41 protein-coding genes (1 of these 41 running past the window's edge) are annotated in these 57,671 nt (G+C 35.6%); 16 read left to right on the forward strand and 25 right to left on the reverse strand.

Going from position 1 to position 57,671, the window contains the following annotated elements; translation table 11 throughout:
- From K350_RS0101640 to K350_RS0101650, 3 genes are all read right to left on the reverse strand, one after another.
- Positions 1 to 879 carry the 5' portion of a hypothetical protein gene (locus tag K350_RS0101640; protein WP_028978429.1) on the reverse strand. The gene continues 495 nt to the left of window position 1, outside the view, so the window shows 879 of its 1,374 coding nt (coding positions 1-879); it begins with the start codon at positions 877 to 879; the stop codon falls past the left edge of the window.
- 28 nt (positions 880 to 907) lie between these two features.
- A complete protein-coding gene (locus K350_RS0101645; protein WP_028978430.1) occupies positions 908 to 4,180 on the reverse strand; it encodes a hypothetical protein in 3,273 nt (1,090 codons plus the stop codon).
- Positions 4,181 to 4,360: 180 nt separating this feature from the next.
- Positions 4,361 to 6,937 (reverse strand): phosphoenolpyruvate carboxylase, encoded by a 2,577-nt coding sequence (locus K350_RS0101650; RefSeq protein WP_028978431.1) that lies wholly within the window; start codon positions 6,935 to 6,937, stop codon positions 4,361 to 4,363.
- 320 nt (positions 6,938 to 7,257) lie between these two features.
- On the opposite strand from K350_RS0101650, the gene K350_RS0101660 reads away from it, so the two are divergent.
- On the forward strand, positions 7,258 to 9,096 hold the full coding sequence (locus K350_RS0101660; protein WP_028978432.1) for a 7TM diverse intracellular signaling domain-containing protein: 1,839 nt from the start codon (positions 7,258 to 7,260) through the stop codon (positions 9,094 to 9,096).
- 108 nt (positions 9,097 to 9,204) lie between these two features.
- Here the strand turns inward: K350_RS0101660 and K350_RS0101665 are convergent, their stop codons facing one another.
- The 3 genes from K350_RS0101665 to K350_RS0101675 form a co-directional block, all read right to left on the reverse strand.
- On the reverse strand, positions 9,205 to 10,527 hold the full coding sequence (locus K350_RS0101665; RefSeq protein WP_028978433.1) for a DEAD/DEAH box helicase: 1,323 nt from the start codon (positions 10,525 to 10,527) through the stop codon (positions 9,205 to 9,207).
- A gap of 110 nt (positions 10,528 to 10,637) precedes the next feature.
- Entirely contained in the window at positions 10,638 to 11,804 is a 1,167-nt protein-coding gene (gene nhaA, locus K350_RS0101670) for a Na+/H+ antiporter NhaA (protein WP_037573550.1), read from the reverse strand.
- A gap of 310 nt (positions 11,805 to 12,114) precedes the next feature.
- Entirely contained in the window at positions 12,115 to 12,957 is an 843-nt protein-coding gene (locus tag K350_RS0101675; protein ID WP_156026821.1) for a DUF4412 domain-containing protein, read from the reverse strand.
- A 310-nt stretch (positions 12,958 to 13,267) separates the two neighbouring features.
- Here K350_RS0101675 and K350_RS0101680 point away from each other — a divergent pair, with 310 nt between their 5' ends.
- Both K350_RS0101680 and K350_RS0101685 read left to right on the forward strand, forming a co-directional pair.
- Positions 13,268 to 26,137, forward strand: coding sequence for a T9SS type B sorting domain-containing protein (locus K350_RS0101680; RefSeq protein ID WP_028978436.1), 12,870 nt, complete (start codon positions 13,268 to 13,270; stop codon positions 26,135 to 26,137).
- A 70-nt stretch (positions 26,138 to 26,207) separates the two neighbouring features.
- Positions 26,208 to 28,433: a T9SS type B sorting domain-containing protein gene (locus K350_RS0101685; protein ID WP_051312760.1), complete on the forward strand. Its 2,226-nt coding sequence runs from the start codon at positions 26,208 to 26,210 to the stop codon at positions 28,431 to 28,433.
- On the opposite strand, the gene K350_RS0101690 is transcribed toward K350_RS0101685, so the two are convergent.
- From K350_RS0101690 to K350_RS0101700, 3 genes are all read right to left on the reverse strand, one after another.
- Complete coding sequence (locus K350_RS0101690) at positions 28,423 to 30,105, reverse strand: sensor histidine kinase (RefSeq protein WP_051312761.1); 1,683 nt, start codon at positions 30,103 to 30,105, stop codon at positions 28,423 to 28,425. The two genes, K350_RS0101685 and K350_RS0101690, sit on opposite strands and share 11 nt — an antisense overlap.
- Complete coding sequence (locus K350_RS0101695) at positions 30,080 to 30,985, reverse strand: hypothetical protein (protein WP_156026823.1); 906 nt, start codon at positions 30,983 to 30,985, stop codon at positions 30,080 to 30,082. Before K350_RS0101695 ends, K350_RS0101690 begins: the two co-directional genes overlap by 26 nt.
- Before the next feature lie 210 nt (positions 30,986 to 31,195).
- Entirely contained in the window at positions 31,196 to 33,106 is a 1,911-nt protein-coding gene (locus K350_RS0101700; protein ID WP_028978440.1) for an OmpA family protein, read from the reverse strand.
- 126 nt (positions 33,107 to 33,232) lie between these two features.
- Between K350_RS0101700 and K350_RS0101705 the strand changes: the two genes are divergently transcribed.
- The 4 genes from K350_RS0101705 (at position 33,233) to efp (ending at position 37,101) form a co-directional block, all read left to right on the forward strand.
- Complete coding sequence (locus K350_RS0101705) at positions 33,233 to 35,218, forward strand: monovalent cation:proton antiporter family protein (protein WP_028978441.1); 1,986 nt, start codon at positions 33,233 to 33,235, stop codon at positions 35,216 to 35,218.
- Positions 35,219 to 35,278: 60 nt separating this feature from the next.
- The gene (locus K350_RS0101710; RefSeq protein ID WP_028978442.1) at positions 35,279 to 36,250 is read left to right on the forward strand and encodes a ligand-gated ion channel; all 972 of its coding nucleotides are present in this window, start codon (positions 35,279 to 35,281) and stop codon (positions 36,248 to 36,250) included.
- 68 nt (positions 36,251 to 36,318) lie between these two features.
- On the forward strand, positions 36,319 to 36,456 hold the full coding sequence (locus tag K350_RS32200) for a hypothetical protein (RefSeq protein WP_156026825.1): 138 nt from the start codon (positions 36,319 to 36,321) through the stop codon (positions 36,454 to 36,456).
- A gap of 81 nt (positions 36,457 to 36,537) precedes the next feature.
- Positions 36,538 to 37,101 carry an elongation factor P gene (efp, locus tag K350_RS0101720; protein WP_028978443.1) on the forward strand — a complete coding sequence of 188 codons (564 nt, stop codon included), beginning with the start codon at positions 36,538 to 36,540 and terminating at the stop codon, positions 37,099 to 37,101.
- Between the two features lie 241 nt (positions 37,102 to 37,342).
- Here efp and K350_RS0101725 read toward each other — a convergent pair whose 3' ends face one another.
- The gene (locus tag K350_RS0101725; RefSeq protein WP_028978444.1) at positions 37,343 to 37,738 is read right to left on the reverse strand and encodes a PH domain-containing protein; all 396 of its coding nucleotides are present in this window, start codon (positions 37,736 to 37,738) and stop codon (positions 37,343 to 37,345) included.
- 194 nt (positions 37,739 to 37,932) lie between these two features.
- Between K350_RS0101725 and K350_RS0101730 the strand changes: the two genes are divergently transcribed.
- Entirely contained in the window at positions 37,933 to 38,211 is a 279-nt protein-coding gene (locus K350_RS0101730) for a hypothetical protein (RefSeq protein WP_028978445.1), read from the forward strand.
- A 57-nt stretch (positions 38,212 to 38,268) separates the two neighbouring features.
- Here the strand turns inward: K350_RS0101730 and K350_RS0101735 are convergent, their stop codons facing one another.
- Positions 38,269 to 40,851: a DNA gyrase/topoisomerase IV subunit A gene (locus K350_RS0101735; protein ID WP_028978446.1), complete on the reverse strand. Its 2,583-nt coding sequence runs from the start codon at positions 40,849 to 40,851 to the stop codon at positions 38,269 to 38,271.
- A gap of 136 nt (positions 40,852 to 40,987) precedes the next feature.
- Between K350_RS0101735 and K350_RS0101740 the strand changes: the two genes are divergently transcribed.
- Positions 40,988 to 41,359 carry a hypothetical protein gene (locus tag K350_RS0101740; RefSeq protein ID WP_028978447.1) on the forward strand — a complete coding sequence of 124 codons (372 nt, stop codon included), beginning with the start codon at positions 40,988 to 40,990 and terminating at the stop codon, positions 41,357 to 41,359.
- Between the two features lie 132 nt (positions 41,360 to 41,491).
- On the opposite strand, the gene K350_RS32655 is transcribed toward K350_RS0101740, so the two are convergent.
- Together K350_RS32655 and K350_RS0101750 are read right to left on the reverse strand one after the other, a co-directional pair.
- Positions 41,492 to 41,665 (reverse strand): hypothetical protein, encoded by a 174-nt coding sequence (locus K350_RS32655; RefSeq protein ID WP_156026827.1) that lies wholly within the window; start codon positions 41,663 to 41,665, stop codon positions 41,492 to 41,494.
- 125 nt (positions 41,666 to 41,790) lie between these two features.
- A complete protein-coding gene (locus K350_RS0101750; protein WP_028978448.1) occupies positions 41,791 to 43,689 on the reverse strand; it encodes a DNA topoisomerase IV subunit B in 1,899 nt (632 codons plus the stop codon).
- 329 nt (positions 43,690 to 44,018) lie between these two features.
- On the opposite strand from K350_RS0101750, the gene K350_RS0101755 reads away from it, so the two are divergent.
- Positions 44,019 to 45,584, forward strand: coding sequence for a leucine-rich repeat domain-containing protein (locus K350_RS0101755; protein ID WP_028978449.1), 1,566 nt, complete (start codon positions 44,019 to 44,021; stop codon positions 45,582 to 45,584).
- Positions 45,585 to 45,591: 7 nt separating this feature from the next.
- On the opposite strand, the gene K350_RS26985 is transcribed toward K350_RS0101755, so the two are convergent.
- Entirely contained in the window at positions 45,592 to 46,365 is a 774-nt protein-coding gene (locus tag K350_RS26985; RefSeq protein WP_245598401.1) for a murein L,D-transpeptidase catalytic domain family protein, read from the reverse strand.
- A gap of 101 nt (positions 46,366 to 46,466) precedes the next feature.
- Here K350_RS26985 and K350_RS0101765 point away from each other — a divergent pair, with 101 nt between their 5' ends.
- Entirely contained in the window at positions 46,467 to 46,694 is a 228-nt protein-coding gene (locus tag K350_RS0101765; protein WP_028978450.1) for a hypothetical protein, read from the forward strand.
- A 68-nt stretch (positions 46,695 to 46,762) separates the two neighbouring features.
- On the opposite strand, the gene K350_RS0101770 is transcribed toward K350_RS0101765, so the two are convergent.
- Complete coding sequence (locus K350_RS0101770; RefSeq protein ID WP_028978451.1) at positions 46,763 to 47,200, reverse strand: peptidylprolyl isomerase; 438 nt, start codon at positions 47,198 to 47,200, stop codon at positions 46,763 to 46,765.
- Between the two features lie 144 nt (positions 47,201 to 47,344).
- Between K350_RS0101770 and K350_RS0101780 the strand changes: the two genes are divergently transcribed.
- On the forward strand, positions 47,345 to 47,917 hold the full coding sequence (locus K350_RS0101780; RefSeq protein WP_028978452.1) for a DUF4468 domain-containing protein: 573 nt from the start codon (positions 47,345 to 47,347) through the stop codon (positions 47,915 to 47,917).
- Positions 47,918 to 47,961: 44 nt separating this feature from the next.
- Here the strand turns inward: K350_RS0101780 and K350_RS0101785 are convergent, their stop codons facing one another.
- Together K350_RS0101785 and K350_RS0101790 are read right to left on the reverse strand one after the other, a co-directional pair.
- Entirely contained in the window at positions 47,962 to 48,315 is a 354-nt protein-coding gene (locus K350_RS0101785; protein ID WP_028978453.1) for a hypothetical protein, read from the reverse strand.
- Positions 48,316 to 48,382: 67 nt separating this feature from the next.
- Positions 48,383 to 48,589, reverse strand: coding sequence for a hypothetical protein (locus tag K350_RS0101790; RefSeq protein ID WP_028978454.1), 207 nt, complete (start codon positions 48,587 to 48,589; stop codon positions 48,383 to 48,385).
- 104 nt (positions 48,590 to 48,693) lie between these two features.
- Between K350_RS0101790 and K350_RS0101795 the strand changes: the two genes are divergently transcribed.
- Positions 48,694 to 49,365 (forward strand): RluA family pseudouridine synthase, encoded by a 672-nt coding sequence (locus K350_RS0101795; RefSeq protein ID WP_028978455.1) that lies wholly within the window; start codon positions 48,694 to 48,696, stop codon positions 49,363 to 49,365.
- Here the strand turns inward: K350_RS0101795 and K350_RS0101800 are convergent.
- Positions 49,328 to 49,747, reverse strand: coding sequence for a DUF3224 domain-containing protein (locus K350_RS0101800; RefSeq protein ID WP_162144112.1), 420 nt, complete (start codon positions 49,745 to 49,747; stop codon positions 49,328 to 49,330). The two genes, K350_RS0101795 and K350_RS0101800, sit on opposite strands and share 38 nt — an antisense overlap.
- Positions 49,748 to 49,974: 227 nt before the next feature.
- On the opposite strand from K350_RS0101800, the gene K350_RS0101805 reads away from it, so the two are divergent.
- Together K350_RS0101805 and K350_RS0101810 are read left to right on the forward strand one after the other, a co-directional pair.
- Positions 49,975 to 50,433 carry a hypothetical protein gene (locus tag K350_RS0101805; protein WP_156026830.1) on the forward strand — a complete coding sequence of 153 codons (459 nt, stop codon included), beginning with the start codon at positions 49,975 to 49,977 and terminating at the stop codon, positions 50,431 to 50,433.
- Between the two features lie 312 nt (positions 50,434 to 50,745).
- Positions 50,746 to 51,363: an RNA polymerase sigma factor gene (locus tag K350_RS0101810; protein ID WP_037573555.1), complete on the forward strand. Its 618-nt coding sequence runs from the start codon at positions 50,746 to 50,748 to the stop codon at positions 51,361 to 51,363.
- A 232-nt stretch (positions 51,364 to 51,595) separates the two neighbouring features.
- Here the strand turns inward: K350_RS0101810 and K350_RS32210 are convergent, their stop codons facing one another.
- Genes K350_RS32210 through K350_RS0101850 form a run of 7 tightly spaced genes read right to left on the reverse strand, consistent with a single transcriptional unit; the run spans position 51,596 to position 55,951 of the window.
- Complete coding sequence (locus K350_RS32210) at positions 51,596 to 51,760, reverse strand: hypothetical protein (protein ID WP_156026833.1); 165 nt, start codon at positions 51,758 to 51,760, stop codon at positions 51,596 to 51,598.
- A gap of 18 nt (positions 51,761 to 51,778) precedes the next feature.
- On the reverse strand, positions 51,779 to 52,174 hold the full coding sequence (locus K350_RS0101825) for a hypothetical protein (RefSeq protein WP_028978460.1): 396 nt from the start codon (positions 52,172 to 52,174) through the stop codon (positions 51,779 to 51,781).
- On the reverse strand, positions 52,158 to 52,919 hold the full coding sequence (locus tag K350_RS0101830; protein ID WP_037573566.1) for a SulP family inorganic anion transporter: 762 nt from the start codon (positions 52,917 to 52,919) through the stop codon (positions 52,158 to 52,160). The genes K350_RS0101825 and K350_RS0101830 overlap by 17 nt, the downstream gene beginning before the upstream one ends.
- Positions 52,904 to 53,641, reverse strand: coding sequence for a DUF2071 domain-containing protein (locus K350_RS0101835; protein ID WP_028978462.1), 738 nt, complete (start codon positions 53,639 to 53,641; stop codon positions 52,904 to 52,906). The genes K350_RS0101830 and K350_RS0101835 overlap by 16 nt, the downstream gene beginning before the upstream one ends.
- A complete protein-coding gene (locus K350_RS0101840; protein WP_081670862.1) occupies positions 53,628 to 54,041 on the reverse strand; it encodes a DoxX-like family protein in 414 nt (137 codons plus the stop codon). The genes K350_RS0101835 and K350_RS0101840 overlap by 14 nt, the downstream gene beginning before the upstream one ends.
- A 14-nt stretch (positions 54,042 to 54,055) precedes the next feature.
- Positions 54,056 to 54,844, reverse strand: coding sequence for a DUF2310 family Zn-ribbon-containing protein (locus K350_RS0101845; protein ID WP_028978464.1), 789 nt, complete (start codon positions 54,842 to 54,844; stop codon positions 54,056 to 54,058).
- A gap of 12 nt (positions 54,845 to 54,856) precedes the next feature.
- Positions 54,857 to 55,951: a hypothetical protein gene (locus K350_RS0101850; protein WP_028978465.1), complete on the reverse strand. Its 1,095-nt coding sequence runs from the start codon at positions 55,949 to 55,951 to the stop codon at positions 54,857 to 54,859.
- Positions 55,952 to 56,215: 264 nt separating this feature from the next.
- Between K350_RS0101850 and K350_RS0101860 the strand changes: the two genes are divergently transcribed.
- Complete coding sequence (locus K350_RS0101860) at positions 56,216 to 57,667, forward strand: RapZ C-terminal domain-containing protein (protein WP_028978466.1); 1,452 nt, start codon at positions 56,216 to 56,218, stop codon at positions 57,665 to 57,667.
- Positions 57,668 to 57,671 lie beyond the last annotated feature (4 nt).

The raw sequence follows: 57,671 nt of genomic DNA on the forward strand, positions 1-57,671 counted from the left end.
TCTTTTCTCTTTATGAACCTGGCTGATAAATTTTTTCTGATTCTCATTTTGAATAACAAGGTTATCTGGAATCCATATAATTCGTTTAAAATCCTGAGATTTGCCTTCAACCTTCTCAATATAATATTGAGCGGCAACCTGATTTTCCAAGCTATAATTAGGAATGTTACCTCCTGAAGTTTCCTCAAATATTTTCCCAAAAAGATGAACCGATAAAGCACAGTTCTTGATCTGTTCATTAATGATCTTTTCCTTATCCTTACCTGATCCCAAAATCGGAGTATTGGGATAAACCCTGTATCCTAGTTGCAGAAGCTCCCGTCTTATTTCTTCTCTTATAGGTATTAAATCTCTGGTCACTTCAGCTAAATATAATGACTTTGACTTGTCATGAGTTACAGTATCAACAATTCTGCTGTTACATTCACGCTCCAGTTCTGCACATAAATCATAAATTTTAAAAAGGAAAAAATTTAAGAATTCTTTTTTAAAAATGTCCTTTTCCTGAACTTCATTTCCTGTATCCGGATCAAGGAGAAAAAGCTTTGACAATTTAAGATCCGGATATGATTTTGCAGCAGGATTTAATGCATTTTCTTCTTTCACTAGTCCGCATTTCAAAATAGATGGGGAAGCTATGATCTTTTCAAGACGTTCTTTAAAATCATTCGAAGAAAGAGCATATGAAGAAAATACAGGAAGATAAACAACAGTTCCATTTTCCTCAAATGGATCGTTAAAATCCTTTAATACCTTCACATTAAATCCCTTTTGAGAAAGGCCAAATGAAAGGTATTTTATAAGATAATCAATCCAAAGGTTTTCACCAGTGTTTATTGACGGGCAGTCAGGCAATAAATATAAATTCGAATCTTCCATAAAGTTTCCTTTAAAAATTTAAACCTTATTATACCTTGGGATTTTTCTTATTTTTAACGATTGATGTTGGGATGTCCTCAAAGAATGACATTACTTCGTTAAACTCTTCCTGCTTTACTTTATAAACAGAGCAGTCTGTATGTGCGAGCAGATCAACTTTAAAATCTGCGGAACTTAAATATGTAAAATTATTAACAAAACCATTCTCTGAAACCACTTCTGAATTTCCATCAGCGCTGTTCACCATTATTTTTCCTGTACGGATAAAATAGTAATCTATATTTTCAGGTCTTTCAAATGTTGCTATAATTTCACCTTGTTTAAATTCATGGAATGAAGTCACTTTGGCAACCTCCATCAAAATAATACCGGGCACAAATCTAAAATCATCAACTCCCTTTAGAAATCTGATAATTTCAAATTTCAAATTAGGAGAAGAAAAATATTCCTTTGCATCTGTCTGATTTATTAATTCTTTATTTTCACTTACTTCCAGCTTGCCTTCTTCAAGCATTACATATTCATGATCTCCGGAAACATTTGAAATAAGGATTTTACTTACCACATCTTTGCTAAAATTCGCTCCTAATTCTCTTCTGAACCTTTCGAAAGCAATAGGAAACAAATGAGGGGCTTTAATGTAAAGAGCTACGGATGCTGTCTCCTTAAGCAGAGGATCCGGATTGATGATATTGGCTACGAATATATCTGTATTGATTTCTTCCTTTTGTTCAGCAAGCTCTTTGAGAGCACAGGCTTTTGTCCATCTATTTACATATTTATAGTCCCTCTGAACCAGGTCGTATAGGATCTCTAAGATATCCAATGGTTCAGATGGAAAGTATTCCTGCATTCTCTCCAGTTTATCTTCATAAGAAGCGGTATTTAATATTGGCAGCAGGAACGGTTTCATTTCTTCTCCCAATGTCACTTCTAACAAGCCAAAGGCATACTCACTTTTCTCTGCGTCTTTTGAAAATATATTTTCCTTGATAAGGGCAATGGTTTTAGGATCGTAAAGAAGAGAGAGCAATTTAAAGATGCTATCATAATTACTCTCAATTTCAGAGAGCATTGCCTGTATTATAACATCTGATGCTTTAAAACTAACAAGATCAAGATAAACAGACATGTTCCAGACTAACACACTAGTATATTCCTCTAGCTCTGCTTTGAATTGAATTACCCTGTCTCCTGTAATATTATAACCTGATTGACTCAGTGCTTCAAAAGCAGCTCTGGCCACATTATGATTTCTGTATGAAAGTTTCTTCAAAAGTAATTGAACAGCATTTTCAGTTCCCATTCTTCCATAACCCTGAACTATCCTTAACTGAATTTTCTCTTCCTGGCCTGTTAGGTAAAAAGCATTTTCAGCAGCAGGTAAAATTTTCTCTCCGGTAGCTACAAGTGCTGCTAATGCACCATTGCTGTAAAAAGGTTCTGAAAGCTTTTCAATGAGGTTTTTCTGAAGATCGGAATTGGCTGAATTAGCTGATGATACCACGGCATTATAACGCACTTTTCCATCAACATCCCTAAACAATTTATTTAAAAGTCTGGGCTTAATTGCATCTTCAGAATAGGCTGATAAAAGGGCTCCGTAAACCCTTTCTCTTCTTAATTTTGATAGCGTTAACTGCTCAATATATTTTACCTTTTCAAGACGAAACTCGGCAGCGTTCAATTGAGTGTATACTTTATCAAGCAGGTCTCTACATCTGAGAACGGGATAAAATCTGGAATTTTTAATAGCTGACAGCACTGGAATTGCTGGTAAAAGACATAATTCTGAGGCCTCATTTAATGCAATTTTCAAAATCTCTTCGTCTTCATTTTTCAGTAATTCAAGGACAATACCCTTATGAACATGAGGGTCTAAAATCTTCAATAGATTCAGATATGTTTGGAGATTTTTGCCAGGAATATTTAAAATAGTAAATGAAAGTTCATCAATAATTCCAGATGCCGCTCTGTCTTTTTTCTCAATTTCTTCAGGCATATCAAGGCTTACCACAAGCTTTTCCCTATAGGCATTATTCATTCTTATGGCTACATAAGCCCATACTCCTAATAGAACAAGAATAATTACCGGTATAAATTCAACCTTAATATATCTTAATGCAATAATTAATAATAAACCAGTAACTGCCTTGCCTGCTTCTCTCACCACTCTTTCAATTTTTGACTGAACATCAGACCTGAGCAAATGATCAAGTGGCATAAAGAAAAATTTAAAAGTAGAAAATTCAAGAGATTTGAAAAGGCTCACAGAAAGCAGCTTTGAAATACAAACCAACATGAAAAGAAAAAAGAATACAGATTTAGTTGGATCAAATCCTTCTACAATACCCAATACCAGGAATATTGTCGTAAACAAAGCTAAAAATCCTGGCAGAATTAAAAGACTTGTTAAATATCCATATTTAGCATTTACCCATCTTGCCGCAAAGAGTTGCAGAAGAAAACCTAATCCAATAATAGCGGCAGAAAAGCCTGAAAGAAAATCAATCGTTTTTCCAGCGCTAGCATATTGGTCTTCTACAAAAACTAAATAAAAGTATTCTGTGAAATAAAAAGTAAGTCCGGAAAGCAAAGCAAATAATATCAATAACAAAGTGTAATTCTGCTTTATTAATTTATTGTAGTTATTATAAGCTTTAATGTATTGAACGTTTATTTCTATCTTCGTCAGGAAAGTTTTGCGGATTGAAATGGCAATAAAAACAAAAAAGGTTATTCCGAAACTGATACAAGAGATCAGATAGAGATTTGAAATTTTATTAAAAAAACTATGTTCAGATAATGCAACTACGGATAAAATACTTACCATAGCGACTACCATACCACTCTCTGCACTCATTGAAAGCCGGCGTCCCTGAGCAAGATCAAACAACCTTTCAAACAATCCCCAGAATAACAATAAAGCCAAAGCAGTTAAAGGCCCTGTAAGTACAAATGCAATATATGTAATAGCAAGACCTGGGGCATAGTTGGATATTAGTAAAATCGAAAATGGAATTACCAATAACACCAGAGAAGATATAATACTTACTTTTGAAAAAGATATCCAGTTATAAATACTAATGAAAGTATTTGAAATAAACACAGTGAGGAGTCCGGAACAAATCATGGCTCCAGGTAAATAAGTTTTGTTAAAATGTTCCAGGAATACAGATACTGAAGCAAGGTCAAATAGAGAAATCGCAATTCCTATGAAAACACCTAAACTAATTATCCATAAAAGGGATGAAGTTTCACTTTCTTCAACCCTGAGGACTTTTCTTAAGAATCTTGACATATACTGGGAAATAAAAAATGATCATCAAAAGCGTTCTTTAACATACAAATATAACATTAGGAGCTGAAAATGAAAGAATGTGAAGAAAAAAACAATGATAAAAAAAATGATCCTCAAGGTAATTTAAGGATCATTCCACAAAAATTTAAAATATTACAAAATCAATATTCACCAATAAAATTAGGCCGAATTTCTTTCAGCGTTAATAATTCCGAAAGAACAACGCATCACCATATTTTCATAAGTTTTTTTCAATGGCCCATCAACACCTTTCTCTTCCATTTCACGAATCTTAGTTAAAGCGTGTTGCTGAATAGTGATCAATGGTAATTCTATCCTCTGTCTCATCTGTATGGACAATAAGTCCATTGGTTTATCCCCCATCAGTTCTTTAGTGCCAGACAGTTTCAATAGATATTTTGATGTCCGCTCAAACTCATCATGGATCATATTCCAGAGACTGCCATATTTTGGATGCTTGGAAAGATATGCAGTTAAAGGGAAAAAGCATTTTTTCATTGCCATTTCGCAATTATTTAACAGCGTTTTGAAGAATAGAGAATTATCGTATAGATTTTTTACTTCTTTCCATCTCCCTGCTTTTTCCATTTTTTCAAAAGCAGTTCCCACACCATAATATCCTGGTAAATTCTGTTTCAACTGGCTCCATGCTCCAACATATGGTACAGCTCTTAGATCATTCAGATTTAATTTTCCTGCTTTTCTTTTTGAAGGTCTGCTTCCGATATTCGTTTCTGCATAATAACGTAGTGGACTTGCAAAATTCAAATATTCAAGGAAGTTAGGGTCATTTTTAAGTGCACTATATGCCTTAAAACTCTCATCTGACAAAAGCTGCATCAACCCATCCTCTTGCTCAGTAAATGTTTGATCCATGGTTGAAAATAATGCATTGCTGATTCCTGCATGCAATAACTGCTCCATGTTAAATAAAGCTGAATCTGTAGTTCCGAAATTTGAACTGATTGTTTGTCCCTGAACAGTAAGCTGTATTTCTTTATTTGCAATATTTTTCCCCATTGAGGCATAAAACTGATGCGTTTTCCCTCCACCTCTTGCAGGAGGTCCTCCCCTTCCGTCAAAGAATGCAACCTGGATACCATATTCTTTAGCCATCATTGTTAACTCCTCTTTGGCTTTATAAATACTCCAGTTAGCCATCATATAACCTCCGTCTTTTGTGCCATCGGAAAAGCCCAGCATGATGGTTTGCATTTTATTTCTTTGCTCAAGATGTTTACGATAGGTCTTATTTTCATAAAGATCCTTCATCACAACTGCAGCGTTTCTGAGGTCTTCAATTGTTTCAAACAACGGAACAATATCTATTGTCATTGACTTTGCCTTCCACCCTGAAAGTGTCAGTAGGGCATATACCTCCATGACATTGAGCGCACTTGTACTATGGCTGATTATATATCTATGACATCCTTCTTCACCATTGATTTTCTGAATTGTCTTGATTGAGGCCATTGTTTCCAGTGTATCTCTCAACAAGTCATTATCGATAATTGATGAATCGACAGTACCTTTAACCTGCATCAGAGCACTGATTTTGTCATCTTCTGACATTTTTTTATACCCCTCAGGCAAAAGATCTGTTTGTTCTGCAATTGCATCAAGCAACTGTCCGTGAACAGAGCTATCCTGACGAATATCAAGCGAAGCGAAGAACATACCAAATACATGAACTTTACTCAGGAAGTTCTCTACCAGATTTACAAAAAGACCGTTATGTTCTTTGACTAACGTATCTTTTATTTTGTACATCGCTTCCAGTATTCCCTCTTTATTGAGGTCTGCTTTATGTCCTGGTATAAAAAGATTGTTATAAAGCTTTTTTTCAAGATCAGCCAGCACATTTTCAACACCTTTGAATGTAAGCCTTCTTTTAAGACGACGAACATCCATATAATAACATTTTATTATGCCTTCTCGCAGGGTTTCTGCCACTTTCAGAGACGTTTCCGATTTAACAAACGGATTTCCATCTCTATCACCTCCTGGCCAGAAGCCCATTCTTATCAAAGAATTGTCTTCCGCAACTAAGGTTGGGAACTCTCCTTTTATAAATGAAAGGATTTTTCCTGCCGAATGGTAAAATACATTTTCCAAAAACCAAATAAGGTTTACAGCTTCATCATACGGGGTTGGCTTTTCTTTTTTGAAGAATGAAGTTTTACCAAGCTGCTGTAAATACATATTTACAAGAGCTGTGTCATCAGATACAAGAGCCTTTGCAAGATCATGAATAATTCCAAGTACTTCACTAGGATAGAACTGGGTAGGATGAGCAGTGAGTACCAAACGTACTGAAAAATCTTTCAGTTTGTCTTTTAATTCAGCTTGACTTTGAGTATGGACAACCTGAGCGTGTAAATTCTTTAACGTACCGGGCCCGCTCATATCGTGTACACAAGGAAATGCTGCATCTTCAAGGGCGTCAAATAGTACAACCTGCCGCTCTGCATACTGTACAAATCTGAAAAGTAAATCCGTTTGTTCGTCTTCAGTCCGATATGAAGTGTATTGCTTCAGGAAAGATTCAATAATTGTTGAAGGGCTTTTTCCTTTCGCAAACCCCTCTTCGCATAGCAGCAGGAAAAGAGACAACAGTACTCCTGTCTTTTCTACCTTATGAAAAGGCAGAGAGCTGAAAAGGCTGTTGTACATTTCATACTTGGTACCAACCAGATTTTTAAAAACTTGTAAAGTGCCGTTTGCAGAAGAATTCATTCTGTTAAAAAAAGATAAATAGGATTCTAAACTCAATTCAGATGTTGGGTTCAAGCTACAACAAAAATTGATTTTTTCCCAGTTTTCCTAGCTTTATCTGCTTAATATTTTTTTCACTAAAATTTCATTTTTCTTTTTATATCCATAGTTCCATTTTCTCCACCAACACCAAAATCACACATCCCAACTATTGTCAACTGGAAATCAAACAAATAAACCTGCATCAGATTTAAAAAAGTAAAAAAATGAGGATAAAAAGGATGCCTACATAAAATACTTTTGTAATTTTAAAGGCTATAAAGACTATTTTTGTATTAAACATGAGGTATTTACTTTTTTTTGTAATCCTAATATCCTCTCCTGCATTTTCCGATAACTCTTATCTATTATTGGACAAAACCAATACTATTTTTGATCCTTCCATTAGAGATCATATAGAATTTTACAAAGACGAAACTAATAAATTATCCGCTCAAGAAATTCAGTTTAAAAATTTTGAATCTCTCCAAAAGTATCTCAATACTCCTTATGAACCTGATGCAACATATTGGTTCAAGCTTAAAATTTCAAATAATTCCAGACACACACTTTGGTATTTGGAAATCCTGGATCCTTTTATTGAAAGAATTAATTTTAGCGAGAAAAAGGATACACTTTTCAACTATAAATCTACAGGTTCTGCTGAGCGCTTTGACACAAGGCCATTGGCCCATAAAAACTTTTTATTTCCTATAAATTTGCAGAGAAACGAATCCACAACTGTATATTTTTCTTACAAAACACCAACTAAAAATGGCTTAAGAATTACCATCAGAAAAGCCGAAACCCTATTCGAATATGCCACCAATGAATACTACTTTCTGGGCATTTTCTATGGCATACTTTTGATTATGGGTCTGTATAATCTCTTTATTTATTTCTCAACCAAAGAATCAATTTATATTTTCTATGTGTTATATGTTTTAACCTACTGCATCAATTCCTATAGGATTGACGGCATGGGTTTTAAATATGTTTGGGGGAATTTTCCTGAGATAAACATTTTTATCGTTTCAACTTCCAGGCTACTATTAATTCTAGGCTTTTATTTCTATTCAGATAAATTTCTATCCATAAAACAGATTTCTCTAAAACTAAATAGGTATTTAATCATTAGTCTGATATTATATACATTGTTGTTTACAATCAACAACTTATTAATCAATTCTCACATACTTGACTATTTTTACCTTGTACCGTTTTCACTTATTTATGTCGCTGGAGTTTTAGCATATAAAAAAGGAAATGCAGGAGCTAAATATTTCCTGATAGCATTAAACTTCTTTTTACTTTGCTATACTATTTATTTATTAAGAGGAGAACATCTGATCCCGACTTCTATATTCACTATTTATTCTCTTAATTTCGGGTTTCTGGTAGAAGTAGTAATTTTTTCATACGGAATGGCTCAAAGACTCCGCATTGAGCAGGAGAGAAAAGAAAGATTGCAAGAAGAGCATATCAAACAACTTCAGGAAAATGACAGACTAAAAAATGATTATAATAAAACTCTTGAAGCTAAAATAGAACAAAGGACAGAAGAATTAAGGCTTAAAAACATTGAATTATCTGACACTCTTCAAGTGCTCAAAGAAAAAAACCTTCAAATAGAAAACTTCAATAAACACCTGGAGATCGATAACAAAGCTTTAAGTAATAATATCCAGGAAATAAATAAAGCAAGGTTTCAACTGAAGGACTTAACACTTGAGGAATTTCAGAAAATATATCCGGATGAAGAAGCTTGCTTTAAATATCTGGCTGACCTGAAATGGTCAAAAGGTTATTGTTGTAAAAAATGTAACGGAGTCAGCTCGTATACAGGAAAAACGCCTCATTCAAAAAGATGCTCAAAATGCAACTATGACGAGTCTGCAACTGCCTTTACTATTTTTCATAATTCTAAAATGGCTGTTACAAGTTCGTTCTACCTGATATATCTGATTCTTGCCAATAAAAATATTTCATCTCATGAATTAAGCAATCAACTTGGAATACGACAAAAAACCTGTTGGGCGTATAAAAAAAGAATATTGGAAAGGTTGGAAGCAAAAGGAGCATCAAAGATTACTTCGAAAGATTGGGGTAAACTATTTACCATAGACACTCACAAAATTTAATCGGGGTTAAGCATTAAAAAAAATCTATGTATTAACTTATCTGAAGTGACAATTAAGTGAGTAATTATAATAATTAAAAGGAAATTTAATGGCAAAGATTAAGTGAGTTTAACGACTCAGCTCAATCTTTGCCGATTTCCTTTTGAGCTTTTCATTTCTCAGCAGTTTTACTGTAGTTTTTGCTTTGTCTCTTTTAACAGCTGCAAAGGAAGCAAAATCATAAACTTCTATAATTCCTATTTCTGTTTTGGTAAGTTCTCCTTTTTGAATTAATAGCCCTACAATATCTCCTTTACTGATCTTATCCTTTTTACCAGCTCCGATATACAGTGTTGTCCAATCTGATTTTTCAGGCAGAGATAATTGAGAAGGTAATTCATAACGACTTGGTTCTTCAGTGAGATAATCTGGAAAATAATCAGTTTCAGAAAGCAATAAAAAAACATTACCATCCGCAAACATCCGGGCTGTACGACCATTTCTATGAACAAAAACCTCTTCAGTAGTTGCCAACTGATAGTGTATTACATTGCGTATTTCCGGAATGTCCAGCCCTCTTGATGCAAGATCGGTGGTTAGTAGAATTTTACAAGATCCATTTCGTAGTGTTACAAGTGCTTTTTCTCTTTCCTCTTGTTTTAAGCCACCATGAAAGATAGAATGATCAATTCCTTCTTCATGCAGCAAATCGCCTATACGCTCAACAGTATCTCTATGATTACAGAAAATCAATGTTGATTCATTTCCGATAGAACACAACAACTGAAATAATGTAAGAAGCTTATCCGTACCTTCTGACCGAAGGTATTTTAATTGTAGTTTACTGGAGACTTTATTACTTAAAAAATTAATTTTATGAAAATCCACTTTATATCTAAAAATATTCAGATCATCCTTGGATTCTGTGGCAGAGGTAAGCCAGATCTTTTTCAAAGAGGTAATTTCAGAAGCTATAAATTTCATATCTTCTTCAAATCCGAACTCCAGAGATTTATCAAACTCGTCCAATACGAGCGTTGTAAGTACTTCCGCTGAAATACTTTTTCTTCTGAAATGATCTGCAAGTCTTCCAGGAGTCCCTATTATCAAAGATGGTGATTCTATTAAACTGTTTCTTTCAACTTTAATCGGATGCCCTCCATAACAACAAACTACTTTTAATCCCGACCCCAGAGACTTGAAGACTTGCTCAATTTGCAAAGCCAGTTCTCGTGCCGGTACTATAATCATTGCTTGTGTCCCCTTAATATTATTCTTTAAATTATCTAAAAGAGGTAATAAAAAAGCCAGTGTTTTACCAGAGCCTGTAGGAGAAAGCAAAAGAATATTATTATGATTTTTTCCCGCTTTGATTGCTGCGGACTGCATTTCATTAAGTTCTATATTTAATTTCTTAATGGATGTTTCTATGGACAAGGATATATCTGACATTTGTATTGAGGGAGATCAGGGCCTCAAAGATAGACATAAGCCACGGTTAATTTACATTTTCTTTAAGATTAAAACCATCTGGCTTAAAATCAAAACATTATTACCAAAATCTAATCTGCTTTCTTGAAAGACCGGGACAATATTAAAAACCCTGTTAAACCTGATAAAAGAGAAGCTACGAGGATAGCAATCTTTGAAAATCCCTGAATATCAATATCAGTGAATGCTAGAAGAGAAATAAAAATTGACATTGTAAACCCTATTCCTCCGAGGAAACCAGCACCTAGTAAATGATACCATCCGGCATTTGCAGGAAGATCAGCCCATTTCATTTTTATAGCCACCCATGAAGCAATAAAAATTCCAAGAGGTTTTCCCAAATAAAGTCCGGCCAGTACTCCAAGACTGACCAATGAAGTTGCCACTTCTTCTAATTTAGCATGAATTATAAATCCGGTATTAGCAAGAGCAAAAACCGGCATGATAAAGAAACTAACTGGCTTGTGAATGAAATGTATCAGTTTTTCGGCTGCAGAATCTGTTTCACCTTTTCCAAGAGGAATTGAAAACGCCAGCAATACTCCTGATATGGAAGCATGTATTCCCGATTTTAAAGTGAAATACCACAAAAAAAGCCCTGTAATTAAATACATTAGAACGGACTTTACTCCGAATTTATTCATTAAGAGAAGTATTCCGAAAATTCCTGCCGCCATCAATAAAAAAGTAGCAGATATATCTTCCGAATAAAAAAGACCAATTACCACAATTGAGCCCAGGTCATCCACAATGGCGAGAGCTGTCAGCATTATCTTGATAGAGAAGGGAATTCTATTGCCAAGTAAACTCAATACTCCGAGAGCAAAAGCAATATCTGTTGCCATAGGGATTGCCCATCCTTTGATGGTCTCAGCATGCATATTAATAAGGGAGTATATTAAAGCTGGCGCAATCATTCCACCACAAGCTGCAAAAATAGGCAGCATGGATTTTTTAACGGAAGACAATTCACCTTCAACGATTTCCCTTTTAATTTCCAGCCCTACAAGGAGAAAAAAAATAGCCATTAATCCGTCGTTTACCCAGTGAAGCAGACTTTTATACAAGCCTAATTGGGTAAATCCAAATTCAAATTCCCAGAAATTAAACCAGGAATGACTTAATGATGTATTGGAAAAAATTAATGCAATTATAGCGCAGCATATGAGGACAATCCCTCCACTTTGCTCAGTTTCTACAAAATCCTTAATCGCCTTAGTTATACTTGATTTCTTCATCAGCCCTGAAATAAAAAAATCCTTTGATCTAATCAAAGGATTTTTAATATCTAAATCTAAAAGAAAATTATTTGCAATTTAACAGCAACAATTCCTGTGCCAGAAGCCAAAATCCTCATTTTATTTTTACAAATAATCAAAGAATAAATTACAATAATCTAATTATCAAAACTTAACAACTTTCTAAATAAAGAATTAACCTTTTGTCGTCAATCTACAGAAGTAAATACCAGATTTCAATTCTTCTGTTTAAATAATATCGCTTATAGCTCCTCAATTCTATGAATAGTTAAACCTAATCATCATAGTATTAAAAACCCATCCCTTTAACTAGTTTGTACTCAGAAGGAATTATAAATAAAGCCCCATCAAGTGGTATTTTCTTTAACTCGGTAACTTCCATAACCATTTTCATTTCAGCGTTATCGCTCTCAATTTTTAATGGTACCCCCTCAACTCCATCCAGGTAGAACTTTGCTTCTTTACTTCCGGATGAATTCATTTTCGATAAAGCATTTGGATCAAAATCTTTGATTTCTTTGGTAGTCCAGGCTGCCTGATTGATCGTTTTTCCATGATCAGTAACCTGAATTATATATTTAGTACAAGTGTATCCGATAATTTTTGCAGTTTCACTGGTTTTCGTTACTTTCACTACCGGCGCTTTCTCTTTTGATTCAGGTGCCTTAGGTAAAACAGAATAGGTTTTATTTTTTCTCCTTATTGAATAACTTTGATCTTTATCTTTAAGATATAAGATTTCTCCCATCATTTCCGACATTCCCCCTTCCATTTTAATAAGATTGTTTCCGTCTTTAATTTTGATCATAACACCAGTAGGCATAAAACTCCCAGCGGTGCCACCAGAAACAGCCTGCATAGATCTAAGCCTGGTTAAGTTTTCTTCCATTAAAGATTTAAGTTGAGGATTAGCTTCCATTTGCTTCTTAAATTCAGGTTCATTCATCTGAGCTTCAAGCTTTTTTATTTCCGCATCCATTTGCGGAGCCGAACCATTTCCCTTACCAGCATCCTGATGTTGAGCATTTTTAAGATCGATCTTCATTGCCCATTTTATGGTACCTTCAAAATTTTGAGAAAAGGTGGTTCCGGCAAGAAAAATAAAAAGGATTAAAAGAAGTTCTTTTTTCATTTTTAATAATGGATATATTCTATCAAATATAACAAAATCGGCACCAAATTGAAATACAGCCTTGAACACAATCACTTAATAAAATCAAATTTCACTTTTTTCATTTACAAGCACTCATCTTAATATACACTAAAGATTTATTCGTCGAATGGTCTTTGATTTTTACAACTGAAGCCCCTGCAAAACGTAATAAATACAAGGAAACACATTGAAATAATTCAATTACTCTGAAATACAATTACATAGTTTTAAAGGCATGGACTTCTTTCTACTTCGAATCAGGAGCTTCTACTTATCTAAAATAAGTACAATGCTTTTTGTCTTATTTTTTTTAATTTCAGCGTACACACAAGCACCTTATGTTTTTGCAGAAGGAACTAAACAATTGCAGCCTACTTCTTCTGACAATGGTTTTATTCAGATATTTGATAATAATACAACGACCAGGCCATTTGCGACTTATAATTGTCCAGAAGCTAACAGATTAAATATCCGAATATGCAATGCGGGTGAAAAAATATACCTGGGGTTCAGACAAACTGATAATGACGTATATTTTCAGTTAAAGGATCCCAACGGAGTAGTTGTAATGGGCCCTAGTAAAATTCCTAATGCTGCAGGTCCAGGATATATTGCCAGTTATACAGAAGCTGTTAATGGTCCAAGAGCTATTGTAGGAGCATCAGGTTATAATGCTTTAACTTATACCTCCACAATGGCTGGAGATTACTACATTGAATTCAATCCAAGTTCATCCCAGACTCTTAATCCAGTTAAAAGAGTTTTCACCTATTTTGACATTACTGTGGCGACTGCCGCAAATGTAATAAAACTCGGACGTCTATGGTCTAAATCCTGGGACTTTCAATGTAATAGCGGTACAAATCAATTTAAAGCGAAACTATATATATATGCTGATGACGGTATTGTGACATCTCTTGATTTTAATGGGATGCAACCCTTTGGTTTTGTTATTGCGGCAAATAATGCAGGTTGTACAAACACAGGGACTTTTGCAACAGACCGACAATCAGTATCAGGTAATATTAACTACCCTCAATATAAAGTTTTTCTAAATGACCCTGATATCAACTGCTTCCCCACCGGTGTTTATGGAAATGTAAACTCTGTATCCCTAAGCGGGTGTGTGGGAAGTAACTTCTGCATAGATATTAATGTAGATAAACCTGGAAAAACTGAAATACTTTTTGAACTAAACGGAACAGCAGGTTATCAGGCAGGCTCCACAGACAGGCTTATTACAGCAGATCTTGTTGCCGGAAATAATTGTGTCACTTGGGATGGCAAAGACGGGAAAGGTAACATTGTAACAGGTGGTGTTAACATCACTACCAAAGTTGACTATTATAATGGTCTTACCCACCTTCCTTTGTTTGACGTAGAAAATAATACAAAAGGCTATATTGTTGATCTTGTAAGGCCTACAGGTCCGCGCCCTTCCCTATTCTGGGATGACTCAAAAATTGGTGGAGGTACTAACCTAACAGGTTGTAATAGTGCTACCGGATGTCATACATGGAGTGGTGATTTTGGAGACGCTAAAACAATCAATACATGGTGGTATGTGAATTCGACGACTAAAACCGTAACCAATTTCGTACCACCTTCTGTAATTACAGATGCCAATGCTGATAAGCCCGGCACAGGTTCTTCCAATGACTCAACTTTGTGCGCAACAATCACCGCATTTAAGTTAAATGGAAAAGTTACAAATGCAGGAGGTGGAATATGGAGCACATCCGGGAGTGGTACGTTTACTCCCAGCAATACCAGTCTGCAAGGCACATATACTCCTTCAGCAGCAGATATTGCAAATGGATCTGTAAAACTAATTCTTTCATCTACTGGTAATGGGGTTTGTTCTCCCAAAAAAGACAGCATCACTTATACTTTCTCTAAACAACCTGTTATAAGTGCGGGACCTGATAAATCTGCCTGTGCCAACAACCCCAACTTAAGTTTATCTGCTGCAATGAGCGGAGCTACAGGTCTTACCTGGAGTGGAGGAGCTGGAACTTATACTCCTAATAAAACATCAGCAAATATAACTTATACACCAACTGCAGGAGAAATATCAGCAGGATCTGTTGTATTAAATTTAGCCACAACTGGTAATGGTGTTTGTTCTGTCGGCTCTGGAACTATTAAACTTACTTATACTCCTATTCCAACAGCGGATGCAGGAGTTGATCAGTCTGTATGTAAAAACAACAATAAGGTAAATTTAAATGGGACAGTTACTTATGCTTCGGGTGGAACTTGGACTGGAGGCTCAGGTTCCTTTAATCCTGACGCTAATTCCTTGAATGCAACATATACTCCAACTCCAGCAGAACTCACAGCTGGAACTGTTAACTTAACCCTTACCACTACTGGTATGGGAAGTTGCCTTGCAGTAAATGACGCAGTTGCAATCAAATTCACCCCAATTCCGGTTGTTAATGCAGGAAACAACCAGTCTATCTGTAAAAACAATACTGCTATTCCATTAAATGGATCCGTAACAGGACCAACAACTACCGGAACATGGAGCGGAGGTACAGGAACCTATAGCCCAAATGCCAATACTCTTAATGCAACCTATACACCTACAACTGCAGAAGTTAATGCAGGAAGTATAACACTTACTTTAACATCAACAAATAATGGAAACTGTAATGCGGTAACATCTAATACTTCAATTACATTTACCGCAATTCCCGTAGTTTCAGTTGGCTCAAACATTATTATATGTGAAAATAATCCTGTAACAGTTTTAAATGGTAGTGTTACTGGTGCTACCGGCGGAAACTGGACAACAGGCAGTGGAACCTACTCACCAGGAAGAACCGCTTTAACAACTACCTATACTGCAAGTGCAAGTGAAGTTTCTGCCGGTTTCTTTACCCTTACGCTTGAGTCTACTGGAAATGGAAACTGCAATCCTGTTTCAAAAACACTGAATGTTCTTGTCGATCCTAAACCGACAGTAAACGCAGGAACAGATGATACACTTTGTACTAATAATCCGGCAATAAAACTTTCAGGATCAGTGAAAGATGCTACCACTTATACATGGAGTGGAGGAGCTGGAATTTTCACACCTGACAATTCCTCTTTGAATGCAACCTATACACCAACTGCAACTGAGATATCTTCTGGTATTGTTACATTAACATTGACAGCAACCAAACCTTCTTGTAATTCGGTTTCAGATCAGGTTGTATACAGATTCTCCCCAACTCCTGCGGTAAATGCAGGAACTGATCAGTCAAAGTGTAAAAACAACGGAGCAACAAGTCTTAACGGAACTATTACAATTTCCAAAGGTGGAATTTGGTCTGGAGGTGCAGGTGTATTTGCACCCGATAATAGCACTTTGAATGCGACATATACACCAACTGCTTCAGAAATTGCAACGGGAACTGTTACTCTTACCTTAACAACAACTGGGAATGGAAAGTGTCTGGCGGTCAAGGATGATATTCTCATTAACTTCACAAATCCTCCTACAGTAAATGCTTCTAATGCAGGACCTGTTTGTGGCAACAATGCGATCGTAAAACTTAATGCGGTTGCAAGCAGTCCCGCAACTGGTGTATTATGGACAGGAAATGGAACATTTACTCCTTCAACATCCGATATAAATGCGAATTACACTCCTACTGCTGCCGAAATTTCAGCAGGACAAGCTATTGTCAATATCAGTACGACTGGTAACGGAAACTGTCTTGCTGTTACAGGGCAAACAACTGTTTCCATAACTCCATCACCTACAGCAAATGCTGGTATAGATAAAGAAGTATGTGCAGACAATCCTTCAGTAGTTCTTGCAGGTAATGTAACAATAGCAACTGGCGGGACCTGGACAGGAGGCAAAGGAGCATTTGCACCCAATTCAACTACATTAAATGCAACCTATACTCCCTCTACCGATGAAATAACTTCAGGAAGTGTTACTTTAACGCTCACCACTTCAGGAAACGGAAATTGTGTTGCTGTTTCTGACCAAGTCCTCATTACAATAAAACCTTCTCCAATAGCAGATGCAGGGTCGGACCAGACAGTATGTGGTGATGCATCAACTGTTCCATTGAATGGTTCTATTCAAAATGCAACAGGAGGAAAATGGACCACAAATGGAACAGGTTCATTCTCTCCAAATGATAATGTACTTTCTGCAAGTTATAACCCATCTGCAGCTGATAAAGCAAAGGGCGGTGTAACTCTAACTCTTACCTCTCAGGGGAATGGATTATGTAGTGCAGTTAAGGACAATATGAAAATAGATTTTACAGTTGCTCCTTCAATAAATGCTGGACCTGATCAAATCGTTTGTCCAAATGACTTTCCGATTAAATTAAATGCATTCGGATCTAATGCTATATGGTCCGGAGGGTCAGGATCATTTGCCCCTTCAGTCAATTCATTAAGTGCAGACTATATTCCAAGTGCGTCTGAAACAGCTTCCGGCTCCGTTACTTTAACCGTAACAACGATTGCCAACGGGGTTTGTAAAGCTGTTTCTGATGATATAAAAATTACCATACCTCCTGCTCCTATTGTTGATGCAGGTATTGATCTTGATATGTGTGGCAATGCTACTACAATTGCATTGAATGGTACTATCACGAATGCTTCTGGAGCTTTCTGGGCTAGTTCAGGTACAGGTTCTTTCACCCCTGATGCTTTCTCTAAATCAACAACTTATAAACCATCGATTACAGATAAAACACAAGGTAAAGTAAAATTAACATTAACAAGTACCGGTAATGGCGCTTGTACTGCTATCTCAGACTCTATGATTATTACTATTCATCCTGCAGTCACAGTCTCAGCAGGACCTGATCAGACAGTTTGTGCAGATGCTTCAGGAATAACTTTGAACGGAAGTTCGAGTACTACTACAGGATTAACCTGGTCTAATGGCTCAGGATCATTTTCGCCAAATGCAAATACTTTAAATGCCACATATATTCCTACTTCAACAGAAAGAACAAATGGTATAGTTAAACTCATCTTAACAACATCAGCAACAAATTACTGCCAGCCTCAGAAGGATACAGTCATATTTATTATAACACCAGCGCCTACTGTAAATGCAGGAACTGATATTTCCATATGTGGCGATTCTTCTTTTGTAAAACTAAACGGATCTATAAACACAATTCCATCCGGAGCAGTCTGGACAAGTAATGGTTCAGGAACATTCAGCCAGGCAGCCACTGATCTGAATGCAAGTTATGTTCTTTCAAACAATGATAAGACAGCTGGTGCAATTACCTTGACCTTAACAACAACAGGAAACGGAACATGTAACCCCGTTTCTTCACAAATAAAACTGAACATAGCTAAAGTACCAGTAGTTGATGCCGGAGCAGATCAAACTTTATGTGCAGACATTTCATCTGTATCCTTAAATGCAACCATATCAAATGCTAGCGGAGGAACCTGGAAAACAACAGGTACAGGAACTTTTAGCCCAAATGCCAATACTATAAATGCATCTTATATACCATCTGCTATAGACCTGGCAAATGGAATTGTTTCTTTAACTTTGACAAGTACAGGAAATGGACTATGCAAATCAGTTTCTGACATAACAGTTATCACCTTTACACCTGCCCCTACTGTAAATGCTGGTTCAGATTTAAATATCTGTGCAAACAACGCTAAAGTTTCACTCAATGGAGATGTCACAATTGCTACAGGAGGCACATGGACAGGTGGTGCAGGAACTTTCTCACCATCGAACAATCAATTATCCGCAACCTATGTACCATCTGCATCAGAAATCAGTTCAGGTACCGTTACTTTAAAACTAACTACTACTGGTAATGGAATTTGTAAGCCAGTTGAGGATGATGTTATTATAACTATACTTCCGGCACCTGTTGTAAATGCAGGAAATGACATTGCTATATGTGCTGACAGCTTTGCAGTCAAACTTAATGGACAAGTGCTGAATGCTCCCGGAGGACAATGGACAAGCAGTGGAACAGGATCATTTCTTCCGGACAATACTTCTTTAGGAGCAAACTATGTGCCTTCAGCAGCTGATCGTGCATCCGGAAACATTACGTTAAAGCTTACCAGTTCAGCCATAAGTAACTGTATAGCAATAACTGATGATTTGATTTTGATAATATCGCCTGCTCCTACTGTTAATGCAGGAACAGACAAAATTGTTTGTGCCAATAATGCTACGGTGAACCTAAGTGCTACTACCACTGTAACAAGTAACGGGCAATGGACAAGCTCTGGAACTGGTACATTTACAAATCCAAACGGTTTAATTACAGATTATATACCATCTGCTCTTGATATAAGTGCAGGCAATGTAAATCTAACATTAACGACTTTAAATAATGGTTTATGCAAGCCTGTCAAAGATCAGCTTAATGTTCAGATAACACCTGCTCCTACTGCAGAGGCAGGATTGGATCAAACTGTTTGTAGTGACACCTCTGGTGTTCGTTTAAATGGTAAAATAACTATAGCAACCGGAGCATTATGGACGACTTCAGGAGATGGAACATTCAGTCCGAATGCAACAACTTTGAATGCCATATATAAGCCATCTGTAAATGATATCAATGCAAAATCAGTCAACTTAACTTTGACAACAACAGGCAATGGATTATGTAAACCGATAAGTGATTCTGTAAAAATCATTATCACTCCTAAACCCATAGTAGATGCCGGTACTGATATGACAATTTGCGCAGATGCCAGTGGAGTAAGTCTTAATGGCTCTATATCAAATGCTACAGGCAGTAGATGGAGAACTCTTGGAACAGGTAGTTTTTCGCCTAATTCCACCACCTTGAATGCAACTTATGTCCCTAATTCTGCAGACAAAACAGCTGGAAAAATTACCTTAACCTTGTCATCAACAGGATCTGGAGTTTGTGCAACAGTAAGAGATACTTTACATATATTGATAACACCTGCTCCGACTATAAATGCTGGTCCTTCTCAGACTTTATGCGCTGACTTTGAAGGAGCTGCCCTCAACGGAACAACCACAGTTGCAACCGGAGGTACTTGGATAAGCTCTGGATCAGGTACATTTTCAGATGCAAATTCATTAGTTACAACTTACCATGCATCTAGTTCTGATCTGGCTTCAGGTTCTGTACTTCTGACACTAACAAGTACTGGAAATGGAACATGTAAAGCTGTTTCATCCAAACTAACATTGACCATCAATCCTATACCTACTGTAGAAGCAGGATCTGACAAAACTTATTGCGGAGACATTACTGATATTCCATTAAACGGATCATTTACAAAAGCTACCGGAGGATACTGGTCTACAAATGGTTCAGGAACGTTCATACCAGATGAGTTCGCACCAAATGCTACCTATACTCCTTCAGCATCAGAAAAGACTTCAGGTCAATCAATCCTTACATTTACTACCACTGGAAACGGTGCATGTAACTTTGTTTCAGACAATGTAACATACACTTTCACTCCTGTCCCTACATCTGATGCAGGCCCTGACCAAACAGTGTGTGCTGATATTACCAGTATAAATCTTGCTGGAAATGTTACTATTGCTTCGGGGGGAATTTGGAAAAGCTCAGGTAGCGGGACATTTAGTCCAAGTTTAAATGACCTTAATGCGAAATATACACCAAGTGCTTCAGACAAATCAACTGGATCTGTTACTTTAACATTAACTACAACAGGTAACGGAACTTGTAATGTTGTGAGCAATGATATGATTATCACCATTACACCTGCTCCGGTTGTCAATGCTGGTGTGGATCAGACAGTCTGTGCAGACGTAACAGGTGTCGTTCTTGATGGAACTTTCAGTGTAGCTTCAGGTATCAAATGGACAACAACATCTGGTACAGGAAGTTTCGTTCCGGATGATACCACGCCAAATGCTACATTTATACCATCTTCCTTGCAAATAGGAAATGGAAAAGCAACTCTAACATTGACTACAACAGGGAATGGAACATGTAATGCAGTAAAGGACGCTGTCGTTATATTCCTTTCTCCTGTACCGCAAGCTAATGCTGGAAAAGATGTAACTGTTTGTGCTGGGGTTATAGACATTCCATTAAATGGAACCGTTGTAAATGCAAGCGGAGGAACATGGACAAGCTCAGGCACAGGAACATTCCTTCCAGATGCAAATGCCTTAAATGCAAGTTATGTTCCATCGGCTTCAGAAAACGTAAATGGTCAAACGGTAACCATAACCCTTACTACCACCGGAAACGGATCTTGTAGTCCAGTGGCAGATCAGATAACTATTTCATTCAACACGGTTCCAGTTTTTGCAGGTCCCTCCCAGAGTGTATGTACCAATGGATTTCCCGTTAAATTGAATGGTTCCGGAAATGGTTCATGGACATCTCCAACTGGTGGAAATTTTTCACCGAACCCGAATTCTTTAAACGCATCTTATAGTCCTACTGCTGCAGACATTGCTGCAGGCTATGCTGATTTAATACTTACAGGAAGTTCTGTAGGAACATGTCTTCCTGGTAAAGATACTGTTAGAATCTCTATTACTCAGGGTCCTGTTGTCAACGCTGGTTCAGATCTTTTGATCTGTGAAAATAATTCAGTAATAAATTTAAGTGCAACAGTTTCACAAGCTGCAGATATCAAGTGGTCTACATCAGGCGCTGGCTCATTCTCGTCTAACATTGGCTTAACAACCATTTACACACCAACATCACAAGAGCTTTCAGACGGAAACGTAACATTGATTGCAGAAACTACCGGTAATGGAATCTGTGCCGCTGATACAGACCAGGTTGTGATTACATTCACTCCTGCTCCTACTGCCAAAGCCGGATCAGATGAAGACCTTTGCGCTGACATTACTTCAATAGATTTAAATGGTTCTATTACAATAGCTGTAGGATCAACTTGGTCAAGTGATGGAAGCGGAAGCATTGCCTCTGCCGGATCTTTAACTACAACCTACGCTCCTACTTCTGCAGATAAGTCTAAGGGATTTGTAATCTTTACCTTAACAACTTCAGGAAGTGGTAATTGTACGGAAGTTACAGATCAGAAAATTGTAAGATTTACTGCAGGTCCGATCGCATACCCTGGCACAGATACATCTTTGTGCGCAGACATCAGTGAACTTCCTTTAAGTGGTAGTGTATCAGGGGCAACAGGGGGTATTTGGAGTACAAATGGTACAGGTACCTTTAGTCCAAATGCTAATGCGTTAAATGCTAGTTACATTCCTTCTATTGATGACTTATCTAAGACTTCAATTACCTTAACACTGTTGACAACAGGAACCGGAATATGTACGCCTACCTCAAATAACAGGATTGTATCATTCACAACTATTCCGACAATTAACCCTGGAGTTGGTGATTCATATTGTTCAGACGTTTTAAGCATACCGGTTAATGCCGCTGTCACAGTTGCTTCTGGTGTAAGATGGAAAACATCAACAGGAGGAAGCTTTGGTGATGAGAATCTCCAAACAACTGACTACTTCCCTACTAATGTTGAAAAAGCTTCAGGGAAAGTGACATTGAATGTAATAACTACAGGCAACGGTAAATGTAAAGCAGTGTCTGCTAATGTCGATTATTTCTTTACACCTGCGCCAACTGCAGAAGCTGGATTTGATATCATAAGATGTTCAGATGCAATGTCAATAGATCTTGAAGGGCACGTGACCATTGCCACGGGAGGAGTCTGGACTACTTCAGGAAATGGTACATTCTCAAACGATTCAAATTTACAAACAAGCTATCTACCATCGGGTACAGATAAATCAAATGGTTCGGTAGTATTAACTCTATCTACCACAGGAATGGGCAAATGTCTTGCTGTGACCGATGCCATTAAAATTGACTTCACACCTGTACCACTTGTATCTGCCGGATCTGATCAAAATGTTTGTGCTGATACAGCAGGAATATCACTATCATCAACCTATTCGGTTGCGGGAGGGATAAATTGGAGCACTTCAGGCGACGGAACCTTTTTAACATCCTTTGCTGAACCAAATGTTAAATATATACCTTCACAAAGTGATACAGCTTCAGGTTCTGTAAGGATTATTGCTACAACTATAGATAATGGTGATTGCCAGGCAGTATCAGACACAATGTATATTACAATTCAAAAGCAGCCGGTTATTAATGCTGGGATTGACAGAACAATGTGTACAGATGAAAAGACTGTTACGCTTGGAGGTAACTTTAACAATACCGGTGGAATACTATGGAGCAGTACCGGAACAGGCGTATTTTCAGACCCTACATCAACAACCCCTGTTTATACTCCATCTGTTGCAGACAAGACAAATGGAGGAGTAATATTTACAGCAACAACAACTGGTACAGGTCTATGTAAAATATATACAGATATTAGTGCATTAAGTATCTATTCAGCACCAGTCGCTACAGTAAATGCTGGTATGGATCAGTCATTGTGTAAAGATGTTATGACTGTAAAACTTACCGGTTTTATTGCTAATGCAGGAGGCGGAGTATGGTCTTCAACTAATGGTGGAACATTTTCAGATGTTAAGAATCTTGAAGGTACATTTTATCCAGTAGCTGCAGAAAAGGCCGCCGGTAAAGCAGATATAGTTTTAACAACAACTAATAACGGATACTGTAATGCCCAGTCAGATACCATGACCATTACATTTACCGCACCTCCTACTGTAAATGCTGGTGCCGATACAACAATATGCGGTGATTTATATTCAATCAAACTTCCAGGAAAATTCACTGTATCTTCTGGAATTGAATGGAAAACAGGAGGATCAGGTACATTTGTCCCTGATGCCACTATGCCAAATGCTTCTTATATTCCAAGCAAATCGGATATCACTGCTGGTAAAGTAGGCCTTACCATTACTACTACCGGCAACGGTACTTGTAATGCAGTAAGTGCATCCAAAAAGATCCAGATACTTCCTGTACCAACTGCAAATGCAGGTCAGGACCAAACTGTTTGTGCAGATTTAACAAAAATTGCTATCAAAGGAAATGTAACAGGAGCAACCGGAGGAACTTGGAAAACGACTGGGACAGGAACATTTAGCCCTAATGCAAATAGTCTTAATGCATCATATATCCCTTCACCGGAAGACATTCAATCATCAGCAGTCAATCTGATATTGACTACAACAGGAACAGGAATTTGTAATCAGGTCTCTTCTAAAATTACAATTACAATTACCCCTAAACCAGTGATAAATGCCGGACCAGACATTTTGAGCTGTGCAAATGTCCCTTCAATTCAGCTGAATGGTAATGTTACTGTCGCTGGTGGTATGATCTGGATTACTTCAGGTTCCGGTATATTTATGCCATCAGCAGCTTCCTTAAATCCAAGCTATACCCCTTCTGAAGCAGATCAAATAGCTGGGAAGGTAATATTAACTGCATATTCAACAAATAATGGAAAATGTAACATTGTAAATGATTCGCTTGAAGTTACAATTAACAAAGCTCCTATAGTAACAGCATCATCAGGGAATCCATGTGTATATAAAGACGGTGTAGCGTTAACAGGAACTGTAGTTAATGCATCAGGAATTGAATGGAGAACATCAGGATCAGGAACATTTTCATTAAGTTCATATGACCTTAATCCATCATACTTCCCATCACAAGCTGATATTGCCGGTAATGGGACAGTTATTATTACTGCATATTCTACAGGAAATGGAGTATGTAATGCTGAATCCGCAAATACATCATTACTTGTTTCACCGCTGCCAATTGCGGATGCAGGAAGTGACCAATATGTATGTACATCAAGCAATGCTACACTGAACGCATTTACTTATCCTGGAAACATTTATTCATGGAAATCCCTGTCAGGCAATGCTCTTGGAACTGATGCGACCATCACAGTTAGTGCACCTGCAAATCAGACCATTGTCTTAACGGTTACCGATTCAAAGAAATGTCCTAACTATGATACAGTTAGTGTATTTACAATAACTCCACCTAGCTGGAACCTAATTTCTGAAAACTGTTATAACGATACTTTGGTATTAAGATCCAATCCATATAATTTGCCATCAGTACCTGGTTCATTTGCCTGGTATAAAGATGGAGTAATATTACAGAATAAGAATCAGGATTTCTTAGCAACCAGAGATCCGGGACAGTATACCGTTCAATATTATTATGGTAATTGCAAAACTGAAGCATCAGCAACCATTAACGCCCTACCAGATTTTAATATTCCTGCTGAAAAGTTATTATGTAACCAAAGTACAGGGACATTAGTTGCGAATATTAATTCAATACCAAATCCACCAGAAGTTTATTCATGGACCATGGGATCTAATTTTGTAGGCAATACTAATCCTGTTGACTTCAATGTACTTCCAGATTCAAATTTCTATAAACTGAAAATTACAGATGTAAAATGCTCAGCTGAAGACAGTGTGCGCATTATAGGCATTGATTCACCGATCACAGGTAATTTGAAAGATATTGCATCCTGTGAAGGTCAAACAGTTGTGTTGATTGGAACCCCAACAAACTACAGTGATTTAACTAAGTATAATCCTGTTTACCAATGGACACCATCAAGCCTGGGCACTGATGATACTGTAGAAGTTAAAACAACAGGCACCTATGGAGTTACAGTAACAATTGGAGAGTGCGCAGCTTCTTATCTGGCCAATGTGCAGATGAATAAACTTCCAGACCCGTTTATGCCTGAACGTCAAATATTTTGTTTTGACAATAATAAATATATGATGCTTGATGCAGGACCAGGAGAACGATTCAAATGGGAAAATTCAAGTGATACATTGAGGCAAAAAGCTATCATAGAACCAGGAATGTATATAGTGACTGTAACCAATAGTTTTAACTGCTCATTAATCGACAGTACAGAAATAGTTCAGGTCTGCGCGCCAACAGTTTATATACCGAATGCAATAGAGCCTGAGGGTGGTATAAGCAGAAACCAGGACTTACATATCTTCGGTAAGTATTTTACCAACTTTAAAATGACTATCTATAATAGATGGGGAGAAATAATCTTCTACACAGAAGATAGAAATAAAACTTGGGATGGAACTTACCTGGGCAAATTAATGCCTGAAGGATCATATAACTATATAGTTACTTATGAAGGATTAGAAGGAGAATATATAGGACCTTATAAAAAAGAAGGTAAGATCACTATAATGAGATAATTATTATTACTTAAATTCATTAAACCCGAAAATTATCATAATTTAGTTTTCGGGTTTTGTTTTTGTTATTGTGAAAAAGATCATTTTCATTTTATTTCTATATTTATTTCATTTATCATCAGGATTAAAAGCTCAGACTGACAAAGAGTTTTGGTTTGCTGCACCTCAGGTTTCTTACAAACATGGTAATAAGCCTGTCTACCTCAGATTTGCTTCATTTGAGAATCCAACGAAGATAGAGATCTCTATTCCTGCAAATAATGCTTTTAAACCAATAGTACTCTCATTAAATGCTTTTTCCTCAAAATCTATAGACCTTTCAGCTTATCTTGGATTATTAGAATGTACGCCGGATCAAAGCATCTTAAATAAAGGACTTCATATTTTGTCGACTGAAATTATTACTGCCTACTATGAAATAATGGGAAGTAATAATGGAAATGTTGTGAATTCAGATATTTTTACACTTAAGGGGAATTATGGTTTAGGCACACATTTTATAACACCATTTCAGACTTATTGGGATAATGAAAGCACTGTTGACGGTTGGTCGTCAATTGATATTGTCTCAACTGAAGATAGCACCAAAATATCTGTAACACTGACGAAAGATGCATTTGGTCATGAAGCAAATACTCCATTCACAATTACACTAAACAAAGGACAATGCTACTCTATAAAAGCCGCTTCACGACTAGGGTCTATGCATATGGCAGGCTCTGAGATAATCTCTGACAGGCCAATAGCTGTAACACTAAAAGACGACTCTATTGAAGAAGGTGTTTCTTATGACCTTGCCGGAGACCAGATCGTTTCAGTGGATAAAACAGGAAAAGAATATGTTATTGTCAAAGGTAGCGGCGACTATTCTACTGACAGAGCCTACATTACTGCTACAGAGGATAACACCAATATATATGGATCAGATAGTCTCCTAGCAACTCTTAATAAAAGAGAAACCTTAGAATTTCAGTTGACGGATTCTGCTGCTTATATAAAATCAGATAAGCCCGTTTATGTATTTCACATAACCGCTTTTGAACAGGAACTCGCTGGAGCTTTGCTCCCATCATTAAAGTGTTCCGGATCTAAAAGAATTGTATTTACAAGGACGAACGATGAAAGGTTTGTACTGAATTTGGTTACAAGAAAAGGAAATGAAGACTCATTTAAATTAAACGGTAAAAACTGGATAAAAGGAAGTGATTTTAAGCCGGTAACAGGAACAGACAGTACTTGGTTATATTATTCCGGAGATGTGGACATTAACACTGTTCCACCCGATCTTCCCGCATATATCGAAAATCTGAAAGGTGATTTTCATCTTGCAACATTAAATGGAACAGAAACAGGAACCGGATTTCGCTATGGATATTTTTCCGATTATGGCTTCCTGGAACTTGGCGCAGATAAAATAATGTGTCCTGGTACCCTGATATCGCTGGACGGTGGATATGGGAATAGTCAGTTTAACTGGACATTTAATAATAATCCATTAAGCGATAAACAAAGGATAGTTATTGCTGATTCCGGAACATATAAGGTAGAAGTAACCAAAGGTCTGGATTGCAAAATGAAGGATTCTATAGATATTAAGTTCTTTCCCGAAATAACATCATTGATCTTACCTGAAGATACTTCCTATTGCCTCAATTCAAAGATCACGGTCTCTACCTTAAATACCTTCTCCTCTTACACATGGCAGGATAATAGCACCGGCGATACTTTAAGTGTGCCAAGTCCCGGCATTTATTGGGTTGAAGTGACGAATGAATTTGGATGTAAAAAAATTGATTCGATAAATGTCTCAGGTCTTACAATACCTGAAGTAAAAATCTTCCCTCCTATTGATGAATTAAATTTCTGTAAACAAGACAGTATTACCCTATCTGCATCAAATGCCTTTGCGAACTATTTTTGGAATACAGGAGACACTCTATCAACAATCATCACAACTCACAATGAAGAAGATAAATACTGGTTGCATGTAACGGGATATAATGGATGCCGCAATGCTGATACTCTTATATTAGATTGCTCTCCATATATTCAAAATCCACCAAACCTAATCACTCCAAACGGAGATGACAAAAATGAATACTTCAAAATTGGTGACCTGAAAAAAGGAAAATGGGACCTGGAGATATATAACAGATGGGGAAGCAGAGTGTATTACAAAAAAGGGTATTTCAATGAGTTTAACGGAGATAATCTCGAAGATGGGATATATTACTATTTCCTGAGACAAGTTGAAAATAAACGTATGCTAAAAGGCTGGCTTGAGATTATAAGGTAATTTCCTTTCTTAAGGGCAATTGAATTGAAAAAGTTGTTCCAATATTTACAGTACTATTAAGAGTAATTTTGCCACCTGCATTTTCTACAATTCGCTTTACAATGTAAAGCCCTACGCCTGTACCATCAACATGTGTATGTACCCTTTTAAACATCCCAAATACTTTGTCAATCTGCTTGGCTTCTATTCCTAGTCCATTATCAGATACAGATAATATTAAGACATCATTAATTACTTCACTGGTCACATCAATTTCTGGCCTTCTCAATGGAGATCTATATTTAATAGCATTAGTAATCAAATTTGTAATTAAACTTCTAAGGTTCTTTCTTGAGAAACTTACTTGAGTAGATTTCAGATTTATGTTTATTTGAGTTTTAGCGGCAATAATAGTATCATGGTAGACAAGGAGTACTTCATCCAGCAGTTGTCTGATATCTACCAGGTCGACGTCTTCTTCTGTATCCTTTTGAATTTTGCTGATATCGGAAAGCTCACTTATTGTAGTTTTAAATCTTAGGATAGAGTTTTTCATCATATTAAGATATAAATCAAACTCCTGAGGGTAGCTATTGCTCTGCAGTTCATGGGATAATGAGTTAACAAGGCCCTCCAGATTAGATATAGGTGCTTTTAAATCATGAGATGCTGTATAGACAAAATTATCCAGGTCGGTATTGATTCTTTTAAGTTCCTTGTTCGTCCTTTCCAGTTCCTTTCTGTATAATTTTTCATCGTTTACATCAGTACAAGTTCCAAACCACTTCACGACCTTTCCAAAAGGATCTTTCAATGGGTTGGCTTCTATCAAATGCCATCGGTATTCTTCTGAAGCTTTATCTTTCAACCTACCTGAACATCTGAAAACTGTACCTTCTTGTAAAGCCAGTCTCCAGAAAGATGATACTTCTTCAAGATCTTCAGGATGGGTAATTTCAAACAATCCCCTCTGAAAAGATCGCTTGGAATCAAGACCACTGTACTCGTACCAATTAAGATTAAAATAATCAAACTCTCCCCTTTCATTGACAGTAAAGACCAATTGAGAAATTGAATCAGTCATGAATTTAAACTGAAGAATACTGGCTTCTAGTTCTTCAGTTCTATACTTAACTCTTTCTTCCAGTTCAGAATTGATTTTTCTTAAAACCTCATCAGCCTTTAATAGTTCTTCATTGCTTTCCTTTAGCTTTTCATTGGAACTCTTTAGTTCAGAATGTAATCTTCTCCAGTCGTAAGCAGAAGGTATCTGAAGAATCTGCGGAGTTTTTTTTATCAGAATTACTGCAGTAGCAATAGAAGCAATAGCAGTGATAATTTTTAGAACAGCATCGAATCTATAAACAGGATACCAGATTGTAATAACTGATACTAAATGAGTAGCTCCACAGCCAAGAATAAAGAATGCGAATAAAAGCATTAACCTTCCATATACAAAGTCTCTTCTTAATCTAAATATATTATAAAGACTGAATGGTATTGAAAAATAAGCTAAAGCAATTACAACATCTGCAATAGCATGAGACCAAAGGATTTCGGGCTTCCAAAAATAGCAGTGCCCATGGGGCATAAAGTCCCCCTCAAATATTTTCTTCAGAAACTCAAGCATAGCTTTAAAAAGAACAGGTGTTTCACCTGTGATAAAATTATTTCTTGTAGAGAGAAATAGCAAGATTTAAAGTAAAATACGAAGCCTTAAAATCATTTATATTCTTGCCCGTAGTTAGATTTATATGTTCAACTCCAGTCTTTGTAAAGACTGAGCCATTGCCGGAATTATCCAGAAAAGCCTGATCCGTGGTGTTAATTTGAGTTTTTGTCAATGGGAAATAATACCTGATATCCACCATTACGTCACGACCGTATCTACCAAAGTTTCTTCCCAAACCTACAAATACCTGAGCCCCAAAATTTTTAAAATTATCTGCCTTTGCTTTGTATGTATGTTTTTCCAGATCATTATTTTCAAGGCTCCATCCGACATACCTGTCCGTTACAACAGTTTCCTTATCAATTATTTTCGGATTAAAATTAATATTCAGGGCTAAACCACCAATAGCATAATATTTTTTTACTTCAGTGAATTGATATCTCACATAAAGGGGGATATTAACAGATGGGTATCTGATATATAAGTCAGATGTTATTCTTTGTTTTTTACCAGTACCAAGTGAATCGAAATCATCAAAATATTTATTTATATAATACTTTGTACCCACATACTGAAAATTGAGCTCAGCTCCTAAAAAGAGATTATAACTTGCTTTATATTCTGCATACCCTCCTATTCCACCTGTGAAGCGAAATTTGGATTCAGAATAAAAATTCCAATATCCTTCTTGCGATCCGACTGCACCTATTGCTTCTTTAAGTTTTTTAGAATTTACCCTTGAAAAACCAAGATTCCCTTTAGCTCCAAAAGTAAGTTTCTGAGCATTAACATTTAATGCGCTCAGGACTAAACAACTTAATATGGTTAATGAAAAAATCTTCACGTTTATTAAAAATTGATTCTTAGATACAAACGTAAAGGCAGTTATTAGGTTAGGCATTTTTTCCATCATTTATAACCTTATGATCTTAGTATTATTCAGGGGATTCCCTTTATTAACATTACAGAATACAATAAAGGCGGCCGATTAAATTAATATTAAACTTCAGGAGACTTCATAAACTCTGTTTCAAAAAAACAATGATCCCTTTAAATTGTTTCGGGTGTAAGGAATACTTATAAAGAAAAAGCCCCAATAATGGGGCTATCTTTATTCAATAATTTCAGCTTCTGTCCTTCTGTTTAATTGTTTATTTTCAGGAGTATCGTTAGGGGCAATTGGCTGTTCTTTACCAAAACCCTTAAATGCAAGCTGTTCTTTAGGAACTCCCTTTGATATCAGATAATCATAAACACTTTTAGCGCGACTTTCTGATAGTTTTAGGTTATGATCATCATTTCCATCATTATCAGTGTATCCACCAATCTGGATCTTAACAGTCTGATTTACTTTTAACATTTCCATTAATCTGTCCAGTTCAGGCATAGATTCATTTCTTAATGTTGCTTTGTTCACATCAAAAAATACATTTCGCAATACCATTTTTTTACCCTTTTTAACTCCTTCCAAACAAATAGAGTCATTGATTTCAAGGTATTCATTCAATGATGGAATGTCTATATTTTTTGAATAAAATAAATAACCTTGTGCTTCAACAGATACTCCATAGTTTTTACCTGCGGGTAATACTACAGTATACTTACCGCTACTGCTATTAGAGTTATAAGCTCCAAGGATTTTCTGAGTAGTTAGATCGGTAACTACAATAGTTGCTGCTACTGGTGTTTTGTTTTCACAACTCTTTATCATTCCTTTAAATACAACCAGAGAAGCATTGGCATCTCTTTCCAGCATGTAGATGTCTTTCTTTCCAAATCCACCTTCTCTCTCAGAACTAAAGTAAGCTCTCTTATTGTCTGCAGACCAAACGAAAAATACATCATCCGCAGCGGTATTAATTGGATATCCAACATTTACAGGATCAGTAAGTACTTCACCTGTTTCTGTATTGATGGTAACAGAAAATATATCAAAGCCTCCCATTGAGTTATGACCTTTGGAGCTGAAGTAGAGCGTCTTTCCATCTGCATGAATAAATGGACTCTCTTCATCAAGCACTGTATTTATCTTAGGACCCAGAAGTATAGGCTTTCCCCAATCTCCGTTTATCTGTCTCTTGGTCATATAGATATCCGTTCCCCCAACTCCTTTTCTTGTGCTGGTGAAAAACAAAGTTTTCTCATCAGATGAGATACTTGCACTCGTCTCCCAAAAAGATGAATTAATATGATTACCTAATGTTTTAGGGCTCTTCCATTCACTACCATTCAATTCACTCGCAAACAAATCTCCGCCATTATCAACCTTATAGATAAAGAGATCCTGACCGTCAGGAGAGATACCAACACAAGCATCATGTGTAGGTGTATTAATACCGTTCCCTAAAGGAACTGCAGTTCCCCATTCATTGTCTTTTTTATGAGAAATGTAGATATCTTCATAATACTGGTTATCCTGCGGATCCTTTAAGCCACCTGTTGAATTATCTCTTCTTGATGTGAATACAAGCACTGTCTCATCAGCAGACACAGCAGGTACATAATCTGAATACTTTGAATTGATGCCGGGACCAAGATTAGTTATTTTAACTTTTTGAGGAGATTTTACAAACTCTAATCCATTCTTACAGAAAGTTATTTTCTGATTTACCAGATTTAATCTCTCTTTATCTTTAGGCTTGAGAGTTGCTTTATAACTTTCATAGGCACTGATAGCCTCTTCAAGCTTGTGGGATAAATGGTAGCTACCTCCCAAATAAAAATTCAGATCTCCAGCTTTAGCTCCACCATTTCTAGCCTTTTCAAGATAGGGTAATGCTTTTATTTCTTCTTTTAAATTAAAGTAAACAAGACCTGTTTTATAAGCAATTTCAGGATCATCGGGCTTCAAAGACGATAATTTTAACACTGGCTCTAAGGCATCTTCATATTCTTCTTCTTTGATCAGTTCATCAGCCTGGCTCAGAACCTTCGCTAAATCCTTATCCTGCGCATTAGCATTAAAAGTGGATTGAAGTGAAAGAAAAAAAAGCAGGCAATAAATACTTGAAATTCTTTTCATTTAGACATTAATTTTAGTATGTTACTTGGCTTTTGAGAAAAGCAATAAGGAAAAACACTAGAGTATATTTCTTATTTAGCTTTAGGCTCATACGCATTTCAAATAAAATAGGTTAAATAACGAGTAATGACCCCTCTTTTTCAGGACATTGTAGTAATATTAGGTATTGCAGTAATAGTTACACTTCTATTTGAGAAGTTGAAATTTCCAACAATTATTGGTTTTCTTTTAACAGGTACCATTGCGGGTCCTCATGGGTTAAGTTTAATTACCGCTTCACATGAAGTTGAGTTGTTAGCGGAAGTCGGTGTAATTCTTCTGCTATTTATAATAGGTATTGAATTTTCATTAGGAGATCTTGCCAAGATAAAAAAATCAGTATTACTCGGAGGCGCCTCTCAGGTCTTTCTCACTATAGCAGCAGTGGTTGCTATACTTGCTTCTTGTTACTGGGAAACAGGTCATTCTATTTTTGCAGGATGTCTGCTGGCTTTGAGTAGTACTGCAATAGTATTAAAACTTCTTCAGGAAAAAGGAGAAGTAAATAGTCCTCACGGAAAAACCATTTTGGGAATTTTGATTTTTCAGGATATCATAGTAGTCCCGATGATGTTATCAGTGCCATTTCTATCGGGAAAGCAACCAGTTACGTTTCTTCCTTTTGTACTCCTTACTTTAAAAGTGGTACTCATCATAATATTCGTTCTTGTAGCTGCCAGATATATTGTTCCCAACCTGTTATATCAAATAGCAAAAACAAAAAACAAAGAGTTATTCATACTCTCTATAGTCGTTATCTGCTTTTCGGTCGCCTGGCTTACATCTTCTATTGGCTTATCATTGGCGCTTGGTGCATTTATGGCTGGACTTATCATTTCAGAATCAGAATACAGTCATCAGGCATTGGGAAATATTCTACCATTCAGAGAGATCTTCGCAAGTTTTTTCTTTGTATCTATCGGAATGCTTCTCGATGTGAGGTTTGTGATAGAACATATATTTTACATCCTATCATTAACTTTTATTGTTATAGCGCTTAAATTCATTATCTCTGCCTTCTCAGGACGATTGTTAAAAATGCCTATAAGAAGTTCTATCCTTGTGGGACTAGGACTTGCACAAGTAGGAGAATTTGCTTTCATACTATCTAATGTAGGTGTTTCCAATGGATTGTTAAGCACTGATTATTATCAGTATTTTCTGGCTATATCCATTCTTACAATGTCTATCTCTCCATTCATCATAAAGTCAGGAAATGAAATATCCCTCTGGGTACAAAGATTCTTACTACCCAACAACATTTCAGACCGGTACACGGGAATGAAAGATTATCTATCAAAGAAAAAAATTGACCATTTTGAAGATCATCTGATCATTATAGGCTATGGATTAAATGGGAAGAACGTTGCTAAAGCGGCTAAAGCAGCAAGTATCCCATATGTTATACTTGAACTTAATGCCGATACCGTAAAAAAAGAAAAGCAAAAGGGTGAACATATATTATTCGGAGATGCTGTTCATGCTCCTGTGCTGGAGCATTTGAATATTCATAAAGCCAGAGTTGCAGTCATTGCAGTATCAGATCCTGTAGCTACAAAACAGATTGTAGTTAATATCAGAAACACAAGCAAAAATATTCACCTTATTGTTCGTACCAGATTTATTCAGGACACAGAGCTTCTATTCAGTCTTGGAGCCAATGAAGTGATCCCAGAGGAGTTTGAGACCTCTATAGAAATATTTACTAGAGTATTAACATCTTACCTTGTGCCTAGGCAGGAGATCGAAGAGTTTATTCAGGAAATCAGAGAAGACAACTATGAAATGCTTAGACTATTACCAGGATCAACAGCAAGAAAAAATTTTTCACTAGCTATACCAGACATAGAAATAGCCGCTATTTCGGTTCAGAATGAAACATTCGAAATCGTAAATAAAAAAATTGCAGATTCAGGAATAAGAAAAAAATTCGGAATAACGATTATCGCGATCAAAAGAAAAACTCAATTGATTACTTCAATAGGTCCGGATGAGCAAATTTATGTATATGATACAATTTATATATTGGGAAAACCTGAGGACATATATAGATTCAGTAAAAAATTAAAATAATAAGGTAACTCATTTTTTCATTCAGTAATTCTTACTAATTTTCTATGAGATAACAAGCTCATGCAAAGACTTCTATTTGTTTTATTATTCCTTTTTACATTTTCATTTAAATCTGCTTATTCTATCTCACTGAAGAAGGAAGGAGCTGCGGATACCGTTCATATAGGTGCTTACGTGCTGAGTCTTCACGATATAAATTTTAAAGATAAAGAATATACTATGCGACTATGGCTCTGGATGCTGTATAATAATCCAGAGTTTGATTTCACTACTCAAGTGGAGGTACCTAATGCTAAAAATATTGAAAAACCGGATGTAATGGTTGACACTATTGATGGGAAAATATGGGTACTAATGAAAATGAAATGTGTTATGAAACAAAACTGGAAAGTGCATGACTACCCATTTGACAGGCAACACATTAAAGTTCATATAGAAAACACCATGTTTGATGCCAGCAACCTTGTGTTTGTGCCGGATACACTCGGAAGTAAATTTGATAAGGACTTTGCTATAGATGGCTGGAACATATCCAATTTCAAAGTTAGCTCAGGTGTAAATGAATATTCTACGGCATTCGGTGATATAACCCTGGATAAACAGCACTCAGAATATGGAGCATTCTTTATAACACTAGATTTGGAAAGAAATGCATGGGGCTTGTTTTTCAAGTTATTTCTAGGAATGTACATAGCATTTTTCATTGCATCAATAAGTTTTGTAATAGATCCAGAAGATATAGATCCAAAGTTCGGACTTCCTGTGGGTGGACTATTTGCGTCAGTCGGCAATAAATATATTATAGATTCAATACTTCCCGAAACTACATCTTTCACTCTTGTAGATTCACTCCATTCACTAACATTCCTTTTTATACTTTTCATCATTGCTGCAAATGCCTATTCTTTAATTCTTGACAGAAGAGGAAGAAGAAATAATGCCCGCAGTTTTAATAAAACAGCTGGTAAGGTCATTTTAACTACTTATTTCTTTGTAAATATCTTCATGGTTATTCTTGCCATTTATAAATAATCTGGAAAAGGTGGAATGATTTTCCTCCAGATTACGTTTGTAGAACTTCAACGTATAGTCTCAAACATATGAAATTACTGGATTTACTGGTATTAAGCTTTATCCTTGGAGTAACCTTTTCCATCGGATATGTTTTTACCACTGCTTCAATGATTCTTTTATACTCATTCATTTATGCTTCAATAGACAGTATCAATTTTGACTGACAATGATTAAAAAAGGATTCTTTAAAGTTTTATTTGTTTTTTAAGTAATACTTCCGTTAAATTTGAGCCAAATTTCTATTTATGGCTAATACTTCCGACATTTCAAAAGGGTGTTTTTTAAGATTTAACAATGAATTAGTGCAGGTTTTGGAATACGAGCACCGTACTCCTGGAAACTTACGTGCATTTTATCAGGTAAAAATGAGAAACATTAAAACTGGTAAACTTGTAGAACACAGGTTTCGTGCCGGGGAAGATGTTGAACTTGTAAGAGTTGATGTAAATGATTATTCCTACCTGTATGATGAGGGCCCTAGCCTGGTTCTTATGGACAGTGTAACATATGAACAAATCTCTGTAGACAAACTACTTTTTGGAGACAGCCTTAAATTTCTTAAGGAAGGAATGGTAATTAAAGTTTCTTTTGATGGCGATACTCCTATTTATGCAGAGCCTCCTACTTCTGTGGAGCTTGAAGTTACCTATACCGAACCAGGTATAAGAGGCGATACTGCAACTAAAACATTAAAACCTGCGACTCTTGAGACTGGTGCTGAAATCAGAGTACCTTTATTTATAGAGATAGGTGAAAAAATTAAAGTAGATACCCGTACAGGTGACTACATGGAACGAGTAAAAAGTTAATATTCCGATTTAATAATGAAAAAGGGCCGTTGAAAACGTCCCTTTTTTTTTGCCCTTTGGGACAATTACTTTCTAGTTAGCACTTACTAACCAAAGATCAAAACCATAAGCAGAAAAGTGATAATGAAAGATAAATACATTATCGCATCTACCACATAGTATTTTTTATATTTTTTAATTAACTCAAGCAGGCTTTTCATGCTTCAAATTATATACTTTTTTCTCAACAGGACAATTTTTTTCAGGAATTTTCACGAATAAGCAAATTTATAAGCTCCACCATTTCTGCTGCTCTTTCGGGGTCACAGCCTTTTAGCCTGATTTCTTTTTTACTTTTTGTATGAACAATTAATTCAACTGAAATAAACATGCTTTTCGTAACTTCAATCCCTATGATATCGTCATAAATAAGCTGCTCCAATACTGGCTGATGATGTTTATTTACCCCAACATAAAAAACTCTGGTATCTGTGGCAATTGCCACCCCAAGAGTGTTAGATATTGCACCTTCTACAACATTTAAAATGGTCTCATCAGGCCGGAGGCTTTTAGCCAGGTCATTAAATGCAATTTTTCCCAGATTGGGCTGATAGCCTATTTCTGAAAATCTGGTATTGATATTGACAATCGTCTGCATAAAAAAGTTATGAGTTACACGTAAAAATACGATGACCACATTCCCTGAGTTTTGCCATTTCGGCCAATGTGGACAAATTTCTTCTAGCTATAAAAAGACTTTCTTTAAATATCAATAATTTAAGCTAATTCAATTCGTTTTAATTTGTCTGGTCCGAAACTTCTTTTTCGATTAATTTTACCAAAAGTACCGATATGAATGCTATTATAAATTTTGATCTTATAAAAAATGAGGCTCCAACTGCCTGGAAAGATTTTGAAGGGTTTTACTCCCAAAATTTCAATAAGTTGCATTTTTTGAGCGGAATTTCCTTTGAAATACTTCCTTTCGAAATGCAATTGGGTATTATGTTAAAATACTTTACTGAAAACGCTGTGGAAGTAGATATTTGCAATAATGATTTTGATACTCTTCCTGAAACATTTTCTGATACATTCCGGACTTATGAAAAAGTAATTGCTCATTATTCTTAGTTATGCATTAAATATAAAAAAAACGACTGTTCATTTTGAACAGCCGTTTTTTTTATATTAGAATAAGCCTAACTGATCATCTTTAGGCTTTTTCTTTGAGGGAATATCACCTTCTTCCGAAGCTTCAAGTAATAATATTTTATTTATTTTATTAGTACTAATCTTATTCCCAACAGCTTTCCAGCCTTTCACTTCAACAAAATCATTAAGACTAATTTTTTCAGACGGAACAGAAACAAATTTACCTTTGGCATAATCCACCTGGATTATAGGATTCTTTTCTGTGCTTATAACTACTAGTTTTGAATCCGCATTTTCAGAGATAAATCCAAACTTCTTTGCAGCAGTATTTGTCTCCATCTTGAATCTTTTTGCAAAATAGTTCTTTGATGATCCGTCATAATAAACTGCAGAAATGAGTCTTTCAGGATCAAATTTCTCCATGTGCAATAATTCTTCTGTATTGTATCTATTGGTCAATTCATAGGTTGTCAGTTCATAAGTGCCTTCTTTATAGAAAACAAGGATCTTATCTTCTCCTTCAAAATTCCCAATGTATTTTCCTTTCTTATCGTTGTTCAGACGCCCTACAGTTTCATCAAAGTATACCTCTTTACCGCCAAGAGTTGATTTTCCTGCAGCTTTAAACTGAATTTTCTTAACAGGATATTTGGTCAAGATATTACCTAAGACATTTCTCGCTTTTATTTCAAGTTCAGAAAAATCAAACTCAAAGTCTTTGATTTTTGCTTTGGCAGTCGGAGCAAGAGTAATACTAACAGTCTCTGCTTCTCCATTCGGATTTGCGCTAAAATAAAGAATCTTAGATCCTTTACTTCCTTTAGTTAAATCATATTCTTTATCTCTGGTTACCCCTAACACCTGGAATCTTTTAACGAATACAGTTCCGGAAGCAGCATCCAGATAGGCCATATTGTAAACCATGCGGTCGTCACCTTTTCTGAAAATACCTGCATAAAGAATATCTTTCCCAACAAAGACCTTCTCACCGATCTTTTTAATTACACAAACTCCGTCTTTCCTGAAAACTATGACATCATCTATATCAGAACAGTCACAGATATATTCGTCTTTCTTTAATCCATAACCGATAAAACCTTCGGCCTTATTGACATATAGCTTTGCGTTTATTGCGGCTACAACAGTTGCTGAAATAGTTTCAAAAGTTTTGATCTGAGTTTTACGCTCTCTTCCATGACCATATTTTTTAAGAAGGTTTTGGAAATAAGCGATAGCATATTCTATCAGATGTGCCAGATTATGCTCAACCTCTTTCAGTTCTTCTCCAAGATTTCTCATCAATTCATCCGCTTTAAATGCGTCAAATTTTGAGATTCTCTTGATCTTGATTTCTGTAAGCCTTACCAGATCATCTTGAGTAATTTCTCTGTAAAACTGCTTCTTATAAGGCTTCAAGCCTTTGTCTATTGTCTCCAATACAGCTTCCCAGGTTTCGCACTCTTCAATATTTCTATAGATCCTCTTTTCTATGAATATTTTCTCAAGAGAAGAAAACAATAGTTTTTCCTGAAGATGATTCTTTTTGATCTCCAGCTCCTGTCTAAGCAGCTCTACAGTTTTGTCTGTAGATATTCTCAGAATTTCATTTATACTTATGAAATGAGGCTTTTCATCTATAATTACACAAGCATTCGGAGAGATACTGATTTCGCACTCTGTGAAAGCATATAAAGCATCAATAGTGATATCCGAAGAAACTCCAGGAACTAGCTGGATTAGTATTTCAACATCCTTGGCAGTGTTATCAATTACCTTTTTGATCTTGATCTTTCCATTATCATTGGCTTTGATAATGCTTTCTATTAAAGAAGTTGTTGTAGTACCAAATGGTATATCCCTGATTACTAATGTCTTCTTGTCAAGATCTTCAATTTTTGCTCTAACTCTTACTTTTCCGCCTCTTAGACCTTCATTGTAATTAGCTACATCAATTGAGCCTCCTGTAGCAAAATCAGGATAAAGAGTAAATTTCTTATTCTTCAAATGAAGAATTGAAGCTTCAATCAATTCACAAAAATTGTGAGGAAGGATTTTGGTAGAAAGTCCCACAGCAATACCTTCGACACCATGTGCTAATAATAATGGGAACTTTACAGGAAGTGTTACAGGCTCATTTTTTCTTCCATCATATGAAATCTGCCACTCCGTAGTTTCAGGATTAAAAACAATTTCAAGGGCAAGTTTTGAAAGACGCGCTTCAATATATCTTGGAGCAGCGGCAGAATCACCTGTTCTGACATCTCCCCAGTTCCCCTGAGTTTCAAGTAGAAGATCTTTCTGACCTATATTAACTATGGCTTCACCAATGGATGCGTCCCCATGAGGGTGATACTGCATAGTTTGCCCAATGACATTTGCTACCTTATTAAATCGACCGTCGTCCATTTCCTTCATAGAGTGAAGGATTCTTCTCTGAACAGGCTTTAATCCATCTTCAATAGCAGGAACCGCACGTTCCAGAATTACATAAGAAGCATATTCCAGAAACCAGTTTTCATACATACCGGAAACAGGCAGTACATCATGAATGATATCACCCCCATTACCAGATCCCTGGTCCTGTATATTATTTGCATTATTATCTCTATCGTCAGCCATTCAATTTTTAAAGTTCCTGATTCAAACAAAAGGTTTAACCGGTAGAATTCCGGATCCTTCAAATATATTATAAAATTCTTTTTTCCCGAAAAGGAAAATTTACACATTCCTGCCTAATTATTAACTTTGCCTTATTATGAACAAAATAAAATTATTTTTCCTGTGCCTTTGTGTTGGTTTTTACTCTTGTGGATCAAAAGATAAATTTCCGGAAATTGATAAAAATGTGTGGCTACAGGATAAAAAAGCTTGCCAAAACAAAAGAGAAGAAATGGCAACAACACTGATAAACAACAAAGAACTAATCCTGGGGCTTAAGGAAGAGATACTCTTAGAAAAGCTAGGAAGACCAGATAAGCATGATTATCAGAAAAGAGGGAGAAAAATTTATTCTTACTATATAACTCCAGGCAAACAATGCTCCTTACAATATCCTGAAGAAGGTAAAAGAATTGTATTTGAAATGAATGCTCTTGGACTTATAGCTTTGATTACAATTCAAAATTAAAAAACAAGCAACTAACTTCTAAACAAAGAAAGCCTGTTTTTATATTAAAAACAGGCTTCCAGGAAAATATTAAAACTTGGTACACCAAATCCCTCTTACCAATACCCAATTAACAAATCCAAATATACAATTTTATAGAAGTATTAATAATCTTCGTGCTATTTTAATAAAGCTTCTCCCCTTCTTCTTAAGCTTCTTTTTGTTGTTACCGGATTTTCCTTCTTTACCTGATTTCGAATCTTTTTTTGAATTCTTGGGTAATTCAGGTTGAAAGATTTCTCTCATCAAAACATAGTGGTCTAGCATAGCGGCTAAAGTTTAATTGTATACGAATATACCCTACAATATGATAAAACTCAAGCTTTCTTAGTTAATCACCAAACTACGATAGACGAAATTAATGTAATAGAGTCCCTGATTTTAGTCAGATTTTAAATTTCCATAACATTTGCTTCTTTCCTTAATGCATCTTTTTCATCGCTTTCTACCAAATCCTTTTCAACTTTAAGGTTTTCAATTATAAACTGCTGTCTTTCAGGGGTATTTTTCCCCATGTAGTAATTAAGTAGTTTTTGTATGGAAGTTTCCTTTTGTAATAAGATTGGTTCAAGCCTGATATCCTCTCCAATAAATCCTCCAAACTCATCCGGAGAAATTTCACCCAATCCTTTAAATCGGGTTATCTCTGGTTTGCCGCCTAATTTCTTTATCGCAGCTCTTTTCTCTTCCTCACTGTAGCAATAAATTGTTTCTTTTTTGTTTCTTACTCGGAATAATGGTGTCTCCAAAATAAACAGGTGACCATTTCTCACCAAATCAGGAAAGAATTGTAAAAAGAATGTCAACATAAGCAAACGGATGTGCATACCGTCCACATCGGCATCTGTTGCAATAACTATTCTATTATATCTAAGATTTTCAAGTCCATCTTCAATATTCAGAGCATGTTGCAATAAATTGAACTCTTCATTTTCATAAACAATCTTCTTTGTAAGTCCAAAACAATTCAATGGTTTACCTCTAAGACTGAAGACAGCCTGCAACTCCACGCTTCTGGATTTAGTAATCGAGCCACTCGCAGAGTCCCCCTCAGTAATAAACAAGGTAGAATCATGTCTCTTTTCGTTGTTCAGGTCGTCAAAATGGAAGCGGCAGTCTCTTAGTTTTTTATTGTGAAGATTTGCTTTTTTCGCACGCTCATTGGCTAGTTTTTTAATACCTGCAATGTCTTTTCTTTCTCTTTCCGACTGTAAGATTCTTTTTAATAAAGCGTCTGCAACTGCTGAATTTTTATGAAGGTAATTATCAAGCTCTTTTTTAACGAACTCATTCACCCAGGTTCTGATTGCCGGACCATCCGGACCTGCATTAATAGATCCTAACTTAGTTTTGGTCTGAGATTCAAATACAGGCTCTTGAACTCTCACTGCAATTGCCCCTACAATAGAGGCACGGATATCAGAAGCATCAAAATCTTTTTTAAAAAATTCTCTGACTGTTTTTACAACTGCTTCTTTTAATGCAGCAAGGTGAGTTCCTCCCTGAGTTGTATACTGACCGTTTACAAATGAATAATACTCTTCTCCATATTGATTAGCATGGGTGAGAGCAAGTTCGATATCGTGACCTTTAAGATGTATAATAGGATATCTTAAGCTTTCTTCATCTGTTTTTCTCTTCAAAAGGTCCAGTAAACCATTCTGAGAATAATATTTTTTCCCATTATAGTTAATAGACAGACCGGCATTAAGAAACGCATAGTTCCAAAGCTGATCTTCCAGATATTCAGGAATAAATCTGAAATGCTTGAAAATAGTATCATCTGGTATAAATGACATAAGTGTACCATTCTTCTGGTCACATTTTGTTTCTTTATGATCATTTACCAAAACTCCCTTTTCAAATTCAGCAACTTTTGTCCTTCCTTCACGAATAGATTGTACTCTAAAATAGCTGGAAAGTGCGTTAACCGCCTTTGTTCCGACCCCGTTCAATCCCACTGACTTTTGAAAAGCACCGGAATCGTATTTTCCTCCTGTATTGATTTTAGATACGCAATCAATTACTTTTCCAAGTGGAATTCCACGCCCATAATCTCTGACCTCCACCCTATTATCGGAAATAGTTATATCTATAACATTTCCATTTCCCATCATATGCTCATCAATGGAGTTATCTATAATCTCTTTGACCAAAACATAAATACCATCATCCTGCCCTGATCCGTCTCCAAGTTTTCCGATATACATACCGGGACGAAGTCTGATATGCTCTCTCCAGTCCAGCGATCTAATGCTATCTTCGGTATATTCAGTTTTGGTTTTTGCCATAATTTTGTTATTGACCTGATTTACAATTTTATAAGATATAAGATGTATTCATTTTTAGGAAATCAAATCCTAAATCCCGTCCATTCTTACTGCGAAATTACTTTAATAGTTCAAATTTTACTTATTTTTTGAATAAGGAAATGATTGATAATCGTAATATGTGGAAAATTAAAACTTAAGTAAGTACTTTTGAGGGATTTTAAAATGGTACCTAATTTTTGAAATCAATTTGAATGCTAAACCGCATTAGAAAAATTACAAAAAATAATTTAAACGTACTAAACGGAACTTTTTTTGGTTAAATTACCAGGCCAAACCTTGTGACAATTATGAAAAAAATCCTTTTTGCCTTACTTCTGACAACTATCTCATTGAAAATGAATGCACAAACTGACATTCTGCTTCCAATGAATGATATTGAAAAGAAGGAGGTTATTCGACTTCTCACCTCATATGACGGCTTTCTGAATTTTGTAGCTCAGAAACCTTCAGAAGCTGATCAAAAAAAGGAGTCTGTCACATTTTTAAAAACAACTGTCAGCAATGCAAATATTTCGGTTTATAATGACCTTGATTCTGCAGCTAAAAATGATGACTATGAAAATGTATTCAAATACTGTCAGCGGGTTCCAAAGACGTTTCCTGCAACAGTCAAAATAAAAACTACTCCTAAAAATCTAATAGTAGAAAAAGTGAAGTATGACAAAATCAGAAGATACTATTTTGTTGAGATAAAAGGAGATAAAGATTTTACATGGAAAGAGGTTGTTCAAAAAGCAGCTTCAGATTCTGTCTCTACATCTGTTGATTCAATTGCAGTAAGCGACACCATCGTTCACTCAATAAAAAAAGGCATATCAGTTTTCATAAAATTTGACAGAGAAAATAATGTCTCTAAAAATTTTAAAATTTTTGCTATTAGTAAAACAGGGGTTGCACCAAAGCTGGAACCTCTTCCTCCACTTATTTCATGGTGGCTTACGCTTGAACCTGACTGGAAAGCAATGCTGAGAAAAAAGAGAAACCTGGAAGAGTACCCACGAGAGTTTGATCTTGAAAAAGCGACAGGAATATTTGAATTTGACTGCTCAAATTCCAATCTTAAAAATCTTGAACCATTAAAGAAATTTACTTCCCTAGAAAAGTTAAATGTTTCAGGTAATCCGATTACTGATGCTTCTGCAATATTTGCTGTAAGTTCTCTTCTGGAGCTAGACTTGACAAGAACTCAAATCACCAGCTTAGACGGAATTGAAAATCTAAAGAATCTTCAAGTGTTAAAAGTTTCAAGTTTAAAGCTTAAAAGTATAGAACCATTGAAGAATTTGGTTCAGATGGTTGAGCTGGACTGTTCTAACAATGAAATTGAGGACCTAACTCCTCTTACTAATCTTGTAAACCTTAAAGAGTTGAATGTCGGCTTAAATATTAAAGTAAAAGACATTTCAATGATGAAAAACTTAGTACTTCTGGAGAAACTAAGCATACAAAAAATTGACATTAAATCACTTGCTCCACTGAGTGGTCTTGTAAATCTTGTTTTATTGGATTGTTTTAATACTGATATCACAACATTGGAACCTATCCGAAATCTGGTAAAGTTGTTTCACCTAAACATAGACCACACAATGGTTTCCAGTCTGGATCCTATTAAACACTTTAAATTCATTGCGAATCTTTATTTAGCATCGAGCAGTGTTAAGGATCTATCTGCAATCAATAACTTTTATGCAATACGCGAGCTGGATATCTCCAATACTGAATTAACCGATCTTGGCCCCATTCATAAATTGGAGTATATAAGAGTATTGAAATGCTTTTATACCAAAATTGATAAAAACGAAGTACAGCGTTTTAAGAAAAATCATCCGGGCTGTCAGATCACTTATTATTAATAATTACCTAAAGCATATTGCCCTGCTTTGAATAATACTTGACAGCAGCAGCTTCATTTAAATATTCAGAGCGGGCAGTTTTTAAATCTGGGTGGTAAATAAACAAACATGAACCACCCTCCAGTAGCTGGATGATCTTCTCACTTTCTTCAGGAGATACAGCAGGACACCCATGGCTCCTTCCCAGACGACCATTGGTTTTAATAAAATCCTCACATACATAATCAGCCGCATGAATAACTACCGATCTACCTTCTGCATTGGAATTATAGTTTTTATCCAGACCATGCAGCACAAGTGACTTCCCATGTTTACCAAAATAAATCTTACCAGTTTTATAAAAACCCAAAGAGCTCATATTTGAGTTGAGTTTATTTGAAAAATTGATAGCAAGATTATCTCCGCTTTTTCTTCCATGTGCTACAAGAGAATGAAACAATACCTTTTTTTCTTTCAAATCTAAAATCCAAAGTCTTTTCTCTGTTGAGGCTTTGGAATAGTCTATAACTGAAAGTATCGAATTGTCCTCAAGAAGTTGCTTGTTCTTAATATTAAGATACCCCACAAGAGCTTTTCTAAAAATGGATTTCTTCATACCTGAATGCTCCAGTTGGCTAGCCTTAAATAATTGGTCTACAAAATTATCAAATGAACCTAAGACATTAGATTTTATTGATTTTCTTATAGTAAAATCATTTCCAGTATTGGTGACCTTTCCTGAGCCGGCAGTACAAATCACAAAAAGAATTGTAAAAATAGGAATGAATATTCTGTTCTTCATTTTTGACAAACTTGAATATCTGGCAATTCGTTCCTTTATTCAAGAAATTTTATTCCTCTATATAATGTTTTATCTATAAACCAGTTCTTGGAGGAAATTTTATGAAAACGTTGCTATACAATCCCAGCACACTGGAAGTGAAATTTGCGAAAGCTATTGAAAATTTGACCAAAAGTTTTGAAGAAAAAATAAAGCCCAATAAGATTGTAGCGGTAGATAAAAAATTAAAAGATGACAATCCTAAGGTCATTTTTAAAATTGAAGATAAAGAAGGAGACAGTCACGAAATCGTCATCCAGATTATTCAAAGAATGGATGAGGATTACTAAAGTATGAGGTTAAAAAAGAAAGCTAAAAACTTTTAGTTCTTAGCTTTCAACATCTTTCCCAGAAGTAATTAACCTTCAATAATTACCACCTTTACAATCTTATCACCTTGTTTGATCTGATCAACGATATCAACACCTTCCGTCACTTTTCCGAAACAGGTATGGTTTCTGTCCAGGTGTTTGGTATTAGCTCTGCTGTGGCATATAAAGAACTGAGAACCTCCGGTGTTTCTTCCCGCATGTGCCATAGAAAGCACACCACGGTCGTGGAATTGATTCTCTCCGTCCAATTCACATTTGATATTATATCCCGGACCGCCTCCGCCATTTCCAACAGGGCAACCTCCCTGGATTACAAAGTTAGGAATGACTCTGTGAAAGGTTAGGCCGTCATAGAATCCCATTTGTGATAATTTCACAAAATTCTTTACAGTGTTCGGAGCATCTTTTTCGTAAAACTCAATTTTCATTACACCTTTGCTGGTGTGCATTTCTGCCTTTAACATGCTTATATAGGATTTTTGATTTCAAACAATGAAACAAATTAATCATTAAGTCAGTTTGATGCCAATAAAAAAAGAATATAAATTATCTGAATAGGAAAATATGGATATTTTTTTTTCTTTTTTCGATTTTTTCACCATTTTCAAATGAAAATTCACGAAAAATTTATGTTAAGAAACAGTTTAAAAACGCTTGTTATTTTATTGTTTATTGCCTTTACTTCAAAGGGACAAACCTTGCCTGTTGATCAGAACACAGGTAAAATAACTTTTATCAATATTGTTGAATCAACACCTCTGACAGAGAAAGATGTATTCACTATAGCACAGGACTTTGGAAAAGCTAAAAACTGGCCGGTTAAAAGTCAGGATGATGCAGCTTATACTATTGTATTTAATGCACAGATACCTGTGGAATATGAGGCAGTAAAACCAGGAAAGAAAGATAAAGGAGTTGTAAAATTTACTTTTTCAGTTTTTTGTAAAGCTGGGAAATACAGATATATCTTAACTGACTTTGTGCATGAAGGGCAAAATGGAGCTGGCTCTGGTGGCAAACTTGAAAATACAATGGCAGATTGCGGAAAGGATGCAATGCTTGCTAAAAGCTGGGTATTTATCAAAAATTCTACACAAGTTCAAATCAACGCTCTGGTAGAAGAATTCAAGAAAAAAGTAAAAGAAGCACAGAACGATCCAGCAAAGAAAAGTGATTGGTAAAAAACAAAAAAGCCTCAGAAAAAATCTGGGGCTTTTTTTATCTATTAATTACTCTGTTCACTTAACTCCTCTTCCATCATTGCTTTGTAAGAATCTTTCAGCTTTTCATAAAACATCGCTGCATCTTTGTTTCCTTTTTCAGCCTCAAGTTTTGCATTGATAAATATGTCTTTACTGGTTTGAAGTAAGCTTTGCTGTAAAACATAAGTATAGGAGTCAATAGTAGGTCGGATCAATTCCCACATTTTCTTTAGACCTTTTATTTCTTCCAACTCTTGTTCACTAGGGAAATCGATTTCTCGCAGGTAATTGTATTTGGGAATTATTTCTTCCTGCAACATACGCACCAATTCTGAGATGCTTTCTTTACTTTGGGGTGATAATCTGAAATCTTTCATAGCTGATTAATTATTTAAATTTCAGGCAATTTAAGAGATAAATTTAAATAACAAAACTTCCCATTATCTAAACCTTTCGGCTGATAAACTTTCTCAACAGATGACCTTTCCACATGTAGACACCGGAAAGGATCACTATAGGCACAAAAACATAGCGTGTAATGAAAGCTGCTTCCGGAATTTCTGAAACTGGACCGTAGATAAAACCAATTATTGGAATGCTTAGAATGAGATGCAACCATCTCAAGATTTTTCTTTCTGTAGCGGCTTTCATGGGTTTTCTTTTGAAAGACGTATTAGTCAGAATAATATTTTATTAGTTTTTTAACCTTACCTATATTTATTAGCTTTGAGATGCTGAATTATTTATTTACCTCCATGTCTATTAAAATCAATGTTCAAGATCATATTCTATTTGAAGACTCCAGTATTCTTGTAATTAATAAGCCATGCAGTCTGATGGTTGAGCCAGACAGGAATGGTCATCCCAATTTACTCCAGCAAGTGCAGAAATACGAGCGAAGCCTGCGCCCAAAATCTAAAGAAATATACATCCAACATGTACATCGTCTTGACAGGCCTGTGAGTGGTATTGTGTTATTTGCCAGAAAAAAATCAGTTTTAAAAAACCTTAGTGAGCAATTTGCAACAAGGCAAGTGAAGAAATATTATCAGGCCATTACTGATACTGCGCCAACAATCAAAGAAGGAAAGCTTGAAAATTATTTGTGGAAAGATAAAAAAAACAAGCAGGCAGTAATTGTGGATTCTTTACATGCAGAGGCCGAAAAAGTTTTACTTGATTACAAAATAACTCCCTATAAAAATAATTTTCATTTATGGGATATTCGTTTGCATACAGGTAAATATCACCAGATCAGAGCTCAATTGGCAGCTTCAGGTTGTCCTATTCTTGGAGATACCCTGTATGGATCTACATTTGTATATGCCCCCAATTCCATTGCCCTCCATGCATCTTCGTTGTACTTTAACCATCCTCAAACTGGTGATGCTATTCAGATAAAGGCTGATCCTCTTTGGTTAATTTAGATTCAAACTCACAGTGAAAGGCTATTTCATTTTTTTTATCATTTACTGAAACTAAAGTCATCGCTCCTTTAATTCCCAAAAAGTCTTTAGTACCTGAGCCAGGAACTATTGTCTTTATCGTATTGCCCTCTCTACTCCTTTCAATTCCATAGCTTTCTAAAACAAAGGTCCCTGACATTTCTCCAATTGTTCCTGAAAATCTTTCAATCCCATAGATTTGATCATCATTTCCAAATGGCACTGTTGCAACTATACCTATTCCATACATTTCTCCTTCATAAAGATATATATAACTGGCCTGTAAACATTCCTTTCCATCAATCATTAATGATTGCACTACTTCACTTTTAATAGTTAATGTAACAGATAAAGTAGTTTGCATATATTTCATTTTAATGATAAGACGCCTAATAAATTAATTGTTACAACACTATTACCAAAGCTTCAAAAGAGGAATTAAATTTACTAATATTCAAACACTTAACTACAAAATTCAAAGAAACCAGGATAAATCAATAGATTTAAATAAACAAAATGCCATTTTTTACCTTTTTATTGCTATTTTATCAATTATTATTACCTTCAAAATTCAATAAATTCTATCAACTTATGAGAAAATATTTGATTATACTCTTTATGGTGGTAATATTTATACCACTCGAAGCTAGCATTAGTCAAGTGACTAAAGCACAAACAAAACAATTTCTTACCAGGACTAACAAAGCTATTACTACTGCCCATTCGGCAATTAAAAGAGGTAAGGTTTACAATGGTGATTATGTAAATGCCCTAAGACACCAACAGTTCGCCAAGAAGATGTATATTAGAAACCAGTATCAAAAAGCAATTTATCATTCTAAAAAGGCACGCTCATTAGCTTTCAAAACTATCACAGATAATAGCGCTCACATTCCATCTGATTGTGGAATTACCAAGGAAGAAAAGGGCCTGATAGGTACTGCCATCCCTTCAGACAGAGTTTTAGCAGAAGAAATAGCACTGGACGGACAACATAATCTGAAAGATGCGGATGTTATTGATAAAACTGTAGACCTGACACTACCTTAAAATAAAAGGAGAGGAATCTTTCCTCTCCTAATTAGATTTAGCCTGAATTTTTTTCAGGCCAAACAGCTCTGCAATAAACTATCCAATTTCCTCCCCAGGTATAATGGCGCAGAGCAAAAAAATAAGCCTAATTACTTCCCTATTAATAATCAGACAATTAACCTTAACTAGCAAGACTCAGGTATGCTTTCTAAGCATTAGATAAAAATTCAGGTAAAAGGTTACAGAACATTGTTCAATTTTTTTTGATAGAAAAAAAACTTATCCTTACATCACAATTCCAGACTTGTAAAATCTGCCGTAATAATAATTATGGAGGAAGATGAAATTATAGATCAAATTAAAAATGGCAATAAAAGCCTTTATGGCGTGTTGATCCAGAAATACAACCAAAGACTTTATAGAATTGCAAGATCAATCGTCGGAAAAGACGGTGATTTGGAAGACATAATGCAGGAAACCTATATAAAGGCTTATCAAAATCTTGCTCAATTCAGAAAAGAATCTCAGTTTTCTACCTGGCTTACCAGAATTCTGATAAACAATGCTAATGCTACACTTTTAAAAAAACGTAACCTATCTCCTCTTTCAACAGATACTGAAGATATTATAGATCATCAAAAAAGCCCGGATTCTGCATTAACTAATGAAGAGCTAAAATATATCCTTGAAAATGCAATTGACAATTTGCCTGACAATCTTAGAAGTGTATATGTAATGAGAGAAATAGAACAGTTAAGTATTCATGAAACAGCATTAAATCTGGACATATCGGAAGAAAATGTAAAAACCAGATTACACAGAGCTAAATCATTTTTAAGAGAAGAATTATATTCAAAATTTAAAGTAGATGTAGATCTCTTCAGATTCGCGGGCTCCAGATGTGAAGGTGTTTATAAAGCTGTTATGTGTCAAATTGATCATATGTAATTACTTTTTGTTTTCATTTTCTAAAAATGAATCAATTTGTTTTACAATATACTTTCTGTTTTTATAAAATGATTTAGGGAAATCGATATCAATATCTGTGTGTGCGTTCTCTTTAAATCCAAAGTCAAAAAAATTTCTAAGGGCGATAAAATTATCTCTGGACCTGGCGACCAGCGAGTGTTTTTCTACTTTAACGTGATAAAAATACATCAAGTCTTTCAATAAAAATTCTTTATTCCGCAGACCTGACAGGTAAATATTCCACGAGGGCCTGGCTTAAAACGTATGTATCAACGAACTCAAAGGCTTTATATCTTGCCTTTGAACAACAGGAAGGACAAATTACATCAACTTCCTTTATAAGTGATAGATCATGCTTTTCTTCCTCAAATTCCATCCCATTCAAATTAAATTTTCACAAAAGATAAGCCATTAAAAACACAACGGTAAAATAAGTCCAGATGACAGAGAATACTATATGAACAATAGTCTCTAACGCCTTTCCTTTCCAGAGCCTGGGTGAGTAAACAAAAAACTGAAATAACAGCCGAAGACCCCAGAAAACTGTCAATGCAAGTACCACTTGTTTCCCAAGTCTGGTATTCAATAATTCTTTTGCACTGAAAAAACAAAACATTCCAAACAGAAATACGACAAGGGCAATAAAGAATGTATGAACATACATAAGTTGTTTATTGATCAAGCTCACAGACTGTAATTCATTTTCCCAATCGAAATATTTAGGAAAGATAACATGAATGACAGCAAGTATCATGGAAATAATACCAATGATTTTAAGATGCAGTTCCATATTTTTTAAGTGCAAAGCCTGATATAAACGGTGTAATTTTTATTTCTTTCGAAACTTCCAAACCAGCTTCAGTAAAGACTTTAAGCCAATTATTCTTAGAATAAAAATGAAAGAACCCGATATTATAAGCAAAAAAATTTATAAGGTCTCTTTGATGTTCAACCACTATGATCATTCCCTGGATTGTTATCGCTTTCCTCAACTGTTCAAAGAAAATTATCCTTTCTTCTTCATTTCTTATTTCATGGGCAGCAAACATAAGTAGTATTACATCAACACTACCTTCTTCTAGTGGGACAGCCTTAGTATTTATAACCTGTGTTTCCGGATAAGGCTCATACAGCTTTCTTGCCCTTTCAATAGAGATTTCTGTATGCAGTAATGGATCATAAAAATCAAAAACAGAAAATCTTGAATCCGGATATCTACTTTTTACCACTTCACTTATTTCATCAAATCCTGCATTGATATTAACGATTGATGCAGGCTTTAATGCAATAAGCTTATCAAGAAAACTGAGCTTGTACAAGTCTGTTAAATCATAAATATATAGCGATGTAACAAGAGAAATCACAATGCTAAGCAATGTGGCAAGAATAGCTATATTGAAAAGAATATTATCCAGAAAATAATATTTTCCGATTATCAATAACAAGATAAATATTAAAGCTATGACAAAGGTATGCCAGTTAAACAGAATGATATTGGTTACTCCTTGAAATGGTTTTCTTATTGTGCTTTCCATTTTTCAATCACTCCTTTCTTCCAATAGTAAGGGATATTCTGTATTATAAAGGCATTGGCCAGTTGTATTCCTTGGAAATGCATTTGATTCAGAAAGCCTACATTTTCTTTAATAACTTCTACAGGCTTTGGTATCCAGGATTCCCTTACGCCTTCTATGATCAAAACTTCTGAAGTGACCGCATTATAGGTAAAAGTAAAAGGCAATGGACCAGCATATCTTCTTGCTTCTTTCCAATCATCAAAAGGTGAGCCGTGGGGTAAAGCAGCATTTTCACTCAAACTGACTTTCACATCTAATGCTGATTTAACAGATGATATAGAGATAGATTCTTTATTGCTATTAAGTATTATGTCTGTTGTAGTATAATTATAATGAGTAAAAATATTTCCAAAGAAAGACATCTTTCTTTTATTAGTTTCTGACTTTAATATATATAGGCCTCTGAGCCTCTTTCCTCTATCATTATTAAATTTCACAAAGATCCGAAATCCGGCAAGAAAAAAATCATTACCCATAAACTTAGGAACGCCTTTAGGTCTGAGGTCTTTAGTCTGCACGAGTGCAACCGCCACGAATCCCCATTTATCTTTAAAAGTATCTAATTCAAGACATGGGGGAATAAGAGTCTGAAGTTGTTCCTTAGGGACAGCGTAAGTAAGGACGAGAGAGCTTTCAAAAAAAGTTTCTACAGCAAACGGATGATTTTTAAGAGACAGCATTTTCTGAGGTTGTATTAATTCCTACTAGTAAAAATTCATTGATATAAACCGCAATAACAAATAGCAATGCAACAAATAAATTTCCCCGACCAAACAGAAGCAGGTCAGGAGCCAGGATTGCTTCGATAATGTTCATTGTAACTACAAGTCCTATTTGAGCAATTGAACACCATTTGGATTTTATTCGGCTGAATATCCAGACTACCATAAACAACTCTCCCACCCCAATAGTCTTTGTAATCAGAAAAGCATGATTGTCTCCCAGAATTCGTCCGACAATTTCCTGATGACGAGGGACCATATTTAAAAGCTTGCAGAACAACCCATTAATAAGCCAGACTAGCGCCATGCTTACGCGAAATATAATTTTAAGATAATCTTGATTTATTTTAAAGTTCATACTTATCCTTAACATTAAAAACTCATAGTAGACACAAGTCTGCACTGATCACACTTACAGTTGTGAAGATTAAAATAAGATTGTTCTTCTAAAGTCCAGTCGCCTTTACAACTTGGACAAGTTCTCACGATAACATCTTCTGTACCTGAAATTTGTGCATTATAAAACAGGTAATAATATGTAGGTACTCCCGTAATTTTCTCAAGATTAACACAACAATCTCTACCTTTTCTATTCAATTCACTGTTTGGGTTGCTTAATTGATCAGAGGTCCATACCTCGCCTCCATATCCACTATACCAAAGTCCTTCAATATGGTCATAGTCTCTGTTCCAATCAATGATATCAATAAAAGACTCTCCTTTGTAGGTATACGGTAATTTGTATAATGGGATCTGGTCCATTGAATCTCCGTCATAGATTGGAGAAATGCGGTTAGACTTTAAAATTAAAAATTTTGGTTTTTCTAAAATTATGGTTTCTTCAAATTCAGGATCAAGACCTATATAAACAAAATCAAATGAGCATTGAAATTCTGTAATTATTTTGTATTTAGTATCCTTAGTTAACTTGGTAGAGTATTTGTCTTTATAAGAATCTTTTTCAGGACAGAACAAATTTAACTCAAGGCCATCATTTATCGATTCATACTGATACTCTAAATTAATAATTTGACTACTTTTAAATAATCCATTCAAGTAATACCCCATTTGTTCGAAAAAATTATACCGATTGAAAAGATCATTAAAGAATTCCTTATCCGCAATTTTTCCGTCCCTGATTTTAAGTTTAATTATATGCATTGCAAAAAAATGTCATGAACTTTGATTAATTGAAAATAACATTTTCTTCTTTATCCTCCTATCCAGCTGCCACATAATGATCCAATAGACAGGCATTATCAAAGGATAAAAAATTATAACCAGAAATGTATAACCATGATATCGACTAGCCTCCGGACCGATAACTGAATCAATTATTTCAAAGGTATACATATACCAAATGAGTGTGATTAATGGAATTAAAATACTTCCCATAATTACTATCCATGAATATTTCTTCTCCGGATTGCGAATGCGGTTTCTTTTGATGCGACTGTAATGAACCAAAGTAACAATGATTGCGAATAATATCATCATTTTAAGAGGTTTCACTAAAAGAAGGATTCTTGCTAAGTAGCTGACTTGCGGATTATATGAAAATTCTATTTCATCATCCGGAAGTTTATCAAATTTCCAAATTGCTATAGAATCCAAATTTCCTTCAGTTGGCTTTCCGAGATTGGTCTTGATCTCAGAATTGTTATCCGAAGCTCTTAAAGTAATTTCAATGGATTTGAAAGACCTCCAGAATTTTGCCGGGAATAAGGAATATTTGAAAGAATATTTTTTTACCCAATCCCATAAGTCCACCCAAGCATTGGAAGTATATTCCACATGTATTTGATGTGCTCCTTGAGTTAAATCTGCTTCAAAGTACTTGAGATCATTAAACTCCATCTCGCTTTTTAAATTCTGACTCCAATCCGGACTATATAGAGATTCATAGAATTTCTCCAATGGAGTGTGATCAATATCCCTAACACCTTCAGGAATTGCTTTTACCTTGACTTCTTTATTATCAATCCAGACCTTAAAATCATCTTTATAATCCACCGCATAAAAAAGCAATGGAATTTGCATACCAGAGGAGTCACACTGAATATAGTAATCAATTTTATATAAAGCTGTATGGTCCTCTTTATTGATCTGTATAAAGATTTTCTCTTTGAGTATGTCTATATCGCTGCTTGTCATGGCTGATCCCGATATTGTTCCCTCCCAATATGGTGAGGCCATATTGGCAAAGCAGGTATGGGCGAACATTAACCCTTGAATAAATACCGAGAAAATAACTTTTCTAATAATCATATTTCAGCAAAAAATCTCCCTTGGTATACGTGAATTTTATCAAAAGAAGTTGTATCCCTCATGCGCACTTTGTCTTCAATATTTAGCTGCAAATCAAATATTTGCACTAAAAAACTCACTTTACTTAAAAATATCTTTTTATAAAAATGAATTTCAGACAACTATTTATTGTTTTATTTACTTTGTAATAAAAAAAGAATATAGAATATTCAAATCCAAATTTATAAACAGGAGATTTTGCCTCCTTTAGAAATCAGAAGCATCATGTCTACAATTATTATAGAACAAGTAAAAGCATTTTTTGAAAGCTGGAAACCTGAAATACCCGTGGAGGAAGTCAGACAACTGGCTCAGGCAGGAAGTGACAGACAATATTTCAGGGTCAAAACGGCTCCTCGATCATATATCGTCACCTATAATAACAACACTCCGGAAAACTCAGCATTTCTGGAATTTTCAAGGCATTTTGCCAGCAAGCAACTTGCTGTTCCGGAAGTTTTCCACTCCAGTACTGATAAGCAATTCTATATTCAGGCAGATCTCGGGGATACTTCTTTGTTTGATATAGTTCAGAATGAGGGTTATACAGACCGTACTTTTGAATTGTATCAGAAAACCTTTGCTCAGCTAGCTCAGCTTCAGATTCAGGGTGGAACAGGCTTGAACTACGACTACTGTATTGCAACCCGCTCATTTGACAGACAGGCGATCTATTCCGATTTGCTCTATTTTAAATATTATTTCCTGAGAGCACTTAAACTTAATTACGACAAGAATCTTTTGTTGAATGACTTCGAAATGCTCAGCTACTACCTAATGCAAGAGCGCAACAAGTATTTCATGCATAGGGATTGTCAGAGCAGAAATGTAATGGTAAAAGATGATAAAGTCTACTTTATAGATTATCAGGGAGGCATGCAAGGCGCTCTTCAGTACGATGTAGCTTCAATGCTATGGCAGGCGAAAGCCGCTTTACCATTCGAATGGAGAGATGAACTTGTTCTTTATTATTTTGACAGAGTAAATGATCTATTGGGAAATCAGCTCAACAAAAAAGATTTCTTAGATATATACCGTGGCTTTGTTCTTATTAGAATGCTTCAAACGCTTGGAGCATATGGTTTCCGTGGACTCTTTGAACGCAAGCCTCATTTTATAAGCAGTATTCCATTCGCATTAAGAAACTTAAGATGGTTCCTTGAAAACAAAGGAATTCCAATCCGTCTGCCGGAGCTGGAGAAGGTGCTAAATGCTATGGTGGAAGAAGACATTGTTAAACGTTTTGAAAACATAAAGGCAGAAAAGGATAGTAAGTTAGTTGTTAAAATCTGCAGTTTCTCCTATAAAACCGGCCATCCTGAAGATCTATCAGGAAATGGCGGAGGCTTTATATTTGATTGCAGAGGCATTCTAAATCCCGGAAGATATGAGGCTTATAAAAAACTTACAGGAAGAGATAAACCTGTTCAGGATTTCCTGCTTTATCAAACAGAAATGCCAGTTTTCCTGCAACATGTATATAGTATTGTCGATATTAGTGTAACAGATTATCTGAAGCGAGACTTTGATAGTCTGATGGTAAGTTTTGGCTGTACTGGCGGACAACACAGAAGTGTGTTTGCGGCAGACAGTCTTGCTAAGCATCTTCAGCAAAAGTTTGGAGTTAAAGTTGAATTACAACACTGCATTCAGGACGCAAAAAACTGGGTTAACTAAATAA

It is taken from the genome of Sporocytophaga myxococcoides DSM 11118, assembly GCF_000426725.1.
GTDB classification, from domain to species: Bacteria; Bacteroidota; Bacteroidia; order Cytophagales; family Cytophagaceae; genus Sporocytophaga; species Sporocytophaga myxococcoides.

Excerpts from the sequence above, each read along its gene's own strand:
- K350_RS0101645 (WP_028978430.1), bottom strand. The coding sequence starts at position 4,180 with ATGTCAAGATTCTTAAGAAAAGTCCTCAGGGTTGAAGAAAGTGAAACT.
- K350_RS0101650 (WP_028978431.1), bottom strand. The coding sequence starts at position 6,937 with ATGAATTCTTCTGCAAACGGCACTTTACAAGTTTTTAAAAATCTGGTT.
- K350_RS0101660 (WP_028978432.1), top strand. The coding sequence starts at position 7,258 with ATGAGGTATTTACTTTTTTTTGTAATCCTAATATCCTCTCCTGCATTT.
- K350_RS0101665 (WP_028978433.1), bottom strand. The coding sequence starts at position 10,527 with ATGTCAGATATATCCTTGTCCATAGAAACATCCATTAAGAAATTAAAT.
- nhaA (WP_037573550.1), bottom strand. The coding sequence starts at position 11,804 with ATGAAGAAATCAAGTATAACTAAGGCGATTAAGGATTTTGTAGAAACT.
- K350_RS0101675 (WP_156026821.1), bottom strand. The coding sequence starts at position 12,957 with ATGAAAAAAGAACTTCTTTTAATCCTTTTTATTTTTCTTGCCGGAACC.
- K350_RS0101680 (WP_028978436.1), top strand. The coding sequence starts at position 13,268 with ATGCTTTTTGTCTTATTTTTTTTAATTTCAGCGTACACACAAGCACCT.
- K350_RS0101695 (WP_156026823.1), bottom strand. The coding sequence starts at position 30,985 with ATGCCTAACCTAATAACTGCCTTTACGTTTGTATCTAAGAATCAATTT.
- K350_RS0101700 (WP_028978440.1), bottom strand. The coding sequence starts at position 33,106 with ATGAAAAGAATTTCAAGTATTTATTGCCTGCTTTTTTTTCTTTCACTT.
- K350_RS0101705 (WP_028978441.1), top strand. The coding sequence starts at position 33,233 with ATGACCCCTCTTTTTCAGGACATTGTAGTAATATTAGGTATTGCAGTA.
- K350_RS0101710 (WP_028978442.1), top strand. The coding sequence starts at position 35,279 with ATGCAAAGACTTCTATTTGTTTTATTATTCCTTTTTACATTTTCATTT.
- K350_RS32200 (WP_156026825.1), top strand. The coding sequence starts at position 36,319 with ATGAAATTACTGGATTTACTGGTATTAAGCTTTATCCTTGGAGTAACC.
- efp (WP_028978443.1), top strand. The coding sequence starts at position 36,538 with ATGGCTAATACTTCCGACATTTCAAAAGGGTGTTTTTTAAGATTTAAC.
- K350_RS0101725 (WP_028978444.1), bottom strand. The coding sequence starts at position 37,738 with ATGCAGACGATTGTCAATATCAATACCAGATTTTCAGAAATAGGCTAT.
- K350_RS0101730 (WP_028978445.1), top strand. The coding sequence starts at position 37,933 with ATGAATGCTATTATAAATTTTGATCTTATAAAAAATGAGGCTCCAACT.
- K350_RS0101735 (WP_028978446.1), bottom strand. The coding sequence starts at position 40,851 with ATGGCTGACGATAGAGATAATAATGCAAATAATATACAGGACCAGGGA.
- K350_RS0101740 (WP_028978447.1), top strand. The coding sequence starts at position 40,988 with ATGAACAAAATAAAATTATTTTTCCTGTGCCTTTGTGTTGGTTTTTAC.
- K350_RS32655 (WP_156026827.1), bottom strand. The coding sequence starts at position 41,665 with ATGCTAGACCACTATGTTTTGATGAGAGAAATCTTTCAACCTGAATTA.
- K350_RS0101750 (WP_028978448.1), bottom strand. The coding sequence starts at position 43,689 with ATGGCAAAAACCAAAACTGAATATACCGAAGATAGCATTAGATCGCTG.
- K350_RS0101755 (WP_028978449.1), top strand. The coding sequence starts at position 44,019 with ATGAAAAAAATCCTTTTTGCCTTACTTCTGACAACTATCTCATTGAAA.
- K350_RS26985 (WP_245598401.1), bottom strand. The coding sequence starts at position 46,365 with ATGAAGAACAGAATATTCATTCCTATTTTTACAATTCTTTTTGTGATT.
- K350_RS0101765 (WP_028978450.1), top strand. The coding sequence starts at position 46,467 with ATGAAAACGTTGCTATACAATCCCAGCACACTGGAAGTGAAATTTGCG.
- K350_RS0101770 (WP_028978451.1), bottom strand. The coding sequence starts at position 47,200 with ATGTTAAAGGCAGAAATGCACACCAGCAAAGGTGTAATGAAAATTGAG.
- K350_RS0101780 (WP_028978452.1), top strand. The coding sequence starts at position 47,345 with ATGAAAATTCACGAAAAATTTATGTTAAGAAACAGTTTAAAAACGCTT.
- K350_RS0101785 (WP_028978453.1), bottom strand. The coding sequence starts at position 48,315 with ATGAAAGATTTCAGATTATCACCCCAAAGTAAAGAAAGCATCTCAGAA.
- K350_RS0101790 (WP_028978454.1), bottom strand. The coding sequence starts at position 48,589 with ATGAAAGCCGCTACAGAAAGAAAAATCTTGAGATGGTTGCATCTCATT.
- K350_RS0101795 (WP_028978455.1), top strand. The coding sequence starts at position 48,694 with ATGTCTATTAAAATCAATGTTCAAGATCATATTCTATTTGAAGACTCC.
- K350_RS0101800 (WP_162144112.1), bottom strand. The coding sequence starts at position 49,747 with ATGCAAACTACTTTATCTGTTACATTAACTATTAAAAGTGAAGTAGTG.
- K350_RS0101805 (WP_156026830.1), top strand. The coding sequence starts at position 49,975 with ATGAGAAAATATTTGATTATACTCTTTATGGTGGTAATATTTATACCA.
- K350_RS0101810 (WP_037573555.1), top strand. The coding sequence starts at position 50,746 with ATGGAGGAAGATGAAATTATAGATCAAATTAAAAATGGCAATAAAAGC.
- K350_RS32210 (WP_156026833.1), bottom strand. The coding sequence starts at position 51,760 with ATGGAATTTGAGGAAGAAAAGCATGATCTATCACTTATAAAGGAAGTT.
- K350_RS0101825 (WP_028978460.1), bottom strand. The coding sequence starts at position 52,174 with ATGGAACTGCATCTTAAAATCATTGGTATTATTTCCATGATACTTGCT.
- K350_RS0101830 (WP_037573566.1), bottom strand. The coding sequence starts at position 52,919 with ATGGAAAGCACAATAAGAAAACCATTTCAAGGAGTAACCAATATCATT.
- K350_RS0101835 (WP_028978462.1), bottom strand. The coding sequence starts at position 53,641 with ATGCTGTCTCTTAAAAATCATCCGTTTGCTGTAGAAACTTTTTTTGAA.
- K350_RS0101840 (WP_081670862.1), bottom strand. The coding sequence starts at position 54,041 with ATGAACTTTAAAATAAATCAAGATTATCTTAAAATTATATTTCGCGTA.
- K350_RS0101845 (WP_028978464.1), bottom strand. The coding sequence starts at position 54,844 with ATGCATATAATTAAACTTAAAATCAGGGACGGAAAAATTGCGGATAAG.
- K350_RS0101850 (WP_028978465.1), bottom strand. The coding sequence starts at position 55,951 with ATGATTATTAGAAAAGTTATTTTCTCGGTATTTATTCAAGGGTTAATG.
- K350_RS0101860 (WP_028978466.1), top strand. The coding sequence starts at position 56,216 with ATGTCTACAATTATTATAGAACAAGTAAAAGCATTTTTTGAAAGCTGG.